This is a genomic window from Cyanobium sp. L1E-Cus (genome assembly GCF_024345755.1).
Taxonomy (GTDB): Bacteria; Cyanobacteriota; Cyanobacteriia; order PCC-6307; family Cyanobiaceae; genus Cyanobium_A; species Cyanobium_A usitatum.
Window position 1 is genome coordinate 110,514 of record NZ_JAGQBS010000002.1, and the last position, 55,808, is coordinate 166,321.

At 60.3% G+C, this 55,808-nt stretch carries 57 protein-coding genes, 1 tRNA gene and 1 riboswitch (2 of these 59 cut by a window edge); of the genes, 36 read left to right on the forward strand and 22 right to left on the reverse strand.

Annotation, left to right across the window (positions count from 1 at the left end):
• On the reverse strand, window positions 1–340 hold the 5' portion of the coding sequence (locus KBZ22_RS00635; RefSeq protein ID WP_255020932.1) for a nucleoside deaminase. The gene continues 149 nt to the left of window position 1, outside the view; only the first 340 of its 489 coding nucleotides appear in the window; it begins with the start codon at window positions 338–340; its stop codon lies beyond the left edge, outside the window.
• Between the two features lie 94 nt (window positions 341–434).
• Between KBZ22_RS00635 and KBZ22_RS00640 the strand changes: the two genes are divergently transcribed.
• Window positions 435–1,850: an aminotransferase class V-fold PLP-dependent enzyme gene (locus tag KBZ22_RS00640; RefSeq protein ID WP_255020654.1), complete on the forward strand. Its 1,416-nt coding sequence runs from the start codon at window positions 435–437 to the stop codon at window positions 1,848–1,850.
• 195 nt (window positions 1,851–2,045) lie between these two features.
• On the opposite strand, the gene KBZ22_RS00645 is transcribed toward KBZ22_RS00640, so the two are convergent.
• The 4 genes from KBZ22_RS00645 to KBZ22_RS00660 are packed head-to-tail and all read right to left on the reverse strand — an operon-like array spanning window position 2,046 to window position 6,789.
• Window positions 2,046–3,593 (reverse strand): DUF697 domain-containing protein, encoded by a 1,548-nt coding sequence (locus KBZ22_RS00645; protein ID WP_255020655.1) that lies wholly within the window; start codon window positions 3,591–3,593, stop codon window positions 2,046–2,048.
• A 10-nt stretch (window positions 3,594–3,603) separates the two neighbouring features.
• On the reverse strand, window positions 3,604–5,769 hold the full coding sequence (locus KBZ22_RS00650) for a transglycosylase domain-containing protein (protein WP_255020656.1): 2,166 nt from the start codon (window positions 5,767–5,769) through the stop codon (window positions 3,604–3,606).
• On the reverse strand, window positions 5,750–6,217 hold the full coding sequence (lspA, locus tag KBZ22_RS00655; protein WP_255020657.1) for a signal peptidase II: 468 nt from the start codon (window positions 6,215–6,217) through the stop codon (window positions 5,750–5,752). Before lspA ends, KBZ22_RS00650 begins: the two co-directional genes overlap by 20 nt.
• Complete coding sequence (locus KBZ22_RS00660) at window positions 6,214–6,789, reverse strand: biotin transporter BioY (protein ID WP_254941086.1); 576 nt, start codon at window positions 6,787–6,789, stop codon at window positions 6,214–6,216. Before KBZ22_RS00660 ends, lspA begins: the two co-directional genes overlap by 4 nt.
• A gap of 126 nt (window positions 6,790–6,915) precedes the next feature.
• On the opposite strand from KBZ22_RS00660, the gene KBZ22_RS00665 reads away from it, so the two are divergent.
• Complete coding sequence (locus KBZ22_RS00665) at window positions 6,916–7,140, forward strand: NAD(P)H dehydrogenase assembly family protein (protein WP_315858585.1); 225 nt, start codon at window positions 6,916–6,918, stop codon at window positions 7,138–7,140.
• A gap of 21 nt (window positions 7,141–7,161) precedes the next feature.
• On the opposite strand, the gene KBZ22_RS00670 is transcribed toward KBZ22_RS00665, so the two are convergent.
• Together KBZ22_RS00670 and KBZ22_RS00675 are read right to left on the reverse strand one after the other, a co-directional pair.
• Complete coding sequence (locus KBZ22_RS00670) at window positions 7,162–8,466, reverse strand: pitrilysin family protein (RefSeq protein ID WP_255020658.1); 1,305 nt, start codon at window positions 8,464–8,466, stop codon at window positions 7,162–7,164.
• Window positions 8,463–9,731 (reverse strand): pitrilysin family protein, encoded by a 1,269-nt coding sequence (locus KBZ22_RS00675; RefSeq protein WP_254941083.1) that lies wholly within the window; start codon window positions 9,729–9,731, stop codon window positions 8,463–8,465. Before KBZ22_RS00675 ends, KBZ22_RS00670 begins: the two co-directional genes overlap by 4 nt.
• Window positions 9,732–9,780: 49 nt before the next feature.
• Between KBZ22_RS00675 and KBZ22_RS00680 the strand changes: the two genes are divergently transcribed.
• The 10 genes from KBZ22_RS00680 (at window position 9,781) to recG (ending at window position 19,747) form a co-directional block, all read left to right on the forward strand.
• On the forward strand, window positions 9,781–10,560 hold the full coding sequence (locus KBZ22_RS00680; protein WP_396111412.1) for a phycocyanobilin:ferredoxin oxidoreductase: 780 nt from the start codon (window positions 9,781–9,783) through the stop codon (window positions 10,558–10,560).
• Window positions 10,557–11,492 (forward strand): HlyD family efflux transporter periplasmic adaptor subunit, encoded by a 936-nt coding sequence (locus KBZ22_RS00685; protein WP_255020659.1) that lies wholly within the window; start codon window positions 10,557–10,559, stop codon window positions 11,490–11,492. The genes KBZ22_RS00680 and KBZ22_RS00685 overlap by 4 nt, the downstream gene beginning before the upstream one ends.
• Window positions 11,492–12,664: an ABC transporter permease DevC gene (gene devC, locus KBZ22_RS00690; RefSeq protein WP_255020660.1), complete on the forward strand. Its 1,173-nt coding sequence runs from the start codon at window positions 11,492–11,494 to the stop codon at window positions 12,662–12,664. The genes KBZ22_RS00685 and devC overlap by 1 nt, the downstream gene beginning before the upstream one ends.
• The gene (locus KBZ22_RS00695) at window positions 12,664–13,356 is read left to right on the forward strand and encodes a DevA family ABC transporter ATP-binding protein (RefSeq protein ID WP_255020661.1); all 693 of its coding nucleotides are present in this window, start codon (window positions 12,664–12,666) and stop codon (window positions 13,354–13,356) included. The genes devC and KBZ22_RS00695 overlap by 1 nt, the downstream gene beginning before the upstream one ends.
• A gap of 35 nt (window positions 13,357–13,391) precedes the next feature.
• On the forward strand, window positions 13,392–13,547 hold the full coding sequence (locus KBZ22_RS00700) for a hypothetical protein (protein ID WP_011129965.1): 156 nt from the start codon (window positions 13,392–13,394) through the stop codon (window positions 13,545–13,547).
• A 76-nt stretch (window positions 13,548–13,623) separates the two neighbouring features.
• Complete coding sequence (locus tag KBZ22_RS00705; RefSeq protein ID WP_255020662.1) at window positions 13,624–14,577, forward strand: glycosyltransferase family 2 protein; 954 nt, start codon at window positions 13,624–13,626, stop codon at window positions 14,575–14,577.
• Between the two features lie 142 nt (window positions 14,578–14,719).
• Entirely contained in the window at window positions 14,720–15,433 is a 714-nt protein-coding gene (rpsB, locus tag KBZ22_RS00710) for a 30S ribosomal protein S2 (protein WP_094559589.1), read from the forward strand.
• A 53-nt stretch (window positions 15,434–15,486) separates the two neighbouring features.
• Window positions 15,487–16,146: a translation elongation factor Ts gene (gene tsf / locus KBZ22_RS00715; RefSeq protein WP_106501824.1), complete on the forward strand. Its 660-nt coding sequence runs from the start codon at window positions 15,487–15,489 to the stop codon at window positions 16,144–16,146.
• Between the two features lie 11 nt (window positions 16,147–16,157).
• Window positions 16,158–17,288: a hypothetical protein gene (locus KBZ22_RS00720; RefSeq protein ID WP_255020663.1), complete on the forward strand. Its 1,131-nt coding sequence runs from the start codon at window positions 16,158–16,160 to the stop codon at window positions 17,286–17,288.
• Window positions 17,237–19,747, forward strand: a complete 2,511-nt coding sequence (gene recG / locus KBZ22_RS00725) for an ATP-dependent DNA helicase RecG (protein ID WP_255020664.1) — start codon at window positions 17,237–17,239, stop codon at window positions 19,745–19,747. Before KBZ22_RS00720 ends, recG begins: the two co-directional genes overlap by 52 nt.
• Before the next feature lie 39 nt (window positions 19,748–19,786).
• On the opposite strand, the gene KBZ22_RS00730 is transcribed toward recG, so the two are convergent.
• On the reverse strand, window positions 19,787–20,779 hold the full coding sequence (locus tag KBZ22_RS00730) for a sigma-70 family RNA polymerase sigma factor (protein ID WP_254941075.1): 993 nt from the start codon (window positions 20,777–20,779) through the stop codon (window positions 19,787–19,789).
• A 117-nt stretch (window positions 20,780–20,896) separates the two neighbouring features.
• Here KBZ22_RS00730 and KBZ22_RS00735 point away from each other — a divergent pair, with 117 nt between their 5' ends.
• Entirely contained in the window at window positions 20,897–21,619 is a 723-nt protein-coding gene (locus KBZ22_RS00735; RefSeq protein WP_254941074.1) for a M15 family metallopeptidase, read from the forward strand.
• Here the strand turns inward: KBZ22_RS00735 and KBZ22_RS00740 are convergent.
• The gene (locus KBZ22_RS00740; protein ID WP_255020665.1) at window positions 21,577–21,924 is read right to left on the reverse strand and encodes a hypothetical protein; all 348 of its coding nucleotides are present in this window, start codon (window positions 21,922–21,924) and stop codon (window positions 21,577–21,579) included. The two genes, KBZ22_RS00735 and KBZ22_RS00740, sit on opposite strands and share 43 nt — an antisense overlap.
• Window positions 21,921–23,657, reverse strand: coding sequence for a sulfite reductase, ferredoxin dependent (gene sir, locus KBZ22_RS00745; protein ID WP_255020666.1), 1,737 nt, complete (start codon window positions 23,655–23,657; stop codon window positions 21,921–21,923). Before sir ends, KBZ22_RS00740 begins: the two co-directional genes overlap by 4 nt.
• Window positions 23,658–23,739: 82 nt before the next feature.
• Here sir and glyS point away from each other — a divergent pair, with 82 nt between their 5' ends.
• The gene (gene glyS / locus KBZ22_RS00750) at window positions 23,740–25,905 is read left to right on the forward strand and encodes a glycine--tRNA ligase subunit beta (RefSeq protein WP_254941071.1); all 2,166 of its coding nucleotides are present in this window, start codon (window positions 23,740–23,742) and stop codon (window positions 25,903–25,905) included.
• A gap of 106 nt (window positions 25,906–26,011) precedes the next feature.
• Window positions 26,012–27,157 carry a fatty acid desaturase gene (locus KBZ22_RS00755; protein ID WP_255020667.1) on the forward strand — a complete coding sequence of 382 codons (1,146 nt, stop codon included), beginning with the start codon at window positions 26,012–26,014 and terminating at the stop codon, window positions 27,155–27,157.
• A 32-nt stretch (window positions 27,158–27,189) separates the two neighbouring features.
• On the opposite strand, the gene chlP is transcribed toward KBZ22_RS00755, so the two are convergent.
• The gene (chlP, locus tag KBZ22_RS00760; RefSeq protein ID WP_255020934.1) at window positions 27,190–28,587 is read right to left on the reverse strand and encodes a geranylgeranyl reductase; all 1,398 of its coding nucleotides are present in this window, start codon (window positions 28,585–28,587) and stop codon (window positions 27,190–27,192) included.
• Between the two features lie 184 nt (window positions 28,588–28,771).
• Here chlP and KBZ22_RS00765 point away from each other — a divergent pair, with 184 nt between their 5' ends.
• From KBZ22_RS00765 to ccsB, 8 genes are all read left to right on the forward strand, one after another.
• Window positions 28,772–29,476, forward strand: a complete 705-nt coding sequence (locus KBZ22_RS00765) for a D-alanyl-D-alanine carboxypeptidase family protein (RefSeq protein ID WP_255020668.1) — start codon at window positions 28,772–28,774, stop codon at window positions 29,474–29,476.
• Complete coding sequence (locus KBZ22_RS00770) at window positions 29,476–32,034, forward strand: U32 family peptidase (protein WP_255020669.1); 2,559 nt, start codon at window positions 29,476–29,478, stop codon at window positions 32,032–32,034. Before KBZ22_RS00765 ends, KBZ22_RS00770 begins: the two co-directional genes overlap by 1 nt.
• Window positions 32,035–32,141: 107 nt before the next feature.
• Window positions 32,142–33,950, forward strand: a complete 1,809-nt coding sequence (gene typA, locus KBZ22_RS00775) for a translational GTPase TypA (protein WP_254941067.1) — start codon at window positions 32,142–32,144, stop codon at window positions 33,948–33,950.
• A gap of 3 nt (window positions 33,951–33,953) precedes the next feature.
• The gene (locus KBZ22_RS00780; RefSeq protein ID WP_255020670.1) at window positions 33,954–34,373 is read left to right on the forward strand and encodes a DUF309 domain-containing protein; all 420 of its coding nucleotides are present in this window, start codon (window positions 33,954–33,956) and stop codon (window positions 34,371–34,373) included.
• 94 nt (window positions 34,374–34,467) lie between these two features.
• On the forward strand, window positions 34,468–34,839 hold the full coding sequence (locus KBZ22_RS00785; RefSeq protein ID WP_396111545.1) for a hypothetical protein: 372 nt from the start codon (window positions 34,468–34,470) through the stop codon (window positions 34,837–34,839).
• Window positions 34,836–35,564 (forward strand): LPS export ABC transporter ATP-binding protein, encoded by a 729-nt coding sequence (gene lptB, locus KBZ22_RS00790; protein ID WP_254997050.1) that lies wholly within the window; start codon window positions 34,836–34,838, stop codon window positions 35,562–35,564. Before KBZ22_RS00785 ends, lptB begins: the two co-directional genes overlap by 4 nt.
• A complete protein-coding gene (locus KBZ22_RS00795; protein WP_255020672.1) occupies window positions 35,561–36,739 on the forward strand; it encodes an LptF/LptG family permease in 1,179 nt (392 codons plus the stop codon). Before lptB ends, KBZ22_RS00795 begins: the two co-directional genes overlap by 4 nt.
• A gap of 46 nt (window positions 36,740–36,785) precedes the next feature.
• Entirely contained in the window at window positions 36,786–37,700 is a 915-nt protein-coding gene (gene ccsB / locus KBZ22_RS00800; RefSeq protein WP_254941063.1) for a c-type cytochrome biogenesis protein CcsB, read from the forward strand.
• A 95-nt stretch (window positions 37,701–37,795) separates the two neighbouring features.
• Here ccsB and rpe read toward each other — a convergent pair whose 3' ends face one another.
• Window positions 37,796–38,470, reverse strand: a complete 675-nt coding sequence (gene rpe / locus KBZ22_RS00805; protein WP_255020673.1) for a ribulose-phosphate 3-epimerase — start codon at window positions 38,468–38,470, stop codon at window positions 37,796–37,798.
• A gap of 202 nt (window positions 38,471–38,672) precedes the next feature.
• On the opposite strand from rpe, the gene glpX reads away from it, so the two are divergent.
• From glpX to KBZ22_RS00840, 7 genes are all read left to right on the forward strand, one after another.
• On the forward strand, window positions 38,673–39,677 hold the full coding sequence (glpX, locus tag KBZ22_RS00810) for a class II fructose-bisphosphatase (protein WP_106501811.1): 1,005 nt from the start codon (window positions 38,673–38,675) through the stop codon (window positions 39,675–39,677).
• Window positions 39,678–39,712: 35 nt separating this feature from the next.
• Window positions 39,713–41,023 (forward strand): glutamyl-tRNA reductase, encoded by a 1,311-nt coding sequence (locus tag KBZ22_RS00815; RefSeq protein ID WP_255020674.1) that lies wholly within the window; start codon window positions 39,713–39,715, stop codon window positions 41,021–41,023.
• 114 nt (window positions 41,024–41,137) lie between these two features.
• A complete protein-coding gene (locus KBZ22_RS00820) occupies window positions 41,138–42,433 on the forward strand; it encodes a glucose-1-phosphate adenylyltransferase (protein WP_254941060.1) in 1,296 nt (431 codons plus the stop codon).
• A 130-nt stretch (window positions 42,434–42,563) separates the two neighbouring features.
• Window positions 42,564–43,982, forward strand: coding sequence for an NADP-dependent phosphogluconate dehydrogenase (gndA, locus tag KBZ22_RS00825; protein WP_254941059.1), 1,419 nt, complete (start codon window positions 42,564–42,566; stop codon window positions 43,980–43,982).
• 4 nt (window positions 43,983–43,986) lie between these two features.
• Window positions 43,987–44,733, forward strand: a complete 747-nt coding sequence (gene pgl / locus KBZ22_RS00830) for a 6-phosphogluconolactonase (protein ID WP_255020675.1) — start codon at window positions 43,987–43,989, stop codon at window positions 44,731–44,733.
• Window positions 44,730–45,272 (forward strand): CIA30 family protein, encoded by a 543-nt coding sequence (locus tag KBZ22_RS00835; RefSeq protein WP_255020676.1) that lies wholly within the window; start codon window positions 44,730–44,732, stop codon window positions 45,270–45,272. Before pgl ends, KBZ22_RS00835 begins: the two co-directional genes overlap by 4 nt.
• A complete protein-coding gene (locus KBZ22_RS00840) occupies window positions 45,259–45,645 on the forward strand; it encodes a hypothetical protein (RefSeq protein WP_254941056.1) in 387 nt (128 codons plus the stop codon). The genes KBZ22_RS00835 and KBZ22_RS00840 overlap by 14 nt, the downstream gene beginning before the upstream one ends.
• Before the next feature lie 15 nt (window positions 45,646–45,660).
• On the opposite strand, the gene ilvD is transcribed toward KBZ22_RS00840, so the two are convergent.
• The 3 genes from ilvD to KBZ22_RS00855 are packed head-to-tail and all read right to left on the reverse strand — an operon-like array spanning window position 45,661 to window position 48,349.
• On the reverse strand, window positions 45,661–47,331 hold the full coding sequence (ilvD, locus tag KBZ22_RS00845) for a dihydroxy-acid dehydratase (protein WP_255020677.1): 1,671 nt from the start codon (window positions 47,329–47,331) through the stop codon (window positions 45,661–45,663).
• A gap of 55 nt (window positions 47,332–47,386) precedes the next feature.
• Entirely contained in the window at window positions 47,387–47,659 is a 273-nt protein-coding gene (locus tag KBZ22_RS00850) for a hypothetical protein (RefSeq protein WP_254941054.1), read from the reverse strand.
• Between the two features lie 24 nt (window positions 47,660–47,683).
• The gene (locus tag KBZ22_RS00855) at window positions 47,684–48,349 is read right to left on the reverse strand and encodes a uracil phosphoribosyltransferase (protein WP_315858586.1); all 666 of its coding nucleotides are present in this window, start codon (window positions 48,347–48,349) and stop codon (window positions 47,684–47,686) included.
• A 30-nt stretch (window positions 48,350–48,379) separates the two neighbouring features.
• On the opposite strand from KBZ22_RS00855, the gene KBZ22_RS00860 reads away from it, so the two are divergent.
• The 3 genes from KBZ22_RS00860 to cobW all read left to right on the forward strand — a co-directional run bounded on the left by KBZ22_RS00860 (window position 48,380) and on the right by cobW (window position 50,861).
• The gene (locus KBZ22_RS00860; protein WP_255020678.1) at window positions 48,380–48,904 is read left to right on the forward strand and encodes a pentapeptide repeat-containing protein; all 525 of its coding nucleotides are present in this window, start codon (window positions 48,380–48,382) and stop codon (window positions 48,902–48,904) included.
• A 10-nt stretch (window positions 48,905–48,914) separates the two neighbouring features.
• A riboswitch (cobalamin riboswitch) is annotated at window positions 48,915–49,097 on the forward strand.
• A 14-nt stretch (window positions 49,098–49,111) separates the two neighbouring features.
• Entirely contained in the window at window positions 49,112–49,741 is a 630-nt protein-coding gene (locus KBZ22_RS00865) for a HupE/UreJ family protein (protein ID WP_255020679.1), read from the forward strand.
• Between the two features lies 1 nt (window position 49,742).
• Window positions 49,743–50,861: a cobalamin biosynthesis protein CobW gene (gene cobW, locus KBZ22_RS00870; RefSeq protein ID WP_255020680.1), complete on the forward strand. Its 1,119-nt coding sequence runs from the start codon at window positions 49,743–49,745 to the stop codon at window positions 50,859–50,861.
• 4 nt (window positions 50,862–50,865) lie between these two features.
• Here cobW and KBZ22_RS00875 read toward each other — a convergent pair whose 3' ends face one another.
• Window positions 50,866–51,072, reverse strand: a complete 207-nt coding sequence (locus tag KBZ22_RS00875; RefSeq protein WP_255020681.1) for a hypothetical protein — start codon at window positions 51,070–51,072, stop codon at window positions 50,866–50,868.
• A 241-nt stretch (window positions 51,073–51,313) separates the two neighbouring features.
• Here KBZ22_RS00875 and purS point away from each other — a divergent pair, with 241 nt between their 5' ends.
• A complete protein-coding gene (purS, locus tag KBZ22_RS00880) occupies window positions 51,314–51,586 on the forward strand; it encodes a phosphoribosylformylglycinamidine synthase subunit PurS (RefSeq protein WP_106501799.1) in 273 nt (90 codons plus the stop codon).
• Window positions 51,583–52,236, forward strand: coding sequence for a phosphoribosylformylglycinamidine synthase subunit PurQ (purQ, locus tag KBZ22_RS00885; protein WP_254941049.1), 654 nt, complete (start codon window positions 51,583–51,585; stop codon window positions 52,234–52,236). The genes purS and purQ overlap by 4 nt, the downstream gene beginning before the upstream one ends.
• A gap of 99 nt (window positions 52,237–52,335) precedes the next feature.
• On the opposite strand, the gene KBZ22_RS00890 is transcribed toward purQ, so the two are convergent.
• Window positions 52,336–52,926, reverse strand: coding sequence for a peroxiredoxin (locus KBZ22_RS00890; protein WP_254941104.1), 591 nt, complete (start codon window positions 52,924–52,926; stop codon window positions 52,336–52,338).
• A gap of 145 nt (window positions 52,927–53,071) precedes the next feature.
• Between KBZ22_RS00890 and KBZ22_RS00895 the strand changes: the two genes are divergently transcribed.
• Window positions 53,072–53,428 carry a hypothetical protein gene (locus tag KBZ22_RS00895; RefSeq protein ID WP_254941048.1) on the forward strand — a complete coding sequence of 119 codons (357 nt, stop codon included), beginning with the start codon at window positions 53,072–53,074 and terminating at the stop codon, window positions 53,426–53,428.
• A gap of 56 nt (window positions 53,429–53,484) precedes the next feature.
• Here KBZ22_RS00895 and KBZ22_RS00900 read toward each other — a convergent pair.
• The 5 genes from KBZ22_RS00900 to pxcA all read right to left on the reverse strand — a co-directional run.
• Window positions 53,485–53,558: transfer RNA gene (locus KBZ22_RS00900), tRNA-Met, on the reverse strand.
• A gap of 14 nt (window positions 53,559–53,572) precedes the next feature.
• Window positions 53,573–54,595 (reverse strand): peptidoglycan DD-metalloendopeptidase family protein, encoded by a 1,023-nt coding sequence (locus tag KBZ22_RS00905; RefSeq protein ID WP_255020682.1) that lies wholly within the window; start codon window positions 54,593–54,595, stop codon window positions 53,573–53,575.
• A gap of 144 nt (window positions 54,596–54,739) precedes the next feature.
• The gene (locus KBZ22_RS00910; RefSeq protein ID WP_254997022.1) at window positions 54,740–55,225 is read right to left on the reverse strand and encodes a tRNA (cytidine(34)-2'-O)-methyltransferase; all 486 of its coding nucleotides are present in this window, start codon (window positions 55,223–55,225) and stop codon (window positions 54,740–54,742) included.
• Window positions 55,226–55,227: 2 nt separating this feature from the next.
• Window positions 55,228–55,791 carry a bifunctional adenosylcobinamide kinase/adenosylcobinamide-phosphate guanylyltransferase gene (gene cobU, locus KBZ22_RS00915; protein ID WP_396111427.1) on the reverse strand — a complete coding sequence of 188 codons (564 nt, stop codon included), beginning with the start codon at window positions 55,789–55,791 and terminating at the stop codon, window positions 55,228–55,230.
• Window positions 55,778–55,808, reverse strand: partial view of a proton extrusion protein PcxA gene (gene pxcA, locus KBZ22_RS00920; protein WP_254997019.1) — the final stretch only. The gene runs 1,115 nt beyond the window's last position; the window shows 31 of its 1,146 coding nt (coding positions 1,116–1,146); its start codon lies beyond the right edge, outside the window; its stop codon occupies window positions 55,778–55,780. Before pxcA ends, cobU begins: the two co-directional genes overlap by 14 nt.

The window sequence follows — 55,808 nt, forward strand, 5'->3', positions numbered from 1 at the left end:
CCCTTTTCGGATCCGTAGCGCCGAAAATTACCGTTCCCATGCGAGCTTGCACCAAGGCACCGGCACACATGGGGCAAGGTTCCAGGCTCACCAGCAAAGTGCAGCCATTAAATCGCCAGTCGCCGCGCAAGCGGGCCGCCTGACCAAGGGCCACCAGTTCGGCGTGGCCAAGGGGATCGCTGTGCTGTTCGCGCCGATTGCTACCCCAGCCGATACAGCGTCCGCCTTCATCGAGCACCACAGCGGCGACGGGAATTTCGCCCTGGTTTCCGGCCCGTTCTGCGTGGCGCAGCAGCAGTTGCATCCACTGGCGTTGCAGCTGGGGCCCTGGTGGGCCCATAAGTTGGGAACGATCCACTGCTTGCTGCCCGCAGCACAAACCCACTTGTAGCCCACCTCCACAGGTGAGAATGGCTTGATCCGATCGGTTTTCGTTGGCTAGCGCCCCCCCTGCCCCGCGGGCCAGCCAGCCCCTGCCCTTCGCCAGTCCGGAGCAGCTAGACCCCAGGCTGCAGGACTTTTTAGAGCAGGCTTCACGGCAGCTCTGTGTGTGGCTTGGTAGCGCTGCCGAACGCTCGCCACTGCCAGGCTTGAGCGTTTTGCCACCGGTGGAGCCGGAAGATCACGGTTTGGCTCCGGAGATGCTGCTCGCCGATCTGCAGCTGGTGATGGATGGGGCCTTCAATCCCAACCACCCCGGTGCCCTTGCCCATCTCGACCCACCGCCTCTGCCGGCCTCGGTGGCTGCAGATTTGATCTGCGCCGGCCTTAACAACAACATGTTGGCTGAGGAGTTGTCCCCCAGCTTGAGCCGCCTTGAGCGCAGCCTCACGGCCTGGCTGGCTGAGCAGCTAGGCCTGCCTGCGGGTAGTGGCGGTGTGGCCGCCAGCGGCGGCACCCTTTCCAACTTGATGGCTCTGGTGGCGGCGAGACGCCAGCGGCGTCTTGCCATAGACGGCCGGGCGGTGGTGGTGGCAAGCATTGATGCCCATGTCTCCCTCGCTAAAGCACTGGCGGTGATGGGCTTACCGCCTGAGGCCCTGCGGCCGGTGGCAGTAGATAGCCAGGGCCGACTAGATCCAACCGCTCTGGAGGTGGAGCTTGATCAACTCGAGCGGGCTGGGCTGCCAGTGATCGCGGTAGTTGCAACCGCTGGCACCACCGTTCGGGGGGCAGTCGACCCCCTCAGTGCGATAGCTGGGATTTGCCAGCGGCGGGGCCTGTGGCTGCATGTGGATGGCGCTATCGGGGCCGTGTTTGGCCTGGTGCCTGCCCACCGCCATCGGGTTGCTGGCCTGGAGGGAGCCGATTCGATCACGGTCAATCCCCAGAAACTGCTGGGAATCACCAAAACGTCCTCCCTGCTGTTGCTGGCCCGCCCCCAGGCACTGGCGGAGGCGTTTCACACCGGACTGCCCTACATGGAGCCGAGCTGGGGCGGCAGCCACGGCGGTGAAAGTGGCCTGCAGGGCACCCGGCCTGCCGAAATTCTCAAGCTTTGGCTCGGATTGCGGCAGCTTGGCCTAGTGGGCATCGAAGCGGTGCTCGATGGGGCTATTCAGCGTCGCCGCCAGCTTCAGGCCCTACTGACACCCAACGAGAGGCTGCAGCTGGTCGGTGGCTCCTTCCATCTGCTGGCCTTCACCCCCCAGCAACTTGATGCCGCCGGCAGCCAGGCCTGGAGCGATCGCACTCGCCAGCGACTGCTCCAGGAGCAGCTGATGCTTTCGCGCCCTCACTACGCCGGGCGCCACCATCTCAAGGCCGTGCTTGGTAACCCCCACACCAAGCCTGCCCACCTCGAAAACCTCGCCAGGGTTGTGCATGCCAGCCTCGACGATCAATCCTGATACCCCTTCCCCCTGTGAGTGAACCCCCTAGTGACCCCCCTGCTGTGACGACCTCAGGCCGCGGCCGCTGGGTCGCGATCGTGTCTGGCGCTATTTCGGTATTAATCGGCATTCTTTATTTGGCCATGATCGTGGTGCTTGATAGCCGGGGGCCACTGCAGCCACCACCACCGGAGGCCATGGGCGAGCTGCCGATCAGTCGGACCCAGGCCTTGGCGGCAAACTCCGCTGCTTTGCCTGCAGCGGCTGCACCACCCGGCTGAAGGCGGCTTTAAGGAAGCGACTCATGGCCCCGTCGCGTCGGCTGAGGTCGTACTGCTGCTGCACAACCTCCTGCACACCCCCGTCGCCCCAGTCTTGGTCTCGCTCGAAGTAGGTGATGAAGCTCAGCCCCGCAACCCGGGTGAGCCAGGCAGCGCTGACCGCCTGAATGGCACGGCTCATAACCAGAGCAGGTACGTTCAGGCTTAGGGCCGCACTAAGCAAGCTGACGCCCCCCTTCACCAGCCCGAGGCCAGCCATGGTGCGTCCAACGGAAAGGGCCAGATCCTGGGCACTCTGGCGACTCATGCTGATGCCATAAATACGGGCGATCTCCACCACCATCTGGGCGTTTACAGCTGCGGCACCGAGCAGGTCCAGACCAGGTAGGGGTGTGACGGCAAGCACCCCGGCTCCTATCCACATGTAGCGATCAACGATTACCTCGCAGTCGCTGCGGCGCTGACTGGTCAGCAGGGAGCGGCTCGCCTCACTGAGCCGCCGGCACTGCAACAGCAGGTTGTCGGCAATTAGTTCTTCCCCATCGGCGTGGAGCACGGCCGCAATGCGGCGTAACAGGGCATCGACCTCGGCAGCTGGCTGTAAAGGACGCCCCCCTGGCATAGGCACGCTCTGGGGTGCCGCGCTTGCAGGGATCACGTCTTCGGCCGCAATGTGGTCGCGGCTGCGTTGGCGCAGTAGCTGCAGCAAGCGCCCCTCCTCCTGCTCGCCGCGCAGATCGCACTTGTTGAGCACCAGCATCAGCCGCTTTCCAAGACCAGCTAGGGCCTCAAAAACCTCAAGCTCGGCGGCGCGCAGGTCGCCGTCCACCACAAGTAGGAGCAGGTCCGCCTTGCTTGCCTGGTCGCGGGCGAGTCGCTCCCTCTCCAGGCCAGCAGCACCTGCTTCGAGGATGCCGGGCGTGTCAACTAAAACCACGGCTCGCTGCAGGCTGCGCAGCCGCAGGCGATAGCGCTGGGTTTCGCTGGTGGATCCCATGGCAGCTCCCACCTTGCCCACCAGCTCCTGCAGCAGGGCCCGGATCAGAGAGGTTTTGCCTGCCGACCCCGTACCGAACAGCACAATCACGAGATCGCCCCGTTCGAGCTCGGCCTGCATGCGCTGCCGCTCTTGACGCAGGGCTTCCCGCTCCACCGCATCTCGCACCCGATCGAGGGTTTGATCGATGGCGGCAAGGTTTTGGGCAGCTGCTTCTCGGCGGTTACCCGGTGGCGGCAAGCTGGCAGCCGCTCCAGGCCTGGCCTTGCCCGTAATTGTGCGCAGCCACGGCCAGGCAAGTTGCACTAGCAGGAGCACGAAGCCAGCGAACACAAGGGCAAACACCGGCTGAACGATCCAGCTCGGCAGATACCAGCTCAGTTGCCAGTAGAGGTTGCTGACCCCCTGCAGCAAGGCGCCAACGGCGATCAGGGCCAGCACAGCCAGGCCGGCGATGATCCACAGGCGGGTGCGGGTGCTCACAACTCAGGCATCAGGATCTGGCTGCTCGGATGATCTCGCTCCACAGTCCTGCAGCCAAGGCGCTGCTGGCGCGGCTGGGGCTGTTGTCGTCATTACCCAACCAGATACCCACCACCCAATGGAGCTGGGGTTCATAGCCAACAAAGAGCAAATCGCGGCTGTCATTGGTTGTGCCGGTTTTGCCACCCTCCTGGCCGCCAAGACTGGCCATCTGGCCTGTACCCCGCTGCACCACAGCCCGCAGCAACTGCTGCATGGCGCGGGCCGTCGCCTCGCTGCTGACACGGCGTCCCGCCTGGGATGTTGTAGGCACGTTGGCCTGGCGGCACTGGCTTGATGACTGGCCACTACATGCCTCTCCATCGGTAAGGCGCCGAATTGTGCTGGGGGAGTGCCAAACGCCACCGTTGGCGATCGCCGCGTAGGCAGCTGTGAGCTCCAGCAGGGTTACCTCGCTCTGGCCGAGGGCCAATCCGGGCACGGCCGCTAGGGGGCTGGTGAAGCCAAGATCACGGGCTTTCTGCACCAAGGCATCAAGGCCTACCCGCTGGGCCAGACGCAGCGCTGCCGTGTTGCTACTGATGGCAAAGGCAGATACCAGGCTCAAATTGCCACCACAACCGCTGCTAAAGCTCTGACCGCGCCAGCGCAATGGTGAGCAGCTGATTGGATCACTGGGCTTCCCGCCCCGCTCGAGAGCGATCAAATAGGGAATCAGCTTGAAGGTGCTGCCTGGCTGGCGCAAGGCCATCGTGGCTCGATTGAACTGGCTCTGGCGGTAGTCGCGACCGCCGGCAAGGGCCAGGATGCCGCCTGTGCGCGAATCGAGCACCACCACGGCCCCTTCCCCAACCCCCAGTGACTTGCTATCGCTAAGTCGTTGACGCAGCAACCGTTCCACCTGCTCCTGCAGGTGGCGATCCAAATAGGTATCGATCAGGAAATTGCCCTCGGCCGCCACCTCTGCCCCCACCAGCTGATCGAGGTCGCGGCCCACCTGATCTGAATAAAAGGGGACTCCGCGTAGGGAGGTGCTGCTGCGGCAGGCCTGGGACGAAAGCTGGATTGGGCTACGGCGGCCGCTGCGGGCCTGATCGGCACTGATGCGGCCCGTATCTCCCATCTTGCTGAGCACGGCATTGCGAGAGCTCAGGGCCGCCTGGGGATCGAAGCAGGGGTCGTAGCCATTGGGCGAGGGAAGCAGGCCCACCAGTAGGGCGGCCTCCTCAAGCTTTAGGTCGCTGGCGGGCTTACCGAAATAGTGGCGGGAGGCATCCTCAAAACCCCAGCCAACACCTAGATAAACCCGGTTGAGGTAGCTCAGTAGAAGATCCCGCTTGCTGAAACGGGCCTCAAGCTGTAGCGCCACCAGCAGCTCACGCCACTTACGGCCCAGGGTTTCACCTTGACCCACCTGATCGGTGTACAAGCTGCGGGCCAGTTGCTGGGTGAGAGTGCTGCCCCCCTCCAGTACCCGTCCTCCGAGCACGTTGGTAACAAGGGCTCGGCCCGTACCAACCGGGTCGACGCCGGGATGCCACCAGAAACGGCTGTCCTCACTGGCAAGCAGGGCATCGATCAACACCCGGGGATAGCCCTGCAAGCCTTTGAGCTCCCGATGCTCTTTGGCCTGGGCTGTTGCGATTGCTTTGCCCTGCCGGTCGTAGAGAACCAGCGGCCCTCTCACCGTGGCGAGGCTGCCGCGTATGGGCACCTGGAGGCCGGAGATGGCCTGCAGGCCAAGGCCGCCTAGGGCCACCGCCGCAAGCATCAAGCTCGTTGCTCGCAGCAACCTTTGCAGCTGGGGCAGGGGACGGATCTGAAAATCGAGCTCAGGCAGTCCCGCCTCCTGGCTGGGGCCGAAGCGCAGGCTGTCGCCGTCGCGAAGCAACAACTGCTGGACCCGCCGGCCCTGCCACCAGAGGCCGTTGGTTGAGCTGTCGTCGCTTAGCAACCAGTGGGATCCGCGTCGCTCCAGCAGGGCGTGCTGGCGGCTGACCGCCGGATGGTCAACGCAAATTTGGCAGTCTTTGTCGCGCCCGATGCGGTAGATGCCCGGGTGCAGGGGCACCAGGCGCGAGGCTTGGCCCGGTAGATGCACCTGGAGTTGGGCTTGCCCGGGCTGGCTGAACCGCTGCCAACGGCGGCCTAGGGCTTCAAACGCCGGCTTGGCCATGGTTACCCAGCAGCTCGATGGCGAAGCAAAGTACCGCCAGGTTGATGGCCACATCGGCCAGGTTGAACACCGGGAAGGAAACCGGCACCAGGGCTAAAAAATCCACCACATAGCCAAGACGCCAGCGATCGAGCCCGTTGCCGAGCGCTCCCCCCAGCAGCAGCCCTATCCCAAGGGTGCGGGTGAGGGTCAACTGACCCTGCCTCTGAATCCAGACAGCCACACCAATGGAGACCAGAAGGCTCACCAGGCCGAGTAATTGGGGGTTGCCACTAAACAGGCTGAAGGCAGCTCCGGTGTTGCGGACAAGCTGCAGTGAAAGGAGCCCCGGCAGAAAAGTTGAATTGCTTCCTAGCGGCAGATTGGCAACGGCTAGAGCCTTGCTGAGCTGGTCCAGCAGCAACACCAAGGCAGCGCTGGCGAAGGCGAGATTGCGCAGCCGACTCATGACTCCACCAGCAACAGACGGCGCAGCAGCAGGGCCATCAGGGCTACGGCGCAACAAAGGAGCAACTGTGGTATTAGGGGCGCCAGGCTGTAGCTGAACAGCAGGATTCCAAGATTTGGTCCCCAGCGGCCAGCAAGTGCTCCCAGTAACAGGTTGGCTATGCCGCAGACCTGCAGGACTCCCAGCCCGACCACTGCGGCGCCAAACAAACTCAGCGGGTCGTCCATGCCCTGCTGGCGCACGAGCTTGCCGGTGAGCCAGGCTGCCGGGATGAAGCCAGCCAGATAACCAAAGCCAGGATCCAACAGGTAGGCGGCACCTCCCCCGCCCTGAAACACAGGCAGCTGGAACAGGCCCAGGCTCAGGTAAGCAACTGCTGCGAGCATGCCGCTGCGGGGGCCGCAGACCAAGGCGGTTAGCAGCAGTGCAGGCACCTGCAGGGTGATGGGCAGGGTCGTGAGGTTCCAGCCGCCGCTGGCGGCCGGAAGCGGAGCGGCGGCCTGAATCAGCCCGCCTACCAAGATCAGCAGCAGACCGGCGATTGCGCCGCTCCAAGTGGCTAGGGCCCTCAACTGATCACATCGTTTCTGGCTCCCATTTTGGGGGGTCGTGCCAATGGGGCCGCTAACTTCTAGATATCAAGAGAAGCTATGGACGAGCCGCTAGGAGCCGAGTCGTTGGAGCCACTCCCTTTTGCTGTGGGGCCACTGCCATTTGCCGTGGGAGATGCGGTGCAGCTGAAGGGCCGGCCTAACTACCTGAAAACAGCTGATCCCATGCCGATGTTGCGTCCGCCAGACCTGGTGGACAGCGATGAGCAGGGTGAGGTGCTGGCCATTAAGGCGCGCAATCAACTGGCTGTTCGCTTTCGTCGCGGCACCTTTTTGCTGGAAGCTGACCAACTACAAGCTGCCGCGCCTTAATCAGGCACTGGGAACGGCCTATCAGGAACTGAGATCGTGGCTTTGCCAGGCCAGTTCTGCGGCGGCTAGGGCTGGCGCGGGACCACAGATGCTGAGGGAGGGAGCAGAAAGCCTGCGGCGAGCTGCCTCCAGCAAGGTGCCTGCATCCAGATGCTGAGCCCGCTCCAGGCTGTCCTCCACGTAACTCCAGCCCAGGCCGTGGCCCAGCACCAGCGCCTGACGATCGGCGATTTGGCCGCAGGTCTGGCGCCCCATGGCGTCCTGGCCGCGGTATTTGGCCTTAGCTAAAGCGAGCTCAGGCACGCTCAAGGGCTGATCTAGTACTCGTTGCCACTCCTCCAGAAGAGCGGTGGTGGCCTCCTCTGCTCGCTCAGCGGAAGTGGAGAGGTGCCAGATAAAGGGCGTGGCGCCGCGCCGTGCCGGCATGTGGACCCCAACGTCGTAGGCCAGGCCCCGCTCCTCCCTCATGGTCACAAAAAGACGGCTGGACATGCCCATGCCCAGGTGGGCCTGAAGCAGCCTCAGGGCCAGACCATCCGGATCGCCCAGGGGCACGGTAGCCGTACCCAGCATCAGTACCAATTGCTCAGTGTCCTGCTCCAAGGAGCCAAAGCGCTCCTGCCCGGATGCTGCTCCCGGTCCGGCGCCGGGGCTTGGCGGGGCCGTATTCCAAGGGCACTGATTCAGAAGGGGATTGAGCAGCTGGGGTAGTTCGTCATCCAGATCGCCGCAGGCCACTAAAAGGGCGCCGTTCTGGCCGAGATCAGGCACCAACGCCCCTATCTGTTCGGTGTGCAGGGCAGCTAATTCCCCATCTACACCGAGGGGATCGTGGCCATAGGGCCCATCGCCGTAGAGCATGTGGCGCAGCTGGTCGTGGGCTAGCTGGAACGGATCTTCCCGCTGGCGCTGCAGGCTCTGGAGATTCAGGTCCCGCTCTAGCTCGAGTTGGTCAGGGCTGAGCCAGGGCTGCCTGGCCATTGACAGCAACAGGGGCAGCAGCTCGCTCGTGTCGCTGCTGGCGCACTTGAGGCTGATCACCAGGAAGTCTTCGGCGGCTTCAGCACGCAGGGCCGCCCCGCGACCCTCCACTAGGTCGGCCAAGGCTTCTGGCCCATAGTTGCCGCAGCCGCGGGTCATCAAGCCCGCCAGCAATTGACCAGCCCCGCGCTGGCCCGGCAGATCCTGACTGCTGCCTCCCCGTATCCACAGCCGGCAGGCCACGATCGCCGGTCCAGGCCGGCGCTGCCAGATCAGCGGTAGGCCGCCCTGAAGGCTGGTGTGCTGCCAGTTGGTAGAGGATGGATGGGTGCTGGTGCTGGTCATGCCGGCACCGCCTCGAGCACGCAGGCCCGGCTCGGATCCAGCAGGGGAACGGCCTGCTGCAGCAATTCGGACGCACTCCAGCGACCAATCTCTTCTAGTGGCAGCTCCAACCTGTGGTGGCGCCCCCAGAGGCGGTTGTTGCCTATCAGGCCAGCCACGCTGCCAGCGGCCTCTAAACCAAAGCGGTAGCCATTGGCCACCAGCCGCTGGGCTCGCTGCCATTCCGCCTCAGCCATACCCTCCTGCAACAGCTCATACCAGACCGCATCAATCGCTTTGCGAACGGAGGCCAGCTCTTCCGTTTCGCAGATCGCCTCCAGCAGGGCAAAGCTGCCGAACTCCATTACGTGCAGATCGAGATCAATGCTTTCCACGATGCGCAGTTGCTCTCGCAGCCTCTCCACTAAGCGGCTGCGGCGCCCCTCGGCCAGCACGGTTGTGAGAAGGTCTGCGCCCATCACGTCGTGCAAATGAGAGGCGGGAGGCAGACCCCAGAGCATCAGTAGGCGCGCCGATTCGAGCCGCGGCACTTCGATCCGGTGCTCCCCTGGCTGCACTAAAAGGGCTGGTCGGCGGCAGGGCTCCTCCAACAGCGGCAATTGGGCCAGGCCACTGGCGTCGATGCGTTCGGCCAGGGTCTCCAGTTCGAGGGCGCCGCCCATGGCCAGCACGCAACGGTTGGCGCCATAAAGACGCCGATGGAAGGCGGCCATGGCATCGGGTGTCTGCTCAAGCAGCAGTTCGCGCTGGCCCAGGATCGGTTCGCCGTAGGCATGCTTTGGGCAGCCAAGTCGAAGTAACTGCTGCAGAGCGATTTCATCGGGCTGATCTTCGCTTTGGGCCAGCTCCTCGAGCACCACCTGCCTCTCCATGTCGAAGGCTGCGGCATCGAGGCGGGGATGCAGCACCAGATCAAGCAGTAGGTCGAGGGCGTCTGCAGCCGCCTCCGGTGGGATCAAAACGTGGTAGTGAACGTCGTCGAAGCCGGTGGCGGCATTGCTGTTGCCACCCATCGCCTCGATGCGAAGGTCGAATTCACCAGGCCCAAGCCGCTCGCTGCCCTTGAACACCATATGTTCAAGGAAATGGGCCATTCCGCTTTCTGCGGCAGATTCAAAAACGCTGCCTGCCCGGCACCAAAAGTCGAGGCAAACCAGCGGCGAGTCGGGCAAGGACAGGCTGACCACGGTGGCGCCGTTGGCAAGAAGTTGGTCGCTGGGATTAGCCAGCCCTGGCAGCAGGGGCTGGGATGGGGCCAGGGGCAAGGCTCAGATGCGTGGCAGGATCTGCATTCTGCTGGCTGCACCTCCTGTCGTGAGTTCCGCCCCCGCTTCGTCTCAGAGTCCCGACGCTGGCCCCGAGGGCTTTGGCGCCGAAAGCGGCGCGATTCACCCCCTGATGGAGGCCCTAGCGGCGCGGATTCGTACGTTCTGGCAGGGCCTGCCAGAATTGGAAGCGTTTGCGGTTTCTCCCGATCTCGAAGCCATCAGTGGCAGCCTCGATGGCGAATCGCTATTCATACGCAATGAGCTGCGTCGCTGCCTAGGACTGCGCAAGCTGCACCTAGAAACCGCTCGCCTTGGAGCGGGATTGCAGATTTTGCACTGCGTACTCTTCCCGGATCCCCGCTTCGACCTACCTGTTTTTGGGGCAGACATCGTGGCCGGCCCGGCCGGGGTCTCCGCCGCCATCGTCGACCTGTCGCCAGTTTGCGGGGAGCTACCAATTGCTATCGCCGAAGCTCTTGCTGCAATGCCCCGCATCAGCTTTGAACAGGAACGGGAGCTGCCGGGCTGGGCGTCAATTTTTTCGCCCTACGTTCGCTTTGTGAGACCCACGAGCGCCGCTGAGGAGGCCGGGTTTCTAGATGAGGTCAGCGGCTACCTCGATGTGCTGGCGTCGGCCATAGCCACCAGCGAGGCTCAGGCACCAACCCACCCAGCTACGCTTGCCAGATGGCAGGGTCAGCACCGGTATTGCAAGCAACAGAAACAAAACGACAAGACTCGCCGGGTGCTGGAGAAGGCCTTCAACCCGGAGTGGGCCGATCGTTACATCGAGGAGTTGTTGTTCGACGATCCGCCAGCACCGTGAAGAGCGTCTTGCTGGGAATTAACCGGCTTTGGTGGGTCGGCGGAGCGGCCTTGGTGTTGATTTTGGCTGTCGCCCTAGTCCGCCAGCAGCGACCATCCCCAGTGACTGAACCGGTGGTTGCCGTCACTCCTAGTAATCAGGAAGCGGTGGCAGCACTTGGCCGGCTGGAGCCGGCTGGTGATGTGCGCTTGCTGGCGGCCCCCATCAGCGGCATTGGCGGTAGCCCCCGTATTTCCGAGCTTTTGGTTGAGGAAGGCGACCGCGTGAGCAGTGGCCAGCTGCTGGCTCGCTTTGACACAGCTCCGACCCTTGTGGCCCAACAACGTCTAATCGAGGCTCGTCTTCGCAACCTTGACATCAGATTGGCTGTACAAACCCGCGACGTCCGTCGCTACCGCCAGCTGAGTCGTTCCGGCGCCATACCTAGCGGTGAGCTGGACAACCGCGAGACGGACCTGCTCAAACTTCAGGGGGATCGCAACGAGGCATGGGCTGAACGCGAGAAACTCAAAGCTGAGTTGCTGCTTACCGAACTACGGGCGCCCATGGCTGGCACCGTGCTCAAACTCCATGCACGAGTTGGAGAGCGCCCGACTGAAACAGGCGTACTTGAACTCGGCGCCAGCAACCGCATGCAGGCCTTGGTTGAGGTCTACGAAAGTGACATCGACCGAGTGCGCCTTGGCCAGAGCGTCTCTTTGATTAGCGAAAACGGTGGTTATCAAGGCACCCTTACTGGCGAGGTGATTCGCATTAGTCCCCAGGTGCGGCAGCGTTCAGTGCTTTCGACCGATCCCACCGGAGACGCCGATGCCAGGGTTGTGGAGGTGCGGGTGGCCCTAGAACCTGCTGATAGCCAGCGGGTGCGTGATCTGACGGGCTTAAAGGTGATTGCGCGCCTCGCTGCCACCAAGGCGCCTGGGCAGCCCTGATGCTTGGCCGTATCTGGCAGGGCCGCCGCATTCCCCTTGCCTGGCTGCTGTTGACTCGCCAGCCCGTACGCCTGGCTGTCGCCCTGGCTGGCATCGCCTTCGCCGGCATCTTGATGTTTATGCAGCTGGGCTTCAGGGACGGCCTGTTTGATGCGAGCGTCACTATTCACCGCCTCTTTGACACCGACCTGGTGTTAATCAGCCCCCGTTCCAGCAGCTCGGTGAGCATGGCCGGCTTTCCCCGCCGCCGTCTTGTGCAGGCCATGGCAGATCCAGATGTGGAGGGGATTACTCCGGTTCACTGGAATTTGCTGCTTTGGCGCAACCCAGACACCAAGGCAACCCGCTCAATCCTCACCCTGGGCTTTGAACCTGCCGATCCCCTATTCACCGACCCCAGCCTCGCGCCTAAGGCAAAGCTTTTGCAGGATCGGGGCCGAGTGCTGTTTGATGAGCTCTCCAGGCCAGAGTTTGGGCCTGTAGCCGAATGGTTTCGCGGCGGACGCACCGTCGAAAGCGAGATCAATGGCAAGAAAGTAAGGGTTGCCGGACTGGTGGGGCTCGGCACCTCCTTTGGCGCTGATGGCAATCTGCTCACCAGCCAGGAGACCTATCTCCAGCTACTGCCAAATACTCCTCCAGGCAGCATTGAGGTGGGACTGATCCGCTTGCGAGCTGGGGCCGATGCCGATGAGGTAGTTGAGAGGCTGAAGCGGGATCTACCAGATGACGTCAGCGTGCTGACCAAAACAGGTTTTATCGCCTTTGAGCAGAACTACTGGAGATCCAGCACCTCGATCGGTTTCATTTTCACTCTCGGCGCTGCCATGGGTTTCGTGGTGGGCTGTGTAATCGTCTACCAGATTTTGTATTCGGACGTAAGCGATCATCTGCCGGAATACGCCACCTTGATGGCGATGGGCTACCGGCTCCCCACCCTGCTTGGAGTGGTAGCTAGGGAGGGAATACTTCTGGCTGTATTCGGATATCTGCCAGCCTACGCCGCCGGCCAGGGTCTCTATTTACTAGTGCGCAATGCCACCCAGCTACCGGTATCAATGAATCTGACCAGGGCACTGACGGTGTTCATCATGATTTTGGTGATGTGTATGGGCTCGGCAACCCTGGCGATGCGGCGGCTTGGTGACGCCGACCCCGCGGAGATTTTCTGATGGCTGCGATGGTGCGCCTGGAAGGCTTGAGACATTCATTTGGCAGTGGCGTCAATCGCCGCCAGGTGCTCCAGGACATCAGCCTTTGCGTCGATCCCGGTGAAGTGGTGCTGCTTACCGGCCCCTCCGGCTGCGGCAAAACAACCCTGTTGACACTGATTGGGGCTCTGCGCCAGGTGCAGGAAGGCTCGGTACAGGTATTTGGTGAAGAGCTCAAGGGAGCAAGCCGCGCCGACCGGCTCAAGTTGCGCCGCAGGATCGGCATGATCATTCAGGGCCACAATCTGCTCAGGTGCCTTACGGCGGAACAAAACGTGCAGATGGGTGCAGACCTGCTGAAAGGTCTCAGTTATCGAGCCCGTAGGGATAGATCTCGGGAATGGTTGCGGGTCGTGGGGCTGAGCGACCATTTCGGCAAGCTGCCCCATGATCTCTCCGGCGGGCAGAAGCAAAGGGTCTCGATCGCCCGGGCTCTAGCCGCCAGGCCCCAGCTCCTATTGGCCGATGAGCCCACGGCATCTCTTGACTCCCGTACCGGTCGTGAGGTGGTCGAGCTGCTTAAGGGGCTAGCCAAGGACCAGGGTTGCGGTGTGTTGATGGTGACCCACGACCCTCGGATTCTTGATGTGGCAGACCGTCTTGTACAGATGGAGGACGGTCAGTTGAGCAACGGCGCCTTCGCAATTGAGTAAGGTGGAGGATCGCATCTCTCCAACACGCCGCTCGCATGGCTAAGCGCAGGAATCTCAAGAAGGAAAAGCAAGAGCGGAATCGCTCCTACGCGCGCAAATTCAAGAAGCGCAAGCTGCGCAACGACGGCCGCGGTGAAGGCGCCGGCAATGGTGTGACCGGCACAGCCAACAACGGTGGCGCCGCCGACTGATCAGTGCAGCCCTTGCATCGCTGAGGGGATCCGGAAGGATCCCCTTTTTGCTGTTTAGACCCTCGCGGCGACTCCGATGTTCCTCAGCGTCGTCATCCCCACCTACAACCGCCTGCCGATCCTGCAGAAGTGCCTGCTGGCCCTTGAGGCCCAGGATCCTGCAGCGGAGATCACGGGCTATGAGGTTGTACTCGTCGACGATGGCTCAACCGATGCCACCGTTAGTTGGCTGCGGCAGCACAGCCTGCAGCTGCCGCACCTGCGACTGATCGAGCAGGAACACGGTGGGCCGGCTCAGGGCCGCAATCGGGGTGTGGAGGCAGCCCGCGGCGACGTGGTCGTTTTCATAGACAGCGACTTGGTGGTCACCCCCAGCTTTCTGCGTTGCCACGCTGTAGCACTAGAGCGCGAGTGGCAGCGGCGCGGCAATCGCCTCTGTTTCACCTATGGGGCCGTCATAAACACCGCCAATTTCCAGGATCCCTGCAGCGAACCACACAAGCTTCAGGATCATTCCTTTGCCTATTTCGCCACCGGCAACGTGGCGATTGATCGGCAGCTGCTTGAGCAGGCTGGCCTGTTTGATACGCGTTTCCGTTTGTATGGCTGGGAGGACCTGGAGCTCGGCGAAAGACTGAGGCGGCTTGGAGTTGGCCTGGTGCGCTGCCCGGAGGCCGTTGGCTATCACTGGCATCCAGCTCTGAATTTGGAGCAGATCCCCGATTTGATTCGGGTGGAGCGGGAGCGAGCAAAAATGGGGCTGGTCTTCTACCGAAAGCATCCAACCCGGCGGGTGCGGCTGATCATTCAGTTCACTTGGCTGCATCGCCTGCTCTGGGAGGCGCTCACCCTGGGCGGCCTGCTCAATGAACGCAGCCTGCGGCCTCTGCTGGCCTGGTTGATCCGCCGCGGCCATCCCGGTGTGGCCATGGAGCTGTTGCGAGTGCCGCTCAACCGCCTGGGAGTGCGGGCCCTGTTTGCAGAAGCCAAAGCACTCAAGGGCTCAGGTCCAGCCCATAGCCCTATTTGATAGGGTGCCTAAGTACAAATCACACCGCACACCTGCGTGTTTCGGGTGATCCGAGCAGCAATGCCCGTCGGCCCTTCTGGTCGTACGGGTTGTTCTGGATCCCTGGCAGGTGGAGGCAAACCCGAAACCCCAACCCCAAATTATGGCTGTTGTAACTCTTGCCGAGATGATGGAGGCAGGTGCCCACTTTGGGCACCAAACGCGCCGGTGGAATCCCAAGATGTCGCGCTACATCTATTGCGCGCGCAACGGGGTTCACATCATTGATCTGGTGCAGACCGCCGTCTGCATGAACAACGCCTACAAGTGGACTCGCAGTGCGGCCCGCAGTGGCAAGCGCTTTCTGTTCGTTGGCACCAAGAAGCAGGCTTCTGAAGTGATTGCCCTGGAGGCCACCCGTTGCGGCGCCTCCTATGTCAATCAGCGCTGGCTTGGCGGCATGCTCACCAACTGGACCACGATGCGTGCTCGCATCGATCGGCTCAAGGATCTGGAGCGCATGGAAAGTTCTGGCGCCATCGCTATGCGTCCTAAGAAGGAAGCAGCTGTGCTGCGCCGTGAACTGGAGCGCCTGCAGAAGTATCTGGGTGGTTTGAAGAACATGCGCCGCCTGCCCGACGTTGTCGTGCTGGTCGATCAGCGCCGTGAAACCAACGCCGTGCTCGAAGCTCGCAAGCTTGATATTCCCTTGGTGTCCATGCTCGACACCAACTGCGATCCCGACCTCTGCGACGTGCCAATCCCCTGCAACGACGACGCCGTTCGTTCCGTGCAGCTGGTACTTGGCCGCCTTGCCGATGCCATCAACGAAGGCCGCCACGGAGCTCAAGATCAGGGCCGTGACGACGAGGGCTGATCCCCTTCCCTCTTATCGTTCACAACTTAGTAACCCGTACCCCATACCAACCCATGGCTGAGATTTCGGCAAAGCTGGTTAAAGAACTGCGCGATAAAACCGGCGCAGGAATGATGGACTGCAAGAAGGCGCTTTCTGAATGTGGTGGTGATGCCACCAAAGCCACCGAATGGCTGCGCCAGAAGGGCATTGCGACCGCTGAGAAAAAGGCTGGACGCACCGCCGCTGAAGGTGCCGTGGGCAGCTACATCCACACTGGCGCTCGTGTGGGCGTGCTGGTGGAGGTCAACTGCGAAACCGACTTCGTTGCCCGTGGCGACGTCTTCCAGGAATTGCTGCGCAATGTGGCCATGCAGATCGCTGCCTGTCCTGGTGTGGAATACGTAAGCACCGATCAGATTCCTGCTGAGATTTCTGAGCGCGAAAAGTCCATCGAGATGGGTCGTGATGATCTCGAGGGCAAACCAGAGCAGATGAAGGTCAAGATCGTTGAGGGCCGAATTGGCAAGCGCCTCAAGGAACTAGCCCTGCTAGATCAGCCTTTCATCAAAGACAGCGCTGTCACCGTGGCGGAGATGGTGAAGCAGGTGGCCGGCAAGGTAGGCGAAAACATCCAGGTGCGTCGCTTCACCCGCTTCACACTTGGTGAGGGCATTGAGGTGGAGAAATCTGATTTCGCGGCCGAAGTGGCAGCCATGAGCCAGACGGCCTGATCAGCAAGCTAGTGACCCCATTGGAGGCTGCCCATCAGCAGCTTGAGGATCTGGAATCCCAGCTGGGGGCCTCCAACCCCCAGCTCTATCGCCACTTGGCTCTCTATCTCCAGGTGCTCAGAGACGGCCTGTTGAACAGTGTTCAACAGGCTTGTTTTCATGTTGCGACCCAAGTGCATCCTGATCGTTACAGCGATCTGGATGGCAACAAGCGCCGGGTGCTGCATCGGCGCATCCGCAACCTGGTGCAGAGGGCTAGCAGCTTGCTCACAGTTGAGCAGACCGCCCACCTAGCCGCTCAGATAGCCAGAGAACACAACAAGCAACGCAGCCGCCAGCGCAGCAGGCTGCTGGCGGCCCTGGGAGGGGACGACTCTGAATCAGAGGAGCACGACCAGCTAGAGGAGACTCCAGCAAGGGGATCAATAAACCTTGGGATGGCCCTTCCGATTGGAGCTGACTTTCTCAGCCCCTCCAGCTTCACCCTCCGCCGCTCGGTTGAGCTGGCGGAGCCCAATAGCAATCACCCAGGGGCTGAGATCGAGGAAGTGGACGAGCAACTTGAAGAGGTAGATGGCCAGCAAGACCGTGAGGTGACGATGCGGGCCATGGCGGAAGCCTTCAGCGATTGGTTGGTGGAGCCGTCCAACCGGACTCCTACGCCATGGGACGGAGGGCGCCTACCTTCAGACCCTGCGCTGCTGCTCGCCTGGATCGCCGGCTTTGAGCAGGCTCTCAGCCGCCGTCTGCGCAATCTCTCCCACGCTCTCAACGTTGAGCTAATGCGACTTGGGATAACCACAACCTTGTTGCCTGTCAGCCTGCTTGATGCTGCTCTTGCAGCGCAACTGGAGAGCCTTGAAGCTCCAGCGAATCTGCTGCGCTTGCCTTTGCCCTTCGGCCCGGAGCCTGCAGCCGGTCGCCTTGAAGCTATAGCGGTGCTGCTCCGGCCTGCTGACCTGGAGCATTCCCTGCCCAAATTGCACACCTGTCGAACCCGGATCCAGCAGCACCGGCAGGAGGTGCGCAGAATGGCACAGCACTATCGCCGTCTTAGTCGGCGGGCTCAGGCATTAGAGGCGGAACAGCTGTGGCTGCAGGACATCAACCCAGCCCAGAGCCTGCCGAGCTGCCCGGACTAGAGGCCTGGCTGCGGGCTCTGCAGCAAGCCCTGCAGGTGGAGGCCGACCGGGGATTTATCGACCTAAAGGGCCGTCAAACCTGCTTCAGCAGCTTTGTGGTGCAGCAATTGCAACTGCGGCCGCAGGATCTGCCTGCCGAAGCCCTGCAGCGCTTACTTGATCTTTCAGCTGGTTTTCAGTCCTATGGCGAGTTGCCTCTAGCCAGGCGCCAGAGCCTTGTGCGAACGGCTAGGGAAAGGCTGCATGCCCTACGCCAGGCCCAGCAGCCAGTGCTGGCGGTGGCGCCACCCCGGCTGCGGCTGATATCAAACTCAACAGTCGCCGGCAAGGCCCCCAATTCAGCCAGCCTCAACGCCGATACGCCCCTCTCGGAAGTTCGCGGGGTTGGCCCCAAGACCGCCAGCTGTTTAGCCCAGCTCGGCTTACTGCTGGTGCGCGACCTGGTGCACTACTACCCGCGTGAGTATCTCGACTACGCCAATCTCGTGCGGGTCAACGGGCTCAAACCGGGAACCACCGCAACGATTGTGGCAACGGTGCGCCGCAGCCATGCCTTTGCCAGCCCGCGCAATCCCAATCTTTCGATTCTCGAACTTCACCTAGTCGATTGCACTGGGCGGATCAAGGTGACTCGCTTTTTTGCCGGGCAGCGCTTTTCCAGTCCTGGTTGGCTGAAATCCCAGCAACGCCTTTTTCCAGTTGGAGCCACCGTCGCGGTCAGTGGTCTGGTCAAGGAAACCCCCTATGGGCCGGCGTTTCAGGATCCGTTGATGGAGGTATTGGAGTCGCCCCAGTCACCGGTGCGCTCCGAAACGATCGGCAGGCTCCTGCCTGTCTACGGCCTCACTGAAGGATTGGGTGCAGACCGGCTGCGCCAGGTGGTCGAAGCCGTGATTCCCTTAGTTAGTAGCTGGCCAGATCCCCTGCCTGAGGCCCTGCGTCGCAGCCAGAAGCTGATGGGCCGCTCCGAAGCGCTTACCCAGATCCATGGGCCCAGCAGCCAGGAGCAGCTGCAGGCAAGCCGCCGCCGCTTGGTTTTTGATGAGTTTTTGCTGCTGCAGTTGGGCCTGGCCCGACGGCGCCGCCAACTGAGCCTGAGACCTGCTCCACCCCTGGCTTTGCCCCCTGGTGGCGAGGGCCTGGTGCAGAAATTTCTGACCATCCTGCCGTTTGGCCTTACCGGTGCCCAGCAAAGGGTGCTGGCTGAGATCCGCGCCGATCTGGCCCGCCCCCAGCCCATGGCCCGTTTGGTGCAAGGGGATGTGGGCAGTGGCAAAACCGTTGTTGCCCTGGCGTCCCTACTCACTGCGATCGAGGCGGGCTGCCAAGGGGCTCTGATGGCCCCTACCGAGGTGCTGGCCGAACAGCACTACCGCAAGCTGGCTGAATGGCTGCCCCAGTTGCACGTCACTTCAGCTCTTCTCACTGGCTCCACCCCAGCTCCGCGACGGCGCCAGCTGCTGCAGGATCTAGTCAACGGTCAGCTGCAACTGCTGGTGGGTACCCACGCCCTGCTGGAGGACCCAGTGCTGTTCGATCGGCTTGGTTTGGTTGTCGTTGATGAACAGCACCGCTTTGGGGTGCGCCAGCGCAATCGCTTACTGGCCAAAGGGCTGCAGCCCCATCTGCTGACGATGACGGCTACACCAATTCCTCGCACCCTGGCTCTGTCTCTTCATGGCGATCTGGATGTCAGCCAGATCGACGAATTACCCCCGGGACGCCAGCCAATCAGCACCAGCATGATCAAAGGCAGTCAGCGCCAGCGGGGCTATGAGCTGATCCGCGAGCAAGTGGCCCTTGGGCAGCGGGCCTATGTGGTGTTGCCGCTGGTGGAGGAGTCGGAGAAGCTCGAGCTGCGCTCGGCTGTGGAGGTGCACCGCCAGCTAAGTGAGGAGGAGTTTCCGGATTTAGCGGTGGGGCTATTGCATGGCCGGCTAAGCAGCGCTGAGAAGCAGGCTGCCATCGGCGCCTTCGCCAGCGGACAAACCCAGGTGCTTGTAAGCACCACGGTCGTGGAGGTGGGGGTTGATGTGCCGGAGGCCAGCGTGATGGTGATTGAACATGCTGAACGCTTCGGCCTTGCCCAGTTGCACCAGCTGCGGGGTCGAGTGGGGCGGGGAGCTGCCTCCTCCTACTGCCTGTTGATCAACGACAGCAGCAACGTGCTGGCCCGCCAGCGGCTTGAGGTGCTGGTGCGCACCAGCGATGGCTTTGAAATAGCCGAGATGGATCTGCGCCTGCGGGGGCCAGGCCAGGTATTAGGTACACGCCAGAGCGGCTTGCCTGATTTGGCACTAGCGAGTCTCACCGAAGATGGAACTGTGCTCGAAGAAGCCCGCGACGTAGCCCGCATGATCACAGCCGCTGATCCGGAATTACAGCAGCATCAGGGGTTAGCCCATGCCCTGGCTGAGCAGCGTCGCCGCCAGATGGATCAAGCGGCCCGGCTTAACTAGCCACCAAAACGCCCCAGGATGAGATGGCGAGCTGCCTACCTAGGCGGATAGGTAGTCGGAAACCTGCCCTGATAAATCACGCATAGAAGCAACAGCCCGACGCTCTAGACCGCGGGCAGTATCACGGCTGATACCAAGTTCGCGGGCCACCGCTGACAAGCTCAAAGCCGTCTCCTGGTCGATGCCGTAACGCATCTTCAGTAATTGGGCTTCCTGTTCAGGCAGCTGATCCAGCAACTTACGGATATTGCTCTTGAGGCAATTTTCTAGGGCTAATTGATCTGGCTGAACCCCGTCGCAGGCTACTTTGTCAAGCAGATTGATGGCTTCCCCTTCGGCTGTGGTGTAATCGCAGCTGAGCGGCTGAACGGCTCGAAACATCAGCTCCTCTACGTCCAGTTCAGACATGCCTACGGCTGAAGCAAGCTCATGAAGCCTGGGCGGACGGCCTAATAGCTGGGTAAGCTCTCGCTGACAGCGTTTGAGCTTGCTGAGGGCGGCCGTTATTGGTGCTGGTAGGCGAATCGTGCGGCTCTTGTTCTTGATTGCTTGAGTGATCCCCTCCCGTATCCACCAGTAGGCGTAGGTAGAAAACTTATATCCACGACTGGGATCAAATTTTTCCACGCCTCGCACCAGGCCAATCGTGCCTTCCTGGATCAGATCTGCAAGCTCAAAGCTGCTGTTGGTGTAGTTCTTGGCGATTGACACCACCAAGCGCAGATTCGCCGACACCATTCTTTCCTTGGCCTGCCTGCCATCTCGGATCCTGGCTTGAAGCTCATCTTTTTCCAGATCGGCAGCAACAGCAAACTCTTGGTCATTAGGGGCAACCCCGCCAGCCCTCAAGGTGAGCTCCTCGCGAACCTCATCGAGTGCGACCAGTTGTTGAACTTGGCGCCCAAGGGTGATCTCCTGCTCGGCGCTCAACAACGGCACCCTGCTGATGTCGCGCATGTAGGAGCGCAACAAATCTCGGCCATGGCTGCCATCTAGGGGGTGATCGCCGCTCAAAACGAAGCGAGTGGGCATGGGCGAGGTCTGGGTGATCGTCAGAGTTTCGAAAACTTAAGAGCTGGATACCCTGATCTGCCGGTCACCTCTGGCTTTGCTGCCCAGCTTGAATGGCAAAGCCTGACTGCAGCTCCTTTGCGCCCCTGGAATTCCATTCCGATTACTGAGGTTGATGAGCCGCTGCAGAAAATCCCAACGGCCTTGCTGCGGCTCGAACCCCATCCCTACGCGGCCCTGGGAGCGCCCTATGGGCCTGATGCATCTCCATTTCGGCTGCGGCAGGGGGTGGTCACCCGTCTGCTGCAAGCCCAGCAGGAGCTGCAGAAGGAGCAACCTGGCTGGAGCTTGGCGATTTTTGATGCCTGGAGGCCCGTGGCCGTGCAGCGCTTCATGGTGCGCCACTCCCTAGTGGCCGAGTGTGGCCGAATCGGCATCAACCCCGACCATCCCTCCCCAGAGCGAGATCGGGCAGAGGCTGCCGTGGGCCGCTTCTGGGCCCCTCCCAGCGATGATCCGGCCACCCCACCACCCCACAGCACCGGAGCCGCCGTGGATCTCACCCTTGCTGATGCTGGCGGCCAGGCCCTGGCGATGGGGGGAGAGATCGATGCAATTGGCAGGGTTTCCGAACCCTTATTTCATCAAGCTGCCGCCTTGGCTGATTCCAGCAGCCCTGCCGCTACCTGGCACCAGCGGCGCCAGTTGCTGGCCAGGGTGATGGCTGGGGCAGGATTTGAGCAGCACCCCAACGAGTGGTGGCACTTCAGCTGGGGGGATCAGCTGTGGGCCTGGCGTAGCGGGGCCAGGGAGGCCTTTTATGGACGAGTAGGTGATTCGGCCAGTTCCCGGCTCAGCTGAGCGGCCTGTTCCGGGCTCAGCAACTGGCGGCTTACGCAGCGGCTGAGGGTTTTGGCTGTCATCTCCAGCTGAATCTGGCGTAGGCGTGCCAGCACGGCATCACCCTGGTCCGAAAAGGGCTGCAGTTGCTGCTGAAAGGCGGTTCGAATCCGCTCCGAATCGCAAGTGCTCAGATCGGGGTCGTAGAGCGTTTGGCGTGAGGCAGGTGGTGGTGACTGTTGGCGGCCCTGAGCCAAGAGGGGAGCCCTTATCAAGGCCACCTGAAATATGAAGGGGAGGAACAGGGCAAAGCGGGCCCAGCTCATCCAGCCGCTGCTTCTAGCCATTGCTGCACCGTGTCACGGCCACTGTTGACCACAAAATCACCAAAGCTGCGGCGGCCGCCAGCACTCTGCCAAGCCTTCAGAAGCGGTTCGAGAGTTGTTTCTAAATCATCCAGCGGCATTTTCTCTAGGTAGGGCTCCGCTAATCGGCTGAGGTTGGGGGTGCCCCCCAGCCACAACTGATATTGGTCGACACCACTGCCAACCAGTCCGATCTCAGCCATATAGGGGCGGGCGCAGCCATTAGGGCAGCCGGTCATGCGCACTAGCACCGACCGGGAAATCTCAAGGCGCTTGAGCTGGGCTTCAAGCCGCTCCAGGACGCTTGGCAGGATGCGCTCAGCTTCCGTAACAGCGAGACCACATAGGGGCAGGGCCGGACAGGCCAGTGCGTGCCGCTGCAGCGGTGCAGGTGCTTCCGGTGCGCCCATACCAAGCTCTGCCAAGGCAGCACGGATGGTGGAACGCTGGGAGGTGCCGATGTTGCAGAGCAGCAGATCCTGGTTGGGGGTGAGTCGCACCTCCAGCTTGTAGGTGTCGACCAGTCGACGTAAACCACTCTTGAACTCACCGGAAAGGCGTCCGCACAGCACCGGCAGGCCCACAAACCAGAGGCCACGGCTCTGGCGATGCCAGCCGAGGTAATCCTCGAGTTTGGTTTTTGGCTCTAGCCGCATCGCCTTGATCGGGTGGGCGAAATAGCGCTCCTTCAGCTCCTGACGAAACCAGTCGACACCCCGGTCGTGGATCAAATACTTCATCCGGGCATGACGCCGTTGCTCCCGGTCGCCGTGGTCCCGCTGGAGGGCGACGATCGCCTGCAGCAGTTCAAGCACGTGCCCATAGGCCACATAGCCGAGGCGGTCCGCTGTACGAGCGAAGGTCTCCTCCTTGTTGTGGGTGCGGCCCATGCCACCACCTACGTAAACGTTGCAGCCGAGGGGGCTGCCTTGGGGGTCACAGAACAGCACCAAGCCGATGTCCTGGGTCAGCAGGTCCACCGAGTTGTCGCCGGGAACGGTGACCGCAACCTTGAATTTTCTTGGCAGGTAGGTGCCGCCATAGAGCGGTTCGGCCGCATCACCGCTGAAGACAGCACCCTCCTGCTGCAGTGCCTTGATTTTGGCTACCGCCGGACTGGGCTTGATCCTGTAGCTGAGCTCACCATCAACCCAGAGGTCGAGGTAGGAACCCTCAGCCGCCTGGGGAGCGAGCAAATCAGCGATGTCGTCGGCAAGCTTGCGGGCTGCCGGGTAAGACCCCTTTTCAAAGGGTGCTGCCGGGGCCATCACATTGCGGTTGATATCGCCACAGGCAGCCAGGGTCGAGCCCAGCTCGCGCACGATCGTGCCAATCACCTCTTTGAGGTTCTCCTTTCGGACGCCATGCATTTGAAATGCCTGGCGAGTGGTGACCCGCAAGCTGCCGTTGCCCAGCCGGTCTGCAAGCTCGTCTATCGCCAGAAAGAGAGTCCCAGGTACTCGGCCACCGGGATTGCGCAGCCGGAGCATCATCTGCCAATCCTTCTCCGCGCCCTTGCGTCGGTTTTCGCGGTTGTCCTGCTGGTAACTGCCGTGGAACTTCAGGATCTGGACAGCACCTTCCGTGAAATTGGCGGAGTCGTTGCCGAGCTCCGTTAGCAATGGCTCTTTCAGGTGGCCACTGCTGGCCTTGAGCTGCTCAAATTTGGAGGCGGCCGGCTTGACTTCGGGCATCAGGTCCTTTGCACAACGCTCAGCACATCAATGAAGCTAGCGAACGGCGTTCAATACAGTCGTCCTGTGTTGCCCTGCCGCCGTGTCGACTTTTTTGCTCGAAATCGGCACTGAGGAACTTCCGGCCGATTTTGCGCGGCTAGCCCTGCCCCAGCTGGAGCAGTTAGTGGGCCGCGATCTCGCCACCTTGAGGCTTAGTCACGCCGGCATCTACTGCACAAGTACGCCCCGCCGGTTGGTGGTCAGCGTGACTGGGCTGCCGCATCGCCAGCCAGACCTGGAGGAGGAGCGCAAGGGCCCTCCCCAGGCCCAGGCCCTAAAGGATGGCGAGCCAACTGCTGCAGCCCTTGGCTTTGCGAGACGCTGTGGCGTCGCTCCAGAGGCCCTGGAAATTCGTGACACGCCTAAGGGGCCCTTTTTATTTGCCAGCTGCCTCGAACCAGGGCAGTCCACCACCGATGTGCTGGCAACCCAGGTACCCCTCTGGATTGAGGCCCTGCAGGGACGCCGCTTCATGCGCTGGGGGGAGGGGGAGAGTCGCTTCTCCAGGCCAGTTCGGTGGCTTGTGGCTCTGCTCGATGCCGAGCTGGTGCCAGTAAGCCTCATGGGCAGTGATCCGGTAGTGACGGCGGGCCGGGAGAGCCGGGGCCACCGCCTGCATAAGGCCAGTGTCACCATTCCTAGCGCCGAGGCCCATACCAATCTGCTGGCCGCAGCCGGGGTGGAGGTTGATCGCGATCGCCGTGGAGCTCTGATCCGCAGCGCTGTTGAGGCTGCAGCCTCAACCCACAACGCCGATGCCGATCTGCCCGAGGCGCTCTTCCAGGAACTGATTGACCTGGTCGAATCACCCACCTTGCTGGAGGGTCATTTCGACGAGCACTATCTAGGCCTACCAGCCGAGGTGCTCAGCACCGTGATGCGCTCGCACCAACGCTATGTGCCCCTTTATGCGAAGGGCCATAACCTTGATCCCCTGGCCCTTGATGCTCGAGCAAGCCTGCTGCCACGCTTTTTGTGCGTCAGCAACGCCCTGCCCGAAGCCGCTGCCAACGTGGCGCGTGGCAACGAGCGGGTGCTGAAGGCTCGTCTGGCCGACGCTGAATTCTTTGTAAGGGCTGACCGCAATATCGCCAGTATTGATCGCAGGTCTCAGCTAGAGCGTGTCACCTTCGCTGAGGGCTTGGGCTCCCTGCTAGATCGCACTGAGCGGCTCGAATGGTGCACCGACGTCCTACTTGAGCAGCTCGAGCTCTCCTCTAGTTGTGGCAGCCATGCCCGTCGGGCGGCCCATCTCTGCAAACACGACCTTGTCAGCCAGATGGTGGGTGAATTCCCAGAGCTGCAGGGGGCAATGGGGGGAAAATACCTGGTGGCAGAGGGAGAGCCCTATCAGGTAGGCCTAGCTGTGCTGGAGCACTACTTACCCCGTGGTGCGGGCGACGCCCTACCAAGCTCCGATGCGGGAGCTGTTGTCGCCTTAGCTGAGCGTCTGGAGTTGCTCTTAAGCATTTACGCCAAGGGCGAACGTCCTACCGGCTCCTCCGATCCCTACGCCCTGCGCCGTGCGGGCCAAGGCCTGCTGCAGATTTTGTGGAAGAAGGGCTGGCGCCTGGATCTGCTCGCCCTGTTGCAGCGCTCATGTCAGCACTGGGCTGAGCTGCTGCCCCACTTCACCGTGGATGCGCAGGGATTAACCACTGAGCTCGCCGACTTTCTGCGCCAGCGACTGGTGAGCCTGCTTGAGGAAGGTGGGATGGATATCGACTTAGTACAAGCGGTGGCTGGGCAAACTGGAGATCAAGGACGGGTGCTTTCCGATCCAGAGGATGCACGCCAACGTGTTGCCCTGCTTATGGAGCTGCGCAGCTCAGGTCAGTTGGCAGCGGTACAGGCGGTAGTTACCCGTGCTGCGCGGCTCGCAAACCAGGCCGATCTGCCAAGCAGCGTGCTCAGTGCCGCGGCAGTAGTCGATCCTGACCTATTCGAAAAAAGCAGTGAGGCAGCCATGTTGGCAGTGCTCAACAAGCTTGAGCCCTTCGCCACCAGTAGCGCCAACGATCGCTACCGCAACCTGGCTAGCGGTCTTTCGGCTGGCGCCCCAGCCCTGGCGGCCTTCTTTGATGGCGAGCTGAGCGTGATGGTGATGGCTGAAGATGGAGCGGTACGCAAAAACCGTCTCCATTTGCTGGGGGTGCTGCGCAATCAAGCTGCCGTATTGGCTGACTTCAGTCGCATCATGGGATGAGATTCCCGTAGAGTGTTGGCCTGTTATTGAACAAAATGCCTCTCCAAATTGAGGGTAATAATTGAGTTTACTTCCATCGCCACAGGCCCAATCGCCACAGGCTCAATTGGGACTGACACCTTCACCACAGGCCACGCCCGCGATTTCCCCCCGCCGCCGAGATTTTCAGCTCGAGGCCTTTCGCCAAGGCGATGACCGTATCGCCAGCTGGCAGCTAATCAATACCCTCCTGCCGACAGCCCTGCTTTGGGTATCCGTACCCACACTCGCTGCCGCTGGGCCTGCCCTACGACTACTGCTGCTGCCAGTGCTGCTGCTACTAGTCCTCTTTTCGGCGCGCTCATTCGCGCTAATGCACGATTGCGGTCACGAATCTCTTTTCAAAACTCGCTGGTTAAACAGGCCCGTTGGTTTTCTCCTGGGTTGCTTAAATGCAATCCCCCAACATCCCTGGTCCCGTGGCCACGCTTTTCACCATAAACACAATGGAAACTGGGATCGCTACCGGGGCCCATCTGCGCTGCTGACCCTTAGCGACTACCTGGCCCTATCACCAAGCCAACGCTGGTTTTATGGACTTAGTCGCCACCCTCTGATGCTTTTTCCAGGTGGTTGCTACTACCTACTGGTTCGGCCAAGGCTTGAGCTTGTGCTCGGTGTAGCTGAATGGCTGACATCTATGGCAGCCCACCTAGGCCAAAATGGGATAGCTGGCCTTGCCGAGCTGCCAGAGCTGAGCCGTAATTTTCGCTCCAGCCATTGGTACACCTCGGCTGAGTGCATAGATCTTTTTGCTAATAATCTAGTGGTGCTCACTAGTTGGTGGCTGATGGGATCCTGGCTTGGCTATGGCCTGTTTTGGAGCTGCTATCTATTTGTAATGACTTTGTCGGCAGCATTATTTCTCTGCATCTTTTTCGTCCAACACAATTTTGCAGATTCCTATGCCAGCGGCAACGAAGGGTGGGACTATCAGCGCGGCGCCCTAGAAGGTAGTAGTAACTTGGAAATGCCAGCAATACTCAACTGGTTTTGGGCAGACATCTCCTTCCACAGCATTCATCACCTCTGCGAAAGAATTCCTAATTACCGCCTGCGGGCTTGCCACGAAGCCAATGCGGCGCTACTTGAAGATTGCACGCGATTACGCCTAGAAGATTTCCCCAGCAGCTTTAGATACGTTCTGTGGAATTCAGATGCAAAAAAATTGCTCACATTGACCGAAGCCAATGTGAGCGTTGCAAACTACTAAACAAAATTCCTAAGTAAATAATCTAATCGGAATCAATCCTTTGCAGCAAGTGCCGGTTCGCGATCCAGGTCAAGCTCTGCGTTATTTGTAGAAATTGCGTTAGTTTTGCGAGATTTAACCCCAACCTTGATGCCACCTTTAATGGTGCTGACAGCCAACATGGCATTGACTTCAGCATCGCCGCGCACTGCGCTATCTACAGGCTTGTAGCCCTGGGGAGCAAGGGCATTGCCCCTAAGCACCGAGCCCAAGGTGAGCAAAGTGAGTTTCAGCTGCTGCCACGGATTCATCATTACCACCCGCTTGTAGAGGTAACTGTCGAAGGTGAGTCGCTGCACATCCTTGTCGTCGCACATTTCGACAAATGCTTCACGAGCAGCATCGTTACGGTAGAAAATATTTTGGAGAATCTCAAGCACTTTATAGGTGGCGCCGTATTGGCGATCCCATTTCTTCAGATACTTTTTGAGATCTGCCTCCGTAGGAACCTTGGCACCACCGGCACTAGATTCAACAATCTGTTCTGCGCACATGCGGCCGCTTTTGGCTGCAAAATAAATGCCCTCGCCAGAGCTCTTGGTGACATAGCCAGCAGCATCGCCAACTAGAGCCATGCGGCCAACCACCCGACGGGGACGGGGATGTTCCGGGATCGGATGAGCTTCGACTTTGATCACTTCGCCATTAACCAGCCGCTTTTTGGCCCGTTCGCGGATGCCTTCCTGAAGTCCCTTGATCAGCCCTTGGTTTTGTTGCATGGTTCCAGTACCAACCGCCACGTGGTCGTACTTGGGAAACACCCAGGCATAAAAGTCAGGGGATACATCAGTACCCACATACATCTCAGCCAGGTTTTCGTAGTACTTCATCTCCTCGGCAGGCAGCCTGATGCGCTCCTGGAAGGCAATGGCTACGTTGTAGTCGCCGGCATCCATAGCCTTGGCAACTCGACTGTTGGCTCCATCAGCCCCCACAATCAAATCAACTTCAAGAGTCTTGGTTTCTCCAGTTGCTTCTCCGGCACCATAATCGGAGTAAGTAAGAGTATAGGGGCCCTGTCGTTTAGCACCCGTATCAATTTTGGTAACCAAGCCGTTCACAAGCTGGGCACCTAGTTCGGCAGCTCGGTTGCGGAGAAAGGCGTCCATAACCTCCCTGCGGCACATGCCAATATACTCATTCTCATTTTCTAAGTTAATATCTACCTCCCTATTTGAGGGGGAGATCATCTTCATGTTGCGCACCTTGCGGTCGATGATCGACTCAGGCAAGTCAAACTCCTCAACCATACATAGCGGAATGGCACCGCCGCATGGCTTGGCGTTGTCAAGCTTGCGCTCAAAAATCCAGGTTTGAATACCGGCCTTGGCAAGCACCTCAGCCGCACAGGATCCACTGGGGCCGCCACCCACAACCGCGACTCGCAACATCAAAAAAACGCTCCGCCAAGATGGATGCTTCTGGGAAGCTAACACCGATAACCGGTCGGGTGGTGGGCAATCCGACCTCCCCGCCTAGGATCTTCATTGCTTGTGTTTAGGAAGATTGATCGGTGCCAGGCAGGGAACCCGCGTGACGCATCGCAATTCCCGCAGGCCAGGCCAACCCCTAGCCATGGGGGACATTCCTGTCGCCCGCCGCACCAGCACGCCTTCAGCCAAAGCAAACCGCTGGCTACTAGGGGTCAGCGTGGGCACAGGTTCGCTTTTGATAGCCCTTGCCCTAGTTGTGCTTTGGCGCCCAGGGCCGCTGCAGCGCCTGTTAGCCCCACCGCCAGTAAGGGGACTAAACGCCCGCACAGGCCTTGATGGGCGCCTGCTGGGCCATTTTCCCTACGGCGAGCTGGCCGCTTCCAAACGTGTGGCGATTGCCCCTGGGCTAAGCCTGCACCACGACGCAGCAGCAGCGCTTCTGTCCATGCAGCGTGATGCAGCCAGTAGCGGGGTCGAGTTAGTGGTGCTGAGCGCCTTCCGATCCCATACGCTTCAAAAAGAAATCTTTTTTGATGTGAAATCGGATCGCAACCAGAGCGCTCGAGAAAGGGCGATGGTTAGCGCCCCGCCAGGGTTTTCTGAGCACAGCACCGGCTTCGCCATCGATCTCGGCGATGGCCTGGCACCAGCCACCAACCTCTCACCAGACTTCGACCAAACCGCAGCCTATGCCTGGCTGCAGGCCAATGCTGCTCGCTATCACTTCACCCTCTCCTTCCCCAGGGGTAATTCCCAGGGGGTGAGTTACGAGCCCTGGCATTGGCGATTCGAGGGCAGCGCCGAGGCCCTGCAGTTGTTTGAGCCCGCCCAGCGGTTGGCGCGCTGATGACTATTCCGGAACTTCTGGCCCCTGCGGGTAATTGGCAGGCCCTGCGCGCCGCGGTAGCAAATGGCGCCGACGCTGTTTATTTCGGTGTGGAGACATTTAACGCCCGCATGCGGGCCGCCAATTTTGGGCAGGAGGAATTACCAGAACTCATGCACTGGCTGCATCGGCGGGGTGTGAAGGGATTTCTCACCGTCAATGTGCTCGTGTTCAGCGATGAGCTGGTTGAGGCGGCAAGCTTGATCAGGGCTGCGGCTGCGGCCCATGTCGATGCCCTAATTGTTCAGGACGTTGGCCTGGCCCGCTTGGCGCGCAGGGTGGCGCCCGAACTGGCTGTGCACGGATCTACCCAGATGTCGATCACCAGCGCCGCAGGGGTTGCCATGGCCGCGGAGCTTGGTTGTGCCCGGGTCGTGCTTGCACGGGAGCTGACTCTCACCGACCTAGGCCGCTTGCAAAGTCAGCTGCAGCAGCGCCAGTTAGCCATGCCCCTAGAAGTGTTTGTGCATGGCGCACTATGCGTTGCCTATTCGGGCCAGTGCCTCACCAGCGAAGCCCTGGGCCAGCGCAGTGCCAACCGGGGCGAGTGTGCCCAGGCGTGCCGCTTGCCCTACCAGCTGATTGTTGACGGCGAAGAACGCGATCTTCAAGACCAGCGATATCTGCTCTCACCCCAGGATCTATCAGCCTGGGAGCTTTTGCCCCAGCTCGAGCAGATCGGCATCGCCAGCCTCAAGATCGAGGGGCGTCTTAAGGACGCCACCTACGTGGCAGCAGTTACCGATGCCTACCGGCAAGGACTCGATCGTTTAACAGAGGGCCTACCCAGCGCGCCCCAGTCAGCTGAGCAGAAGCGATCTCTGGAGTTGAGCTTCTCGCGGGGGCTTTCCACAGGGTGGTTGGGGGGCCTCGACCACCAGGCGCTCGTGCACGGCCGCTGGAGCAAGAAGCGTGGCCCGCAGATTGGGTTATTCGAGCGCCTCAGTTCAGACGGCTGGTGGATCATCCAGACGCAGGCGGATCTGAAACCAGGCGATGGCCTGGTGTTTGAGGCCCCAGGATATGGCCCCCTGGAGGCACCAGCCGAAATTGGCGGCCGGCTGATGGCTGTGCAGCAGCGCCCGATGGGCCGGCTAGCCGTACGGCTTGGCCCTGGACGGATCGAAGCCCGTGGGCTGTCAGCGGGTAGCCTCTGCTGGCTCACCAGCGATCCCGCCCTTGAAGGTCAATGGCAGCGGATGGCCGGCCAGGCAACTCCGGAATGCAGCCGAGGCTTGCGGCTTCGCCTGCAAGGAAGGCTTGGCGAGCCCTTGGAGCTGCTGGTTGAGTGGGCAGAGGGGCTCGATCCAGCAGTAACTGCGCAAATAAAGCTGCTCTCCGCCTCGGTCCTGCAGGCAGCCAGCGAGCAAGCGCTAGACACCCCCAGACTTCAAACCCAGCTGGGGCGCCTTGGCGGCACCTGCTGGAAGTTGGAGCGCCTTGAGCCTGCTCTCGAGGGAGCGCTTTTTCTGCCGATAGCCCAGCTCAACAAGTTGCGCCGCGAGCTAGTTGAGGCGCTAGCCGCAATTGAGCCTGGCCTCGGCGGCTCGCAGGCCCCCTTGGCAGGGGACACAACTGATTTCACCGAGTTACTGCAGGTTCTTTCAATCCCTGCCCATGCTTCGCCCCTATCTGGGCCTGGTTCGGGCACGGCTGTGAATTCGGAGCCGCAGTTGGTTGTGCTGGTGCGCAGCCTTGAGCAATTGAAGGCCCTGCGGGATCAACCAGTTGCGTCAGTGGTTGCTGACCTAGATCAACCGGCCGAACTGCGCGAGGCCGTGGCAATCGGCCGTGGCTGCTGGCCTGGAGGCATCTGGCTGGCTGGGGCTCGGATCACACGGACTGATGAGCGCTGGACCCTGGAGCCCCTGGTGCGGGCGGCTCCCGATGGCTACCTGGTGCGCAATGCCGACCAGCTCGAGGTGCTCACACCCCTTGCTCCCTGCTGTGGCGATTTTTCTTTGAATGTTGCCAATCCACTTTCCGCCGCGTGGTTTCTGGACCATTGGAAGCTGCAGCGAATCACCGCCAGCTACGACCTTGACCTCAAGCAAATGCTGGCCCTGGTGCGGGGCTGCCCCCCCGGGCAGGTTGAGGTAACGGCCCACCAGCACATGCCCCTGTTCCACATGGAGCACTGCCTGTTTTGCGCCTTCCTATCCGACGGGCACGACCACACCGACTGCGGCCGCCCTTGCGAAAAGCACACGGTGCTTCTGCGTGATCGCAGCGGCAGTGAGCACCCGCTGCGGGCTGATCTTGGCTGCCGTAACACCTTGTTTAATGGCCGAGCTCAGACAGCTGCTGAGGCCCTGCCGCAGTTGATGCGTGCTGGGGTGAGGCAGTTCCGAATTGAGTTGCTGCAGGAATCAGCGGCCGAGAGCCAGCATCGGGTGCAGCAATATTCAGCGGCACTGCGTGGTGAGATCAGCGGACGCAGCCTCTGGCAGCAGGAACAGTTGGACAGCCGTCTTGGCGTGACCCGCGGCAGCCTCAAAAGCGGTAGGGGTGTGGGATAGAGTTGGATCATGGCTTAAAGTCTGCGTAAACGTTCCATCAAACGTTCCGTCTACATAAACTTCAAGTCAACAGATTCCATTCAACGTAAAAGTAGGGTTTTATTTGTATGAGCGGTGCACACCCAGGTACGCCGATTCGCAACATTGCGATCATTGCCCACGTTGACCATGGCAAAACCACATTGGTGGATGCCATGCTCACCCAATCGGGCATCTTCCGCGAGGGAGAGGCGGTTCCAACCTGTGTGATGGACTCGAACGATCTTGAGCGTGAGCGCGGGATCACAATTCTTTCCAAAAATACCGCTGTCGATTACGAAGGAATTCGTATCAACATCGTTGACACCCCTGGGCACGCAGATTTTGGCGGCGAGGTAGAGCGGGTTCTCGGCATGGTTGATGGCTGCCTGCTGATCGTTGATGCCAACGAGGGGCCCATGCCCCAGACCCGATTTGTGCTTAAAAAGGCCCTCGAGAAAGGGCTACGTCCAATCGTTTTCGTAAACAAGATTGACCGGGCCCGAGTTGACCCCGAGGTGGCTGTCGACAAGGTTCTCGACTTGTTCCTTGAGCTGGGTGCCGACGACGATCAGTGCGATTTCCCCTATTTGTTTGGGAGTGGCATGGGCGGCTACGCCAAGCCAGACATGAAAACCGAGAGTGACAATATGAAGCCGCTCTTCGATGCAATCCTGCGGCACGTTCCGCCCCCGGTTGGCGATCCCGAGAAGCCGCTACAGCTTCAAGTCACCACTTTGGACTACTCCGACTTTTTGGGTCGGATCATGATTGGTCGCATCCACAACGGCACAATCAGGGCTGGCCAACCTGCTGCCCTCATCCGTGACGATGGCAGCATCAAGCGCAGCCGCATCAGCAAGTTGCTTGGCTTCCAGGGACTGCAGCGGGTTGAGATTGAGCAGGCCAGCGCTGGCGATCTCGTGGCCGTGGCCGGCTTTGACGAGGTCAATATTGGTGAGACGATTGCCTGCCCCGATCACCCTGAGGCCCTGCCGCTGATTCGGGTTGACGAACCCACCCTGCAGATGACTTTCGTCATCAATGACTCTCCCTTCGCTGGCAAGGAGGGCAAATTCGTGACCAGCCGTCAGGTGCGCGATCGCCTACAGAAAGAGCTGCTCACCAACGTCGCCCTACGGGTAGAGGACACCGACTCACCGGATCGCTGGGCGGTCAGCGGCCGTGGTGAATTACACCTGGGCATCCTGATCGAAACGATGCGACGCGAAGGTTATGAGTTCCAAGTATCTCAGCCCCAAGTGATTTTCCGCACCATTGATGGCACCCCATCAGAGCCCTACGAAACCTTGGTTTTGGATGTGCCTGAGGAATCTGTGGGCGGCTGCATTGAAAAGCTCGGCGTCCGCAAGGCCGAGATGCAGAACATGGAAAATACAAACGACGGACGCACCCAGCTTGAGTTTGTGGTGCCAGCTCGCGGCCTGATTGGCTTCCGAGGCGAATTCATTCGAGCCACAAGGGGCGAGGGGATCATGAGCCACTCCTTCCTCGACTACAGGCCGATGCAGGGAGACATGGAAAACCGCCGGAATGGTGTGTTGATTGCCTTTGAAGAAGGCACAGCCACCTTCTATGCACTGAAGGGCGCGGAAGATCGCGGCCAGTTCTTTATTACGCCTAGTACCAAAGTCTACAAGGGGATGATTGTTGGTGAACACAACCGACCACCCGACCTAGAGCTCAACGTTTGCAAAGCAAAGCAGGTGACCAACATCCGCTCAGCTGGTGCAGAGGTGCTCGACACCCTGCAGGCACCTATCCAGATGACCCTGGAGCGTGCTCTTGAGTACATCGGACCCGATGAAATGCTTGAGGTCACACCCCAATCGATCAGGCTTCGCAAACTGCCTTCCAAAAAGGCCGCTAAGCGCTGATCAGTGCTCCCGAATTCTGAGCAGCAGTTTTTAAGCGAAGAGCAGGAATTATTGGCCGACACCCGCTTGGGCGAGGCCATATGCTTTTTTAACAGCGCTGAGTGGTATCCCTGCCACGACGGCTTCGAAGCCCTTTGGCATGAGACCGCTGGCCCTATGAGGCCGGTTTTGCAAGGAATTCTGCAGATCGCCGTGGCTGAACTGCACCTTGAACGGGGTAACTACCGCGGAGCCACAATTTTGATGGGTGAGGGTCTCGGCCGCCTTAAGGCTTGTCCGCCTAACTCCCTAGGCATAGATATAGCCGCCTTGATCGACTCATCTATGCAGCGTCTGGTGGCGTTGCAGCAGCAGAGGTCAATTGAGGGCTTGGAATCGCCCAGATTGGTTGGGAAAGCGCCCCAAAACCCTTCTGTAGATTAAAAATTACGCCATGTCCCATACCCAACTGTTGCTATATCCCCTTGTGCGCTCCGCGCTCTTGCGGCTGACGGCCCTGTCCCTTTTCCTCTCGGCAATGTTGGCCCCTGCACTTGCAGTCCCCGCAGTGGTGACTCCCACCAGCGGGCTGGTAACAATTGAATCCGACCTCCAAAAGGCCGATAACAGCACCGGGGTTGTGACAGCAACCGGCAATGTGCGCATCGTTTACCCCGACCAACAGGTTGTAGCGACGGCCCGTCAGGCCCAATACTTCAGTCGTGAGGGCAGGCTGGTGCTCAGCGGTGATGTGGATGTAATTCAAGATGCGGGTCACAGCATCCAGGCTGAAAGGCTGGTGTATCTGGTGGAGAGGGAGCGGATCGTGGCTGAGCCGGCCCCTGGTCAGCAAGTGATCACCCACTACCGAATCAATGCTCCTACAGCAAAGGAAGGCCTGATGCCATGAGTCTTGAGCTCGTAAATGTGGCGCTGGCCATCGGCGGCCGACTGCTGGTCAACCACGTATCCCTACAGCTTGAGCCAGGTGAAGTAGTGGGCCTGCTTGGTCCCAACGGGGCGGGCAAAACCACCACTTTTGGTTTGGTGACTGGCTTATTGCGCCCCGACTCCGGCCAGGTGTTGATGGATGGCAAGGCAATCGAAAAACTGCCCATGCCCCAACGGGCCCGCCTAGGTATTGGCTACCTGCCGCAGGAGCCCAGCGTCTTTCGCCAGCTGAGTGTGCGTGACAACCTGAGCCTTGCCCTGCAGGAAAGTGCCACCCCGATGGAGCTGAGGCGTCAGCGCCTCAATGGCTTAATCGAGGATTTTCACCTCAGCGAGTTTCAAAACCGCAAGGGATATCAGTTGTCCGGAGGCGAGCGGCGGCGCTGCGAAGTTGCCCGGGCATTGGCCGTGGGTATTGAGGGTCCCCGCTACCTGCTACTTGATGAGCCTTTTGCGGGAGTCGATCCAATCGCGGTATCGGATCTGCAGCAGTTAATCCACCAGCTCAAGGAGCGGGGCATGGGTCTGCTGATTACAGACCACAACGTGCGAGAAACCCTGGCAATCACCGATCGGGCCTACATCCTTTCTGAGGGATCGATTTTGGCTGCCGGCAGCTCTCAGCAGGTGGGTTCCGATCCCCTGGTCCGCCGCCATTACCTCGGAGAATCCTTCCAGCTATGAGTTGGTCACACCGCGCACGCCAGCAGCTGCTGACCCCTTGGCGCCAGCTACCCCTGCTGGATCGCTGGCTCCTAGCCGAACTGATCGGCCCCCTGATTTTCGGTGTAGCCGCATTCACCGCCGTATCCCTTTCAGTGGGTGCCGTATTCGAGCTTGTCCGCCGGGTTGCGGAATCGGGGTTGCCCCTAGATGTGGCCGTGCGGGTGCTGGTGCTGGAGATGCCCTCCTTTCTGGTGCTCTCCTTCCCAATGGCCACGCTGATGGCCACCTTGCTCACCTATTCAAAGCTTTCAGGCAACAGTGAGCTCACCGCCCTTCGAAGTGTTGGTGTTGCCACTTGGCGAATGGTGGTGCCCGCCGTAGCCATCGCTCTTGTGATGACCATGCTCACCTTCACCTTCAACGAGGCAATCGTGCCGCGCACCTTGTTCGAGGCTAAAAACACCCTCAACAGAGCGATTGGCCGTGCCGTGGCTGGCGAACAGAAAGACAACGTCATGTTCTCTAAATACGGCGAGATACAGGCTGAAGACGGCAGCACGGAGCGGGGCCTTACCCACTTTTTCTACGCCCAACGCTTCAATAAAGGGGTGATGGAGAGGGTCACCCTGCTTGACCTTTCACGCCGAGGTCAACGGGTGCTGCTCAGTGCCGATCGGGCCCGCTGGAGCGAGGCCGAGGCCCAGTGGGAATTCCTTGATGGCCATGTCTTTGGAGTCACGGAGGGATCGGAAAGCTCCACCACTTCAGCTGATTTCGACCGCTATCTATATCCCCTTGGTAGTCAGCCACTCCAGGTTGCCAAGCTGCCAAAGGATTCCAATTCAATGACAATCGGCCAAGCGCGAACCGCCGAGCGCCTGCTCAGAGAGGCCAGTGATCTGCAGGGTGCCCGCAAGCTTCGAGTTCGCATCCAGGAGAAGTTTGCCTTCCCCGCGGTCTGCTTGGTGTTTGGCTTAATCGGTAGCAGCCTTGGAGTGCGCCCCCATTCGCGCCGCAGCCGTAGCCAGGGTTTCGGGCTCAGCGTCCTGCTGATCTTTGGCTACTACCTGGTGGCGTTTGTTTTCAGTTCGCTCGGGGTCAAGGGAACGCTGAGTCCCTACTTCTCCGCCTGGCTGCCAGTGGTGATCGGTTTGGGTGGCGGCGTGTATCTGTTACGCCAGGCCAGCCGCTAACAGCACCTGCCATTCGCCAAACTGAGCAGATATCGAGTCGTTGCCCGTGCCCGCCCTGTTGAACGACCCAGTGCTTGGACTGGGTCTGACGGCGTTTGCCCTCCTGCTAGTCGCCCTGCCGCTGGCCTTCTGGTCCCTTAGCGGCGGCCGATCAAGCACGGCGGTCCGCTTGCTGGTTGCCGGCGCCAATCTCTGCCTCACGGCCCAATTGGTCCTGCGCTGGTGGGAATCGGGCCATTTCCCGATCAGCAACCTCTACGAATCCCTCTGCTTTCTCGCCTGGGGCTGCACCCTCACCCAGCTGCTGGTGGAGCGCACCTGGCCTTCGCCATTGGTGCCTGCAGCGGCTACCCCCATGGCCCTCGGCTGTGTGGCTTTCGCAAGCTTCGCTCTGCCGGATCGGCTCCAGGAAGCCTCGCCCCTGGTGCCGGCCCTGCGCTCTAGCTGGCTAGTGATGCACGTGAGCGTGATCATGATCAGCTATGCGGCCCTGCTGGTGGGGTCATTGCTTTCGTTAGCGGTGCTATTCACTGACCGCGGCAATTCAATGGAACTGCGCAGCAGCTCCATTGGTAGTGGCGGCTATCGCCAGGCCCAGCTGGCTACACCCCAGCTACAACTAAGCAGCGTGGCCATGCCTGCGGTTGAACAGCTTGATTCACTCAGCTACCGCACGATCACAGTGGGCTTCCTGCTGCTATCGGTTGGTCTGGTAAGTGGAGCGGTGTGGGCCAACGAGGCCTGGGGCAGCTGGTGGAGCTGGGATCCGAAGGAAACCTGGGCCCTGATCTGCTGGCTCGTCTACGCCGCCTATCTGCACACTCGCTTGATCCGTGGCTGGCAGGGCCGCAAGCCCGCGCTCGTAGCCGCAGCGGGTTTGGTCGTGATCGTGGTTTGCTATATCGGTGTAAATCTGCTGGGCATTGGCTTGCACAGCTATGGGTGGTTCTTTGACAGCTAAAGCCTAAGCGCGCCTATTCAAAATATATAAAGTGTGAAACCTTATCTGCCCCCCCGCGAACACGGGCGAGGGGGTATATTGAACTAGTCAGATGCTCATGCGCCGGGACGCTTGCTGTTGCGAATACCGGTGATTGCTGCGGCGTAATCAGGCTGGTTGAAGACACCAGAACCACTAACAATGGCATTGGCGCCCGCTTCAATCACCTTCCAGGCGTTTTCAGCCTTGATGCCGCCATCCACCTCAATCCAGGGATCGAGGCCACGCTCATCGGAAATGCGGCGCAGGTCGCGAATCTTTTGCACCTGGTTGTCGATGAAGCTCTGGCCACCGAAGCCCGGGTTGACACTCATGATCAGCACAAGATCGCAGAGCTCCAGGCAGTAGTCCAGCGTGTCTAGAGGTGTGCTGGGGTTGAGCACTGCACCAGCGAGCTTGCCAAGATCCTTGATCTGGGCAAGGTTGCGATGCAGGTGCGGGCAAGCCTCAACCTGCACAGAAATGATGTCAGCGCCAGCCTTGGCAAAATCAGCCACGTATCTCTCTGGCTCAACGATCATTAGGTGAACGTCGAGGGTCTTGGTGGTTACAGGCCTCAACGCCTGCACAATTAAGGGTCCAATGGTGATGTTCGGCACAAACCGGCCATCCATCACGTCAACGTGGATCCAGTCGGCACCAGCTTGATCGACAGCACGAACGTCTTCGCCGAGACGGGAGAAATCGGCGGACAGAATTGACGGGGAGATCACCAGGGATTTGGTGCTCATGCTGGATCAACCGATCGGGTGGCTTTGGATTGTAGGAAGTGGTCTGCAAACAAGCCTTGGGTGGTCCCCAGGTCCCATGGCCGCGAGCACTGATACAGTTGCGTCCGCTTCATCTTCGAAAGGCTTGGCAGCAACAGGCTTCTGACCTCGTGTCCCGCCAGGCCGACGCCATTACTGAAGCCCATTCCCCTGCCGGATCAACGTGGATCGCACCCTCATCCAGGAAATTCTCGAGGTCGTTGAGCAAGCTGCCATCGCCTCTGCCGAACTGACCGGCCTTGGCAAGAAGGATGAAGCTGACGCTGCAGCAGTCGAGGCCATGCGCACTCGCATGGGCCTAATCCAGATGCAGGGCCGCATCGTTATCGGTGAGGGCGAGCGCGATGAAGCTCCCATGCTCTACATCGGCGAAGAAGTTGGCAGTGGCACCGGCCCCGGTGTGGATTTCGCCGTTGATCCCTGCGAGGGAACCAACCTTTGCGCCAACAGCCAGCGAGGCTCCATGGCTGTCCTGGCCGCTTCTGATCGCGGTGGACTTTTCAACGCTCCCGACTTCTACATGAAGAAATTGGCTGCACCCCCTGCAGCCAAGGGCAAGGTGGACATCCGTAAGTCGGCTACCGAGAACATCAAGATTCTCAGCGAGTGCCTTGGTCTTGCAGCCAGCGAACTGACCATCGTCGTGATGGACCGTGCTCGTCACAAGGATCTGATCGCCGAGATCCGGGCCACTGGCGCCAGGATTCAACCCATCTCGGATGGCGACGTTCAGGCCGCCATCGCCTGCGGTTTTGCAGGCACTGGCACCCATTGCCTGATGGGCATCGGCGCAGCTCCCGAGGGCGTGATCTCCGCCGCAGCCATGCGGGCCCTTGGCGGTCACTTCCAGGGCCAGCTCGTGTACGACCCGGCCGTGGCTCAGACCTCTGAGTGGGCTGACTACACCAAGGAAGGCAACATTGCCCGTCTTAACGAGATGGGTATCACCGACGTAGACAAAATCTATGAGGCAGAGGAGCTTGCCTCCGGTGAAAACGTGGTCTTCGCTGGCAGTGGCATCACCGATGGCCTCCTGTTCCACGGTGTCAAGTTTGAGAAGGATTGCACCCGCACCAGCTCCCTGGTGATCAGCAACCTGGACAACACCGCTCGCTTTACCAATACCATTCACATGAAGGATGGGGCCCAGAGCATTGCGCTGAGCTGACGCCCGCCCCAGTCCGAGCACCCCAGCCAGCCTCCATGCACATTGCCGTCGTCGGCCTCAGTCATCGCACGGCTCCAGTGGAGATCCGGGAGCGTCTCAGCATCCCGGATCAAACCATGGAGGCTTCGCTGCAGCAGCTGCGAGCCGACGACCAGGTGCTGGAGGCATCCATCCTCAGCACTTGCAATCGGCTGGAGATTTACACCCTGCTCCGTCATCCGGAGCGGGGTATTTCCGCTGTCGGAGCTTTTTTAAGCCAGCTCTCCGGCCTGGCGGTCGAGGAGCTCACACCACATTTATTTACCTTTCATCACGAGGAGGCAATCAGCCACCTGCTGAGGGTTTCAGCAGGCCTCGATTCCCTAGTGCTTGGGGAGGGGCAAATCCTCTCTCAAGTAAAAAAAATGGTGAGGCTTGGCCAGGAGCACCACTCTGTTGGGCCAATCCTCAATCGGCTGCTTACCCAGGCGGTTAGTACCGGTAAACGGGTCCGTACGGAAACGAACCTTGGCACCGGCGCTGTCTCGATAAGTTCAGCGGCTGTGGAGCTGGCCCAGCTCAAGGTGGGCCAAGCTCGAGGCCTCGATGAGCTGGTGCCCCTTGATCAGGAGCAGGTGGCAGTGGTGGGGGCAGGGCGCATGGCCCGCCTGCTGCTTCAACACCTTCAGGCCAAAGGCTGTAAGGGCCTTGTGCTGCTCAACCGCACGGTTAGCAAGGCGGAACTACTGGCCGCTGACTTTCCATCTCTGCCCGTTCAGTGCCGTCCCCTTGACGACCTGGACCATTGCCTCAGCACCTGCTCGCTGGTTTTCACCAGCACCGCTGCCGACACACCAATCATCACGGCTCAGCGCCTCAGCGGACTGAATCGCCGCTCCAGCTTGATGCTGGTTGACATCGGCGTGCCCCGCAACATTTCGGCGGATACGGCTGGCCTGCCCGGCGTGCACTCCTACGACGTTGATGATTTGCAGGAGGTTGTAAATCGCAACCAGGAGGCTCGGCGGGAAATGGCAGCTGAGGCCGAAGGGCTGCTGCAGGAGGAGTCTCGTGCCTTCCTGGAATGGTGGGACGGGCTTGAAGCCGTTCCGGTTGTAAACCGGCTCCGGCGCCAGCTGGAAGACATCCGTGAGCAGGAGCTCCAGAAGGCCTTAAGCCGCATGGGTCCAGACCTATCAGCCAGGGAGCGCAAGGTGGTTGAAGCCCTCAGCAAGGGCATCATCAACAAGATCCTGCACACCCCTGTTACCAACCTGCGGGCCCCCCAACCGCGCCAGCAGCGACACAGCGCCATGAGGGTCCTGGAGGATCTGTTTGAGCTGCAGGAGCGTCCGCCAGAGCCTTGAACCAGCCCCAGCCTTGGGCACTGCAACAGTTCGTGCCGCAGGGGATCAAAAGGCTCGCCCAATAGCAGGACGCTCAAGTACGGTCAGCCCCGAGAACCGCTGGCAGCAGGATTTATGAAGCGTGTACTGGCAATAATTCTGGGAGGTGGTGCTGGTACCCGCCTTTACCCATTGACCAAAATGCGGGCCAAGCCAGCTGTGCCACTGGCAGGTAAATATCGGCTAATTGATATTCCAATCAGCAATTGCATTAATTCGGAAATCAATAAAATCTATGTACTTACCCAGTTCAACAGTGCGTCGCTGAATCGTCACCTGACGATGAGCTACAACCTTTCGGCTGGATTCGGCCAAGGCTTTGTAGAGGTTTTGGCAGCCCAGCAGACCCCAGAAAGCCCAAGCTGGTTTGAGGGCACCGCCGATGCAGTCCGTAAGTACCAAGGACTTTTCCACGAATGGGACGTGGACCACTACCTGATTCTTTCCGGTGACCAGCTCTACCGGATGGACTACAGCCGTTTTGTTCAGCACCACATCGACACCGGCGCCCAGCTCACCGTTGGCGCCCTCCCCGTAGATCCTGCCCAGGCTCAGGACTTTGGCCTGATGCGCACCAGCAGTGATGGCCGTATACAAGAATTTCGGGAGAAGCCCAAGGGTGAAGCCTTGGAGACCATGCGGGTTGACACCCAGGCCCTTGGCCTGTCGCCGGAGGAGGCGGCCAAGCGCCCATACCTCGCCTCGATGGGCATCTATGTGTTCAGCCGCGACACCCTCTTTGACCTGCTGAGCAGCAACCCGTCCTCAACAGACTTTGGCAAGGAGATCATCCCCGCCTCACTGGCCCGCGGCGACCGGCTCCAAAGCTTCCTCTTTGACGACTACTGGGAGGACATCGGTACTATCGGCGCCTTCTATGAAGCCAACCTGGCGCTTACCGATCAACCCAACCCGGCCTTCTCCTTCTACGACGAGAAGTTCCCGATTTACACCAGGCCTCGCTACTTGCCGCCCAGCAAGTTGCAGGACGCCCAGGTAACCGCCTCGATCATCGGTGAGGGATCCTTGCTCAAGGCCTGCAGCATTCATCACTGCGTACTGGGCGTGCGCTCCCGAGTTGAAGACGAGGTAGTGCTCCAGGACACCCTGGTGATGGGAGCCGACTACTTCGAGTCCTCTGAGGAACGCCTTCTACTACGTGAACGTGGGGGCATCCCCATCGGCGTGGGCAGGGGCAGCACCGTTAAACGGGCCATCATCGACAAGAACGTGCGGATCGGAGACAACGTCACGATCGTCAACAAGGACCACGTGGAGGAAGCTGACCGGCCCGAGCTCAGTTTCTACATACGCAACGGCATTGTGGTGGTTGTCAAAAATGGGACCATCGCCGACGGCACGGTGATCTGAGCAGGGAAAGCTGCCAAGGTGTCAGGCCAAAAACCAGGAGTTGCTGACACCTTTGCCACCAAGTTGTGACGGATGCCTGGGCTGACCAGCACGCTTCGCCACACTGTCGCCAAAAGCTTCAAATTCAGTCATGGGCAAGGCGCATTTCGGCCTGATCGGTTTGGGAGTGATGGGGGAAAACCTCGTCCTAAATGCTGAGCGCAACGGCTACTCCTCCGTTGTGTTCAATCGCACCAAGGCAAAAACCGATGAGTTTCTGGCTGGTCGTGGCGCCGGCAAGGACATTGTTGGTGCCGCGACCCTTGAGGAGTTTGTGGCGACCCTGGAGCGTCCACGCCGCATCCTGATGATGGTCAAAGCGGGACAGCCCGTTGACGACACGATTGCGGCAATCTCCCCCTTCCTTGAAGAGGGTGACCTGCTGATTGACGGCGGCAATTCTCTCTACGCCGATACGGAACGCCGCGTTGCCGAGCTGGAGAGCAAGAGCTTCGGCTACATCGGCATGGGCGTCTCCGGTGGCGCCAAAGGCGCCCTCGAAGGGCCGAGCATGATGCCCGGTGGCACCAAGGCGGCCTACGACGCCATTGAACCGTTGGTGCGCAAGATGGCAGCCCAGGTAGACGATGGTCCCTGTGTCACCTACATCGGCCCCGGGGGCGCTGGCCACTTCGTCAAAACGGTGCACAACGGCATCGAGTACGGCATTGAACAGATCCTGGCTGAGGCCTACGACCTGATGAAGCGGGTTGGCGGACTGAACGGCGACCAGATGGCCGACGTTCTAGCCAGCTGGAATCAAACCGAGGAGTTGGCCTCATTCCTGGTGGAGATCACCGAGGTATGCCTGCGCACCAAGGATCCAGAAACCGGTGCCGATCTGGTGGAGGCGATCGTGGATGCGGCTGGCCAAAAGGGCACTGGTCTTTGGACCGTGGTGAGTGCCCTGGAGATGGGTGTTCCCGTGCCAACCATCTATGCCGCCCTAAATGCCCGAGTGCTGAGCTCGCTGCGCTCCGAGCGCCTCGAGGCGGGCGCCCTGCTGCCAGAGCCTGCCCCCCATAGCTTCGATCTTGGCAGCGCGGCAGATGCCATGGCTCCCCTGCGCGATGCCTGCATTGCCGCCTGCATCGTCAGCTACGGCCAGGGCATGGCCCTGCTGCAGGAAGCCTCAAAGCTGCACGATTACAACCTCAATTTTTCGGCCATCGGCCAGATCTGGAAAGGGGGCTGCATCATCCGGGCCCGCTTGCTGCAGCGAATTCAGGATGCCTATGGCGCCAATCCCAGCCTGGCAAACCTGATGCTCGACCCCTGGTTTGCCGAGCAGATCAACAGGCGTCTGCCGGGGCTGCGGCAGGTGGTTGCCGGCGCTGCCCTGGCGGGGATTCCCGTGCCCTGCTTAAGCAGCACCCTCGATTACATCGACAGCTACCGCAGCGCCCGCCTACCCCAAAACCTGGTCCAGGCGATGCGCGACTGCTTTGGCTCCCACACCTACGAGCGGGTCGACAAGCCTGGCAACTTCCACACCGAGTGGCTGGACTGATCCAATGACCCCAATCACTCCAGGCTCCACCACTCGCTATCGCCTGGTGGTGGCTGAGTCGGCAGCTGAGCTCGCCCGTCAGACGGCTCAAGCCCTGGCCTCTGAGATTGATCAGGTACTTGCCCAGCGCGACCGCGCCCAGATAGCACTCGCCGGCGGAGAAACACCAAAGGCGACCTATCGCTTACTCGGTCAGCAACACCTGCCCTGGGATCGGGTCGATGTGCTCCTTGGCGATGAGCGCTGGGTGCCAAGCGAAGACCCCTCCAGCAACGCCCGCATGCTTAGGGAAACCTTGATGGCGGATCTCCCCGGTGGCAAGGCCTGCTTGCACCCGGTTCCCACCCAGCTCGCCAGCCCGGAGCTAGGAGCGGCAGCGTACGCAGACCTGCTGCAACAACTGTGCGGCGACTTTCCACCGGTGCTGGACGTGGTGCTGCTGGGCCTCGGCGACGATGGTCACACCGCCTCGTTGTTTCCTGGCACCGTTGCACCGGGGGTGAGGGACCGCTCCGTAACCCTGGGGGAGGGCAAGGGTCTGCCCCGGGTCAGCCTTACAGCCCCAACCCTTTCAGCGGCGCGGCGGGTGATCTTCCTAGTGAGTGGGGCCGGCAAGGTGCAGGCCCTGCATCGGTTACTCGATCCCGAAGAATCGCCCCTGCGCACCCCAGCCAAGTTGGTGCAGCCCACCACTGAGACTGAGGTGCTGATATTTGCTGACCAAGCAGCAGCTGCTGGAGTTGGCCAGTGATTCCCATCGCCAGCGGCGACGGCTTCATTGGCTGGCATCCCTTAAACGACACCGTGATGGGTGGGCGCAGCCAGGGCAACTGCCGGGTCGCCTCAACAGGCCTTGAGTTTGAAGGCACGCTCGTTGAGGAAGGAGGGGGCTTCATCAGTTGCCGCTCGCCTCTGTTTTCTCCCCCTCTCGATCTTTCGAGTTGTGAGGGGCTCGAACTTGAGCTGCTTGGTGCTGGCAGACGCTTCAAGTTGGCGGTTGCCTGCGCTGACGGTCTGGCCGGTCTCACCAACTTGATCCCGGGGGGCCTGCGCTGGGTGATCGAATTCGCTACGGAGCCTGAGGGGCCCAGCCTCGTGAGGATTCCCTTCGCGGATCTAAGAGCCTCGGTGCGCGCTAAGCCGGTGGGGTTGCCCTTGAACTTTGACCCAAGTCGGATCAACAGACTGCAGCTTTTGCATTCACGCTTCGCCGATGATGGCGGCTTAAATGCTGGCTTCCGCGCCGGTCCTATCTACCTACAACTTCGCGCTGTACGTGGCTACCCCTGAGCTAGTTAATAGCAACCTGCAACAGCTGGTGGCAGCCGCCGCCGATCTATGCCGCAAGCCATGGCGTCATGCCGTGCTGCCCCTGGATGATGCCCAGCGCTGCGACGATTGCAACCTGCGACTTGAGGTAAGACAGGCTGATGGGGAGCGCTATCCCGCCGCCGATCTCGAAATTGAGATCTATCGCAGCGGTAATGACCTCAACCTCACCCTGGCCTGGTGCCACGACCAGCAACGCCCCCTGCTTTGGCAGGGGAGCCATCCGGTGTGGATGGAGCCGGAGTCAGGGCTCCGCTGCGAGCGACCAGTTGATGGTGCCCCCCTGGAGGCTTTGGCACGAAGGCTCAGGGCGCTTTTGATGCCGCTTGACTGAGTCTTAGCTCAACTATCAGATCTCATCGGTCACAGCGCCCCTGCTGCTGCTGCCAACCAGGCGGGCATATTTTCCAAGCACCCCGGTGCGATAACGGGGCTCAGGCTTGACCCAGGCGGAGCGACGCAGAGCGATTTCCGCATCTGGCACATTGAGCTGGATCAGCAGTTCGATGGCGTCCACCGTGATGCTGTCCCCTTCCTCCACTAGGCCGATTGTTCCGCCCACAGCAGCCTCGGGTGCAACGTGACCCACAACAAGACCAAAGGAGCCACCTGAAAAGCGACCATCGGTGATCAGGGCCACCGAATCGAGCATGCCCTGCCCCACGATTGCCGCCGTGGGACTAAGCATCTCCCGCATCCCAGGGCCACCCACCGGGCCCTCATTGCGCACAACGACCACATCACCGGGGCTAATCTGCTTATCAAGGATTGCGGCCAGGCAGGATTCCTCGCTTTCAAAAACCCTTGCTGGGCCAGTAATTACAGGGTTTTTAACACCACTGATCTTGGCCACCGCACCTTCTTCAGCCAAGTTTCCCTTGAGTATCGCCAGGTGCCCTTTGGGATAAAGGGGGTTGCTAAGAGGACGGATCACGTCCTGACCAGAGGGGGGCTCGGAAGGAACAGACGCCAACAACTCAGCCAGAGTTTTTCCCTCAATGGTGCGGCAATCACCATGCAGTAAGCCCGCATCGAGCAGCAGCTTCATCACCTGGGGTATGCCACCGGCCTGATGGAGGTCAACGGTCACATAGCGGCCACTGGGCTTTAGATCGCAGATCACTGGCACCCGCTGGCGGATCGTCTCAAAATCGTCGATGGTTAGGGTTACTCCAGCGGTGCGGGCGACCGCCAGTAGGTGCAACACGGAATTGGTAGAGCCACCTACCGCCATGATCACGCTGATCGCATTTTCGAAGGCCTCGCGGGTGAGTAGGTCGCTAGGCAAGATATTTGCCTCAAGAGCATCAACCAAAACCTCAGCGCTGCGAGCAGCACTCTCTGCTTTCTCAGGGTCCTCAGCTGCCATGGTGGAGCTGTATGGCAGGCTTAACCCCAACACCTCAAAGGCGGCACTCATGGTGTTGGCGGTGAACATGCCACCGCAACTACCGGCACCTGGACAGGCATTTTTTTCAATAGCAGTGAGCTCCTGCTCATCAATACGACCACCGCTGTATTGACCGACTGCCTCAAAAGCACTTACTACCGTGAGATCACAGGCACCAAGCTTGCCAGGTTTAATCGTGCCACCGTAAACAAAGATCGAGGGAATATTCATGCGGGCCATCGCCAACATGGCTCCTGGCATATTTTTGTCACAACCACCAATTGCCAGCAAGCCATCCATACTTTGGGCGTTGCAGGCAGTTTCAATCGAATCGGCAATCACCTCGCGGCTCACCAGGGAATACTTCATACCCTCCGTGCCCATTGATATGCCATCGCTCACCGTGATGGTGCCAAACATCTGGGGCATGGCACCGGCTGTTTGAAGGGCCGTCTCAGCGCGCTGGGCCAGCTCGTTTAAGCCCAGGTTGCAGGGTGTAATTGTGCTGTAGCCATTGGCAATGCCAATAATTGGCTTGTTAAAATCGCCATCGCCAAAGCCAACCGCCCGCAACATGGCACGGTTAGGAGAGCGCTGGATGCCTTGCGTGATCGCTGCGGAGCGGAGCATGGTGACGGGTTGGGCTTGAAGAAACCTACCCACCGGGCCGAATGACCCCGAAGCCCTAACCCTGGATGGTCATGGTCTCCAGTTGACGGCGCACATCGTCGATCGCCTGGTTGAGCTCATGGACCCGATCGTGAAGGTCCCGATCCGTCCTGACAGCCGCCGGCGAGGCTGCGATTCCAGCGGCCCGGGTAGGCCGGCCTTGGTGCCGGCGTCGCTCTGCTTCAGCAAGCAACCACCAGGCAAGGCCAGCAGCACCAATAACAGCCCCAGCCAAGACGCTGAGGCTGGAACTGCCACCGGCTGGAGTGCCGTCGTTGTGATTGCCCATAAATCAAGCCCTTCTGTAGCGAGCCTAGGTATCGGTGGGCATTTCATCCAGCACCGTGCCACCGAACAACCGCTGCCTCACATCGCCAATACCAGGCACGATCGCCCCGACTTCGTTCAAATCTGGATCGATGCCAGCGGCGTAGATGGTGAGGCTGCCGTGGCGCTCCCCCACAGCCTTGAGTCCTGGACCAGAGGCCAGGGATGTAATCACTCGTAGGCGATCACCGGTCACGCCTAGGGCTGAAAGGTCATCGAGGAGTTGGAGCAGGGATTCGCCGTCTCCCAGTTCCGCTACAAACAGTAAAACTCCGCAGCGGGAGGGGATTGGCCCGGCTGGAGGGGTTATCACACCCAGGCTTTCTTGTAGATGGAGCACCTGGGCCGAGGGAAGCACTGTTTGGCCGCCCTGCCAAAGGCCAAGCCCAGCGGTCAGCAGGGGCAGGGCCAGCAGGGGAACCGCTGGATCCACCACGTCTGCCTCCGCCGCACAAAGGGGTGTTTCCAGCTGGATGCGCCTGTGGGGCAGCCAATCGCGCACAGCCTCATAGGTGAGCCAGCGACCTAGCTCGGCAGTAGCGGAGGCGTAAAGCGAACTAGGCGTGTGTCGATCGCGCAGTACGCCAAGCCAGTGGCCAATCAGGGGGTGGGGGGGAACCACCACCCGCAAAGCCATCACCATGGTTGCCATAACTTGATGATCAACCGTAAGTGCGCGCCCATGAGCTCGAGAAATGAAAGCCGAGCGAGTTGGTCTGGTGGCTGGCTGCTGGCCGCACTGGCCCTGGTGCTGACCTGGTGCCTTGGGGTCTTTCCTGCCGCAGCGATCACCGCGCCTGAGCTGCGCAGCCAGCGTTCGCTACAAGACCTCCAACCAGACATGCACGGCCGCAACCTTCAACAGCAGGAGTTTTTGAAGGCGACTCTGGCTGGCTTCGATCTGAGCGGCACCGATCTGCGCGGAGCTGTTTTCAACAGCAGCGACCTACGGGGAGCCAACCTGAAGGACGCCAACCTGGAAGACGCGGTGGCCTTCGCAAGTCACTTTGAAGACACTGACCTCAGTGGTGCTGTGCTGCGAAACGCCATGTTGATGCAAAGCCACTTCAAAGGGGCAACCATTGAAGGAGCCGACTTCAGTGATGCAGTGCTGGATCTGCCTGAGCAGAAAGCACTCTGTAAACGAGCTGCCGGTGTCAATCCGAGCACCGGAGTAGCCACCAAGGACAGCCTGGCGTGCCGATAGGGCCCCTTGCCCTTAGCATCTAATTTCCGGTTCCGGTGGGGATCAGCCACTGGAGGTAAGGGGGAAAGGTCGGTGAAAATCCGGCACTGTCCCGCAGCTGTGAAGGCTATGGCCCGCAAATCTGCTCCAACTTTGGGGCCTGCTTGCGATCCATTGCCAAGTCAGAACGCCCGCCGGTTTTGTTCCTCCTACGGCGCGGACCGGCCCATGAATTTGATCAAAACAGCACCCAACGGCCAAGCCCTGGGACGCTGGCTCCTAGTTGCTGGCCTGGCATCAATCGGCATTGGCGCCCTTAGCCCAGTCCAAGCCCACCATTTTGCCGATATCGGCCAGCTAAAGCCCAGCATGTTCAATGGCGTTCTGAGTGGCCTCGCCCACCCAGTGCTGGGCCCGGATCATCTGCTGTTCCTACTGGCACTTTCCTTGGTGGGGCTGCAAAAACGGCTTAGCTGGAGCCTGGGACTTCTCGCTGTTGGCTTGCTTGGTAGTGGCGCTGGACTGCTGTGGCCAGGGATGCCAGGCGCTGAATCCCTGGTGGCCTGCACCCTCATTGTTGAGGCCCTGGTGTTGCTACGGCGCTTGCCATCCCTGCTGTTGCTTCCCGCCATGGCCTTGCACGGCTATGTACTAAGCGGCCCCGTTTTTGGCTGGAGCGCCATGCCCGTAGTGGCCTACGGCACGGGCCTGTTTCTTTCCCAGGCAGGCCTGCTTGCGGTTGCACTTATTGCGTTGCGACCCTTTGGGACACGCCTTTCTTCAACCCAGCTGCGCTGGCTTAGTTTCGCCCTAATGGCCCTTGGCGGCACCTGGGCCCTGGCGGGTTTGGCGGCCTGAGATGACGACACAAAGTGGAAGGCTGCCTGTCACCGTGGTGACAGGTTTTCTCGGTGCGGGCAAAACAACTCTGCTGCGCCATTTGCTACTGCACAGCGGTCAGCGCTTAGCTGTGCTGGTAAATGAATTTGGCGAGGTGGGTATCGACGGAGACCTGCTCCGCAGCTGTGGTTTCTGCCCGGATGATGAGCTAGACACCCGCCTGGTGGAGCTGGCAAATGGCTGCCTCTGCTGCACGGTCCAAGACGACTTCCTGCCAACCATGGAGAAGCTTCTTGCACGAGCAGAAAGCCTCGATGGGATCGTGGTGGAAACCAGTGGCCTGGCCCTGCCCGAACCACTGATTGCAGCCCTGAATTGGCCGCAAATCCGCACTCGCATTCGCCTCAATGGCGTGGTGGCAGTTGTTGATGGCGAAGCCCTTGCAGCAGGCAGTGTGGTGGCAAATCCAGCCGCTCTCGAGGCCCAGCGGCTCGCTGATCCAAGCCTGGATCACGCTTCGGCTATCGATGAACTGTTTGCCGAGCAGCTTGAGGCTGCCGATCTGGTTTTGATCAGCCGGGCCGACTGCCTATCTGCAGGCGAGATTGATCTGGTGCATAAGGCCCTTACCCCCCAGCTGCAGCCGGGAGCTGTGCTGTTGTCGATGGGCAGGGGGGTGGTATCCCCAGAGCTCGTGCTGGGCCTTGAGAGCCGGCAGCTAAACACCACAGGCCATACCCATCACGAGCATGACCACGACCATGATCACCACGACCATGATCACCACGATCACGAGCATCACGATCACAGCCATGTTGCCATCGAGACGCTTGCCCTCGAACTGGCTGGCGATTTTTGCCGGGTTGCCCTTGAGCAACAACTGCTGCAGCTGGTGAGTGATAGCGCCCTGATTCGGCTCAAGGGGCGACTTTGGCTTTCAGGTAAAAACCGACCGCTTCAGATCCAGGCTGTTGGACCGCGGCTGGAGTGCTGGTATGAACCAGGGGCTGGGCAAGCTTCGGCCACCCAGCAGGCCCCAGGCCTAGAGCTGGTTTTGCTTGGCTTCCAACTGGATCGCCCTGCCATCGAAGCCTGCCTAGACCAGGCCCGGACCGGTGAGCTGGCAGCTGCTAACTAGCTGATCAATCCAAGGGGATATCCCCTTGGGCGCATAGCCCGTTCCAGCAGAGCGCAGGCCCCGCAATCCAGCTGGTATCAACAGGCAACCACCCTGTGGAATCAAGCATCTGCACCGTGCCACTGCCGTCGTTGCGGAAGTCGATTCGACGCGGGCCGAGCTCAATCGTCCACCGAATAAGCAGCTCTGCTGCCGGGGCTTGAACGAGCATCGTGCATGGCTGCCAAGGCCCATCAGCCAAACGGCACTGCAACGGCTGGGAAAGCACAGCTGGCACAGAAAGGGCTATCAAGCCAGCCAGCAGTGGCCTGCAGGCTGGCCAGACGCCAATAGGAACTGAGTTGAAGCGCCAAACCACGGCCGAAATGCCAGCGGGCTGCTTTCAAGCTGACCAAAAGTGACGTCAGCGGGCCACCGGGCTGCCAAGATTTAACAAACCTTCTGCTCCTCTGGTGCCACTCTTCCGCGCTCGCGTTCAGGTTTCACTTCGGCCCTCGGTGCTTGATCCGGCTGGCGAGGCCACCAGGGCTGCAGCGGCCCGACTCGGCGTCGACGGCGTCCGCAGCCTGCGCATCGGCAAGGCAATCGAGCTGGAATTGGAGGCTCCGGACAAAACTACCGCCCAAGGCCAGCTGGAACTACTCAGTGACCGCTTGTTTGCCAATCCAGTAATCGAAAATTGGCAGCTAGAGCTGCTTGAAAAGGCCGGGGAGCAACAGCAATGACCATTGGCATCGTGGTGTTCCCAGGCTCAAATTGTGACCGGGATGTGCGCTGGGCCCTGGAGGGTTGCGTCGGTCTACCGACCCGCTTCCTTTGGCATGAGGAGCGCGATCTGAGCGGCCTAGACGCAGTGGTTATCCCTGGCGGCTTCAGTTATGGAGACTATTTGCGCTGCGGTGCAATTGCCAGGTTTGCCCCCGTATTGGAGTCGGTGAGGCTTTTCGCTGAAGCAGGCGGTGCGGTATTGGGTATCTGCAATGGCTTTCAGGTACTCACTGAGATGGGTTTATTGCCAGGTGCTCTCACCCGCAATGCTCGGCTGCATTTTCTCTGTGAACCAACCCCGCTGAGCGTTAATCCTGGCAACTGTCGCTGGCTGAAAGGGTATAGCGAGGCAGAAGCGATCGTGCTTCCAATCGCCCATGGGGAGGGGCGATACCAGTGCGAGAGCGAGCAATTGGCTGAGCTCGAAGCAAATGGTCAGGTGGTGTTGCGCTACGCATGCAATCCCAACGGCTCGGTTGGTGATGTGGCGGGCCTGACCAACGCAGGAGGCAATGTGCTGGGTCTGATGCCCCATCCGGAGCGCGCCTGCGACCCGCTCACGGGGGGGCTCGATGGCTTGAGGCTGCTTGCCAGCCTGAGTAATTGAAGCCTGGCGAACTCGACTCTCAGCAAGATGTCGCAAAAAAGGGGGCCAAAGGCCCCCCGGTTTGATCACAGAATCAAACAATGCCAGCCCTGATAGCAATCAGTTAACGGCGGCGAAGAACTCCTTGCTCTTGACTGGGTCAGGATTCATGGTCTTATCCCCTGGGTTCCAGTTTGCTGGGCAGACTTCGTCTGGGTTGTTGCGGATGTGCTGGAAGGCCTGCAGCAGACGCAGGGTCTCATCCACGCTACGGCCGACGGGCAGGTTGTTAATTGTGCTCTGCATGATCACGCCATCAGGGTCAATGATGAACAGACCACGTAGAGCCACACCTGCCTCCTCATCGAGTACCTCGTAGGAGCGGGCAATGTCCTTTTTGAGATCCGCAACAAGGGGATAGGTAATATCGCCAATACCACCGTTCTTGCGATCCGTCTGAACCCAGGCGAGGTGGCTGAACTGGCTATCAACGGAAACACCCAGCACTTCGCAGTTGCGGCTGGAGAAGTCGTTATAGCGTTCGGAGAAAGCGATGATCTCCGTAGGGCAGACGAAGGTAAAATCGAGGGGGTAGAAGAACAGCACCACGTACTTGCCGCGATACTGTGAAAGACTGATCTCCTTGAATTCCTGATCCACCACTGCGGTGGCGGTGAAATCTGGAGCCTGCAGGCCAACTAGCCGGGACATGCTGGTTAAGTAAGTGAGGGCTGGGAGCACTGGGAACTTCAGTCCAAAGTCGGATCGACTACCAGTTGCTATTCACAATTTATCACATGATCCAGGCTGTCGGGGCCATAGGCTGATTCATGTGATGTCTATGGGAGTGATGGCGATGGCTTGGGAGCCGAGTGTGCTGCGGAAATACAACACGACTGGGCATTTCCGTCTGCTTAGCCAGCTGCGGTCTGAACTGAAGGGCAACCCATTGGTCCGGCCCAAGGACGGCCAGAGCATTGGCGAGGTCAACCGCAGCAAGTCTTTGATTCGGGCGATTGAGGGGCGCTCCCAGGGCTATGGCCGTGCACGACGGGGTGGTGCTGCCACAACTGCTGGCACCTCCTCTGCCTCGCCGGAAGTTCAACAGCTAAAGCTTGATCCAGATCCCACTGAGCTGATGGGCAGCATTGCAAGCGATCAGAACGATGTGGCCTCATTTCGAGCAAGGCTCAACACAGTCGAGTTGCGCTAGTTAGGAGATTGACAGTAGTTAAAAAAGGGGCAGAATCAAGGCCCAGTCAGAGAAAATGGCTCGGGGGAGACTTGAACTCCCGACCTTGGGGTTATGAATCCCACGCTCTAACCAGCTGAGCTACCGAGCCGTTGGTTGAGTTTATCAGGCCTTAGGTGGCAGGAAATAAAGAGGGTTGGCAGCCCCGGAGCTCGGAGGATGGACCTCGAAGTGAAGGTGGGGGCCGGTGCTTCGGCCCGTGCTGCCCATATGGGAAATCAATGATCCCTGTTCAACATCCTGCCCAACTCGGACCATTAGGCGGCTGTTGTGGCCGTAAAGGGAGCGGCTGCCATCGGCATGGGCCAAGGTCACCAAGTAGCCGTAGCCGCCGTCATGCCAGCCCGAGAAGACCACCCGACCGGCCTTGGCCGCCACGATCGGTGTCCCCACGTTGTTGGCTACGTCGATCCCCTTGTGCATGCGACCCCAGCGCCAGCCGTATCCGGAAGAAAAAACTCCCTTGGTCGGCCAAATCCAGCCCTGGGCTGAGCTTGGTCCAGCAAAGGGATTGTTGAGCTCATCAAAACCAGGCAGTTCGGGCCAACTGATACCGCCGCTAGTGGTTGGCTTGAGCCCCAGCACCATGCGGGTGCGACCGGAAGACGCCTGAGCGAGGCGTACCTGGCTACCGACGACAAGGCGTGCGGTTTCAAGGCCAGGATTGAGACGCAGCAGTTCCTGCAGGGTCAGTCCATAGCGCTGAGCAATCTTTACGACGGTGTCGCCAAAGCGGACAACAGCACGCTCCTCCACAGGAGGAAGGGACTGGAGAGGAGGTGTACGGCGCAGCTCGCTGGTATCGATCGCTGCCAGCTGCTTTATTTGCCTCGACTGCTGGCTGGGAACAACAAGCCAGTCACCTTGACGAAAATGGTGGTCTTCGTTGACGTCGTTGAGCTTGGCCAATCGCTCTTCGGCGAGCTTGAGGCTGCTGGATAGCTCTTCAACGCTGATGGGCTGCCGCACCTTGACCCAGATCTTGTCGATGCTGGGGGCAGGTAGGGCAGCGATCAAAGAATCAACAGAAGCCTTCTCGATATCGGCGGGGTCAAGAGCTGCGACCACTGCCGGCAGGGCAATGGCGCAGGGGATCAGGAATCGCAGAGTCGTTTGCAAAGGCTTCATGCAATTCATTCAGTCGGACAAAACCTGTGGAGAAGCCGATATCCCCAAGTCGGGCAGACAGTAGCGGACGGAACTCACCGCCACAAGTGGTGGTTGCGACCAAGGGCGCTGATGGGGTGACCAGATCCCTGTCACCTCAGGGGATCACGCCAATGTCAGCAAATTCTGTTGTCGCAGCGCCTCAAACAACACCACCCCAACCGACACGGAGAGGTTGAGGCTACGCACTCCGGCCTGCTGGGGCCGCTTGGCACCTGACATTGGGATCGTGAGAGCCGCATCGGCCGAGGCCAGCACATCCGTTGGTAGGCCGTCGGTCTCGCGGCCAAACAGCAGCCAGTCATCGGGTTCAAATTGCCAACTGGTGTAGGGCTGGCTTGCATGGCTACTAAGGGCGATCAGGCGACCGCCGCTGCGGACACGGTGATCAGCAAACGCTGACCAGTCGGCATGGCGCTGCAATGACACCAGGGGCCAATAGTCGAGGCCAGCCCGCTTGAGCTGGCGATCATTGATTTGGAAGCCCAGGGGCTCCACTAGGTGCAGCTCCGTGCCGGTGGCCGCGCAGGTTCGCGCCACACTGCCCGTGTTGGGTGGGATTTGGGGCTGAAACAAAACGATCCGCGGCACGATCAAAGAGCTGGTACGGCAAAACCCAGGTTGCTCAGATTGAGAGCGCGGCCCGCAACCACAAGCCAGATGGCAGCGCAGAGGGGGGCAAGCTGCTGCTCCAAGGAGCCAAGGCGATCGCGAAACAAACCGCCAATCGCAGTGGCAGGCACAACCCCCCACCCGGTTTGCTCACTCACGAGCAGCACGGGCACCTTGCAGCTGCTCAGGCTTTGGACAAGAGCTGTACAGCGCTGTTGCCAAGCAGAACTATCGAGCTCAAGGCCAGCAGCGACCCAGGTGCCGAGGGAATCGACAAGGGCAATGCCAGGGGGGCTAAGGCAGTCGAGGGCGCCGGCTAAAGCGCTATCAACCTCCAAGACGCTCCAGTGCGGTGAACGTCTAGCGGCGTGGACCTCAACTCTCGCCAACCAGGCAGCATCTTCGGCGCTTGGCTGAGGCCCGGTTGCCAAGTAGGTAACCGGCAGGCCCGACTCCTTGGCGAGGTGCTCGGCCCAGCGGCTCTTGCCACTACGGGCAGGACCGAGCACAAGAGTGCATGGCTGGTAGGAATCAACCACCACCATTCATGTTGTGGAGCGTG

Bases quoted from the DNA above. Each gene is read 5' to 3' on its own strand.
- KBZ22_RS00670 (WP_255020658.1), bottom strand. From the start codon at position 8,466: ATGACCAGCACCAGCACCCATCCATCCTCTACCAACTGGCAGCACACC.
- KBZ22_RS00705 (WP_255020662.1), top strand. From the start codon at position 13,624: ATGTTCCTCAGCGTCGTCATCCCCACCTACAACCGCCTGCCGATCCTG.
- lspA (WP_255020657.1), bottom strand. From the start codon at position 6,217: ATGAGTCGGCTGCGCAATCTCGCCTTCGCCAGCGCTGCCTTGGTGTTG.
- lptB (WP_254997050.1), top strand. From the start codon at position 34,836: ATGAGTCTTGAGCTCGTAAATGTGGCGCTGGCCATCGGCGGCCGACTG.
- cobU (WP_396111427.1), bottom strand. From the start codon at position 55,791: ATGGTGGTGGTTGATTCCTACCAGCCATGCACTCTTGTGCTCGGTCCT.
- KBZ22_RS00785 (WP_396111545.1), top strand. From the start codon at position 34,468: ATGTTGGCCCCTGCACTTGCAGTCCCCGCAGTGGTGACTCCCACCAGC.
- gndA (WP_254941059.1), top strand. From the start codon at position 42,564: ATGGGCAAGGCGCATTTCGGCCTGATCGGTTTGGGAGTGATGGGGGAA.
- pgl (WP_255020675.1), top strand. From the start codon at position 43,987: ATGACCCCAATCACTCCAGGCTCCACCACTCGCTATCGCCTGGTGGTG.
- chlP (WP_255020934.1), bottom strand. From the start codon at position 28,587: ATGTTGCGAGTCGCGGTTGTGGGTGGCGGCCCCAGTGGATCCTGTGCG.
- KBZ22_RS00855 (WP_315858586.1), bottom strand. From the start codon at position 48,349: ATGGCAACCATGGTGATGGCTTTGCGGGTGGTGGTTCCCCCCCACCCC.
- KBZ22_RS00875 (WP_255020681.1), bottom strand. From the start codon at position 51,072: ATGCTCGTTCAAGCCCCGGCAGCAGAGCTGCTTATTCGGTGGACGATT.
- sir (WP_255020666.1), bottom strand. From the start codon at position 23,657: ATGCCCGAAGTCAAGCCGGCCGCCTCCAAATTTGAGCAGCTCAAGGCC.
- KBZ22_RS00695 (WP_255020661.1), top strand. From the start codon at position 12,664: ATGGCTGCGATGGTGCGCCTGGAAGGCTTGAGACATTCATTTGGCAGT.
- KBZ22_RS00820 (WP_254941060.1), top strand. From the start codon at position 41,138: ATGAAGCGTGTACTGGCAATAATTCTGGGAGGTGGTGCTGGTACCCGC.
- rpe (WP_255020673.1), bottom strand. From the start codon at position 38,470: ATGAGCACCAAATCCCTGGTGATCTCCCCGTCAATTCTGTCCGCCGAT.
- typA (WP_254941067.1), top strand. From the start codon at position 32,142: ATGAGCGGTGCACACCCAGGTACGCCGATTCGCAACATTGCGATCATT.
- ilvD (WP_255020677.1), bottom strand. From the start codon at position 47,331: ATGCTCCGCTCCGCAGCGATCACGCAAGGCATCCAGCGCTCTCCTAAC.
- KBZ22_RS00905 (WP_255020682.1), bottom strand. From the start codon at position 54,595: ATGAAGCCTTTGCAAACGACTCTGCGATTCCTGATCCCCTGCGCCATT.
- devC (WP_255020660.1), top strand. From the start codon at position 11,492: ATGCTTGGCCGTATCTGGCAGGGCCGCCGCATTCCCCTTGCCTGGCTG.
- KBZ22_RS00860 (WP_255020678.1), top strand. From the start codon at position 48,380: ATGAGCTCGAGAAATGAAAGCCGAGCGAGTTGGTCTGGTGGCTGGCTG.
- KBZ22_RS00700 (WP_011129965.1), top strand. From the start codon at position 13,392: ATGGCTAAGCGCAGGAATCTCAAGAAGGAAAAGCAAGAGCGGAATCGC.
- rpsB (WP_094559589.1), top strand. From the start codon at position 14,720: ATGGCTGTTGTAACTCTTGCCGAGATGATGGAGGCAGGTGCCCACTTT.
- KBZ22_RS00770 (WP_255020669.1), top strand. From the start codon at position 29,476: ATGACTATTCCGGAACTTCTGGCCCCTGCGGGTAATTGGCAGGCCCTG.
- KBZ22_RS00795 (WP_255020672.1), top strand. From the start codon at position 35,561: ATGAGTTGGTCACACCGCGCACGCCAGCAGCTGCTGACCCCTTGGCGC.
- KBZ22_RS00895 (WP_254941048.1), top strand. From the start codon at position 53,072: ATGGCTTGGGAGCCGAGTGTGCTGCGGAAATACAACACGACTGGGCAT.
- tsf (WP_106501824.1), top strand. From the start codon at position 15,487: ATGGCTGAGATTTCGGCAAAGCTGGTTAAAGAACTGCGCGATAAAACC.
- KBZ22_RS00890 (WP_254941104.1), bottom strand. From the start codon at position 52,926: ATGTCCCGGCTAGTTGGCCTGCAGGCTCCAGATTTCACCGCCACCGCA.
- KBZ22_RS00765 (WP_255020668.1), top strand. From the start codon at position 28,772: ATGGGGGACATTCCTGTCGCCCGCCGCACCAGCACGCCTTCAGCCAAA.
- KBZ22_RS00740 (WP_255020665.1), bottom strand. From the start codon at position 21,924: ATGAGCTGGGCCCGCTTTGCCCTGTTCCTCCCCTTCATATTTCAGGTG.
- KBZ22_RS00730 (WP_254941075.1), bottom strand. From the start codon at position 20,779: ATGCCCACTCGCTTCGTTTTGAGCGGCGATCACCCCCTAGATGGCAGC.
- purQ (WP_254941049.1), top strand. From the start codon at position 51,583: ATGACCATTGGCATCGTGGTGTTCCCAGGCTCAAATTGTGACCGGGAT.
- KBZ22_RS00850 (WP_254941054.1), bottom strand. From the start codon at position 47,659: ATGGGCAATCACAACGACGGCACTCCAGCCGGTGGCAGTTCCAGCCTC.
- KBZ22_RS00815 (WP_255020674.1), top strand. From the start codon at position 39,713: ATGCACATTGCCGTCGTCGGCCTCAGTCATCGCACGGCTCCAGTGGAG.
- KBZ22_RS00865 (WP_255020679.1), top strand. From the start codon at position 49,112: ATGAATTTGATCAAAACAGCACCCAACGGCCAAGCCCTGGGACGCTGG.
- cobW (WP_255020680.1), top strand. From the start codon at position 49,743: ATGACGACACAAAGTGGAAGGCTGCCTGTCACCGTGGTGACAGGTTTT.
- KBZ22_RS00650 (WP_255020656.1), bottom strand. From the start codon at position 5,769: ATGGCCAAGCCGGCGTTTGAAGCCCTAGGCCGCCGTTGGCAGCGGTTC.